The 57,671-nt window shown below is 42.6% G+C and carries 61 protein-coding genes and 2 pseudogenes (2 of these 63 running past the window's edge); 44 read left to right on the top strand and 19 right to left on the bottom strand.

The genetic code is table 11. From position 1 onward, the window contains the following. Positions 1-490, bottom strand: partial view of a BglG family transcription antiterminator gene (locus AC5W14_RS13885; RefSeq protein ID WP_496194788.1) — the beginning only. It extends 1,424 nt beyond the left edge of the window; 490 of the gene's 1,914 nt are visible here — the first part of the coding sequence; it begins with the start codon at positions 488-490; the stop codon falls past the left edge of the window. Between the two features lie 71 nt (positions 491-561). After that, positions 562-1,773 carry a threonine synthase gene (locus tag AC5W14_RS13890; protein ID WP_496058067.1) on the bottom strand — a complete coding sequence of 404 codons (1,212 nt, stop codon included), beginning with the start codon at positions 1,771-1,773 and terminating at the stop codon, positions 562-564. 181 nt (positions 1,774-1,954) lie between these two features. Between AC5W14_RS13890 and AC5W14_RS13895 the strand changes: the two genes are divergently transcribed. The 8 genes from AC5W14_RS13895 to AC5W14_RS13930 all read left to right on the top strand — a co-directional run bounded on the left by AC5W14_RS13895 (position 1,955) and on the right by AC5W14_RS13930 (position 13,303). Next, positions 1,955-3,694, top strand: coding sequence for a sigma-54 interaction domain-containing protein (locus tag AC5W14_RS13895; protein WP_496194789.1), 1,740 nt, complete (start codon positions 1,955-1,957; stop codon positions 3,692-3,694). A 178-nt stretch (positions 3,695-3,872) separates the two neighbouring features. Continuing rightward, entirely contained in the window at positions 3,873-5,051 is a 1,179-nt protein-coding gene (locus AC5W14_RS13900) for an iron-containing alcohol dehydrogenase (protein ID WP_496058065.1), read from the top strand. Between the two features lie 14 nt (positions 5,052-5,065). After that, positions 5,066-6,523, top strand: coding sequence for a CoA-acylating methylmalonate-semialdehyde dehydrogenase (locus tag AC5W14_RS13905; RefSeq protein ID WP_496058064.1), 1,458 nt, complete (start codon positions 5,066-5,068; stop codon positions 6,521-6,523). A 70-nt stretch (positions 6,524-6,593) separates the two neighbouring features. Continuing rightward, on the top strand, positions 6,594-7,040 hold the full coding sequence (locus tag AC5W14_RS13910) for a DUF2188 domain-containing protein (protein WP_496194790.1): 447 nt from the start codon (positions 6,594-6,596) through the stop codon (positions 7,038-7,040). Positions 7,041-7,370: 330 nt separating this feature from the next. Continuing rightward, a complete protein-coding gene (locus tag AC5W14_RS13915) occupies positions 7,371-10,580 on the top strand; it encodes a trifunctional glycoside hydrolase family 18/polysaccharide deacetylase/glycosyltransferase family 2 protein (RefSeq protein WP_496194791.1) in 3,210 nt (1,069 codons plus the stop codon). A gap of 17 nt (positions 10,581-10,597) precedes the next feature. After that, a complete protein-coding gene (locus tag AC5W14_RS13920; RefSeq protein WP_496194792.1) occupies positions 10,598-11,824 on the top strand; it encodes a family 8 glycosyl hydrolase in 1,227 nt (408 codons plus the stop codon). A gap of 17 nt (positions 11,825-11,841) precedes the next feature. Next, a complete protein-coding gene (locus tag AC5W14_RS13925) occupies positions 11,842-12,072 on the top strand; it encodes a helix-turn-helix domain-containing protein (protein WP_496194793.1) in 231 nt (76 codons plus the stop codon). A gap of 184 nt (positions 12,073-12,256) precedes the next feature. Next, positions 12,257-13,303, top strand: coding sequence for an NAD(P)-dependent alcohol dehydrogenase (locus tag AC5W14_RS13930; protein ID WP_496194794.1), 1,047 nt, complete (start codon positions 12,257-12,259; stop codon positions 13,301-13,303). Between the two features lie 72 nt (positions 13,304-13,375). On the opposite strand, the gene AC5W14_RS13935 is transcribed toward AC5W14_RS13930, so the two are convergent. After that, positions 13,376-13,681 (bottom strand): hypothetical protein, encoded by a 306-nt coding sequence (locus AC5W14_RS13935; RefSeq protein ID WP_496058058.1) that lies wholly within the window; start codon positions 13,679-13,681, stop codon positions 13,376-13,378. Positions 13,682-13,807: 126 nt separating this feature from the next. Here AC5W14_RS13935 and AC5W14_RS13940 point away from each other — a divergent pair, with 126 nt between their 5' ends. Next, complete coding sequence (locus AC5W14_RS13940; RefSeq protein WP_496194795.1) at positions 13,808-14,509, top strand: copper homeostasis protein CutC; 702 nt, start codon at positions 13,808-13,810, stop codon at positions 14,507-14,509. 117 nt (positions 14,510-14,626) lie between these two features. Here AC5W14_RS13940 and AC5W14_RS13945 read toward each other — a convergent pair whose 3' ends face one another. Then, a complete protein-coding gene (locus tag AC5W14_RS13945; protein WP_496194796.1) occupies positions 14,627-14,983 on the bottom strand; it encodes a winged helix-turn-helix transcriptional regulator in 357 nt (118 codons plus the stop codon). A 123-nt stretch (positions 14,984-15,106) separates the two neighbouring features. Here AC5W14_RS13945 and AC5W14_RS13950 point away from each other — a divergent pair, with 123 nt between their 5' ends. The 3 genes and pseudogenes from AC5W14_RS13950 to AC5W14_RS13960 all read left to right on the top strand — a co-directional run bounded on the left by AC5W14_RS13950 (position 15,107) and on the right by AC5W14_RS13960 (position 17,240). Further along, complete coding sequence (locus AC5W14_RS13950; RefSeq protein WP_496194797.1) at positions 15,107-16,165, top strand: LLM class flavin-dependent oxidoreductase; 1,059 nt, start codon at positions 15,107-15,109, stop codon at positions 16,163-16,165. Between the two features lie 12 nt (positions 16,166-16,177). After that, positions 16,178-16,735, top strand: a complete 558-nt coding sequence (locus AC5W14_RS13955) for an NADPH-dependent FMN reductase (protein WP_496194798.1) — start codon at positions 16,178-16,180, stop codon at positions 16,733-16,735. A gap of 97 nt (positions 16,736-16,832) precedes the next feature. Then, a pseudogene (locus AC5W14_RS13960) lies at positions 16,833-17,240 on the top strand (DoxX family protein). Positions 17,241-17,307: 67 nt separating this feature from the next. On the opposite strand, the gene AC5W14_RS13965 reads toward AC5W14_RS13960, so the two are convergent. Continuing rightward, the gene (locus tag AC5W14_RS13965; protein WP_496194799.1) at positions 17,308-18,585 is read right to left on the bottom strand and encodes an MFS transporter; all 1,278 of its coding nucleotides are present in this window, start codon (positions 18,583-18,585) and stop codon (positions 17,308-17,310) included. 272 nt (positions 18,586-18,857) lie between these two features. Between AC5W14_RS13965 and AC5W14_RS13970 the strand changes: the two genes are divergently transcribed. From AC5W14_RS13970 to AC5W14_RS13980, 3 genes are all read left to right on the top strand, one after another. Continuing rightward, positions 18,858-20,318: a SulP family inorganic anion transporter gene (locus AC5W14_RS13970; RefSeq protein ID WP_496194800.1), complete on the top strand. Its 1,461-nt coding sequence runs from the start codon at positions 18,858-18,860 to the stop codon at positions 20,316-20,318. A 110-nt stretch (positions 20,319-20,428) separates the two neighbouring features. Continuing rightward, a complete protein-coding gene (locus tag AC5W14_RS13975) occupies positions 20,429-20,848 on the top strand; it encodes a universal stress protein (RefSeq protein ID WP_496194801.1) in 420 nt (139 codons plus the stop codon). A 36-nt stretch (positions 20,849-20,884) separates the two neighbouring features. Continuing rightward, on the top strand, positions 20,885-21,442 hold the full coding sequence (locus tag AC5W14_RS13980; RefSeq protein WP_496194802.1) for a hypothetical protein: 558 nt from the start codon (positions 20,885-20,887) through the stop codon (positions 21,440-21,442). Between the two features lie 347 nt (positions 21,443-21,789). Here the strand turns inward: AC5W14_RS13980 and AC5W14_RS13985 are convergent, their stop codons facing one another. Next, on the bottom strand, positions 21,790-22,647 hold the full coding sequence (locus tag AC5W14_RS13985) for a MurR/RpiR family transcriptional regulator (RefSeq protein WP_496194803.1): 858 nt from the start codon (positions 22,645-22,647) through the stop codon (positions 21,790-21,792). A 198-nt stretch (positions 22,648-22,845) separates the two neighbouring features. Between AC5W14_RS13985 and AC5W14_RS13990 the strand changes: the two genes are divergently transcribed. The 5 genes from AC5W14_RS13990 to AC5W14_RS14010 all read left to right on the top strand — a co-directional run bounded on the left by AC5W14_RS13990 (position 22,846) and on the right by AC5W14_RS14010 (position 27,394). Further along, positions 22,846-23,346 carry a tripartite tricarboxylate transporter TctB family protein gene (locus tag AC5W14_RS13990; protein WP_496194804.1) on the top strand — a complete coding sequence of 167 codons (501 nt, stop codon included), beginning with the start codon at positions 22,846-22,848 and terminating at the stop codon, positions 23,344-23,346. Positions 23,347-23,455: 109 nt separating this feature from the next. Next, the gene (locus tag AC5W14_RS13995; protein WP_496194805.1) at positions 23,456-24,442 is read left to right on the top strand and encodes a tripartite tricarboxylate transporter substrate binding protein; all 987 of its coding nucleotides are present in this window, start codon (positions 23,456-23,458) and stop codon (positions 24,440-24,442) included. Between the two features lie 70 nt (positions 24,443-24,512). Next, positions 24,513-25,994, top strand: a complete 1,482-nt coding sequence (locus tag AC5W14_RS14000) for a tripartite tricarboxylate transporter permease (RefSeq protein ID WP_496194806.1) — start codon at positions 24,513-24,515, stop codon at positions 25,992-25,994. A gap of 300 nt (positions 25,995-26,294) precedes the next feature. Further along, positions 26,295-26,840 (top strand): YceI family protein, encoded by a 546-nt coding sequence (locus AC5W14_RS14005; protein WP_496058052.1) that lies wholly within the window; start codon positions 26,295-26,297, stop codon positions 26,838-26,840. Positions 26,841-27,010: 170 nt separating this feature from the next. Further along, positions 27,011-27,394 carry a VOC family protein gene (locus AC5W14_RS14010; RefSeq protein ID WP_496194807.1) on the top strand — a complete coding sequence of 128 codons (384 nt, stop codon included), beginning with the start codon at positions 27,011-27,013 and terminating at the stop codon, positions 27,392-27,394. Positions 27,395-27,682: 288 nt separating this feature from the next. On the opposite strand, the gene AC5W14_RS14015 is transcribed toward AC5W14_RS14010, so the two are convergent. The 4 genes from AC5W14_RS14015 to AC5W14_RS14030 form a co-directional block, all read right to left on the bottom strand. Then, on the bottom strand, positions 27,683-28,141 hold the full coding sequence (locus AC5W14_RS14015) for a hypothetical protein (RefSeq protein ID WP_496058050.1): 459 nt from the start codon (positions 28,139-28,141) through the stop codon (positions 27,683-27,685). A gap of 68 nt (positions 28,142-28,209) precedes the next feature. Then, positions 28,210-28,680 (bottom strand): hypothetical protein, encoded by a 471-nt coding sequence (locus AC5W14_RS14020; RefSeq protein ID WP_496058049.1) that lies wholly within the window; start codon positions 28,678-28,680, stop codon positions 28,210-28,212. A 110-nt stretch (positions 28,681-28,790) separates the two neighbouring features. After that, positions 28,791-29,084: a hypothetical protein gene (locus tag AC5W14_RS14025; protein ID WP_496194808.1), complete on the bottom strand. Its 294-nt coding sequence runs from the start codon at positions 29,082-29,084 to the stop codon at positions 28,791-28,793. A 331-nt stretch (positions 29,085-29,415) separates the two neighbouring features. After that, a complete protein-coding gene (locus AC5W14_RS14030) occupies positions 29,416-29,688 on the bottom strand; it encodes a hypothetical protein (protein WP_496058047.1) in 273 nt (90 codons plus the stop codon). 647 nt (positions 29,689-30,335) lie between these two features. On the opposite strand from AC5W14_RS14030, the gene AC5W14_RS14035 reads away from it, so the two are divergent. Beyond that, on the top strand, positions 30,336-30,491 hold the full coding sequence (locus tag AC5W14_RS14035; RefSeq protein ID WP_496058046.1) for a hypothetical protein: 156 nt from the start codon (positions 30,336-30,338) through the stop codon (positions 30,489-30,491). 189 nt (positions 30,492-30,680) lie between these two features. Here the strand turns inward: AC5W14_RS14035 and AC5W14_RS14040 are convergent, their stop codons facing one another. Next, entirely contained in the window at positions 30,681-32,774 is a 2,094-nt protein-coding gene (locus AC5W14_RS14040) for a methyl-accepting chemotaxis protein (RefSeq protein WP_496194809.1), read from the bottom strand. A gap of 108 nt (positions 32,775-32,882) precedes the next feature. Here AC5W14_RS14040 and AC5W14_RS14045 point away from each other — a divergent pair, with 108 nt between their 5' ends. Together AC5W14_RS14045 and AC5W14_RS14050 are read left to right on the top strand one after the other, a co-directional pair. Next, entirely contained in the window at positions 32,883-34,100 is a 1,218-nt protein-coding gene (locus tag AC5W14_RS14045; RefSeq protein ID WP_496194810.1) for an MFS transporter, read from the top strand. A gap of 33 nt (positions 34,101-34,133) precedes the next feature. After that, a complete protein-coding gene (locus AC5W14_RS14050) occupies positions 34,134-34,739 on the top strand; it encodes a TetR/AcrR family transcriptional regulator (protein WP_496194811.1) in 606 nt (201 codons plus the stop codon). A gap of 24 nt (positions 34,740-34,763) precedes the next feature. On the opposite strand, the gene AC5W14_RS14055 is transcribed toward AC5W14_RS14050, so the two are convergent. After that, positions 34,764-35,894 (bottom strand): NAD(P)/FAD-dependent oxidoreductase, encoded by a 1,131-nt coding sequence (locus AC5W14_RS14055; RefSeq protein ID WP_496194812.1) that lies wholly within the window; start codon positions 35,892-35,894, stop codon positions 34,764-34,766. A gap of 229 nt (positions 35,895-36,123) precedes the next feature. Here AC5W14_RS14055 and AC5W14_RS14060 point away from each other — a divergent pair, with 229 nt between their 5' ends. After that, positions 36,124-36,606, top strand: a complete 483-nt coding sequence (locus AC5W14_RS14060) for a DUF2975 domain-containing protein (protein ID WP_496058041.1) — start codon at positions 36,124-36,126, stop codon at positions 36,604-36,606. A 9-nt stretch (positions 36,607-36,615) separates the two neighbouring features. Then, positions 36,616-36,834 carry a helix-turn-helix domain-containing protein gene (locus AC5W14_RS14065; RefSeq protein ID WP_496194813.1) on the top strand — a complete coding sequence of 73 codons (219 nt, stop codon included), beginning with the start codon at positions 36,616-36,618 and terminating at the stop codon, positions 36,832-36,834. A gap of 92 nt (positions 36,835-36,926) precedes the next feature. On the opposite strand, the gene AC5W14_RS14070 is transcribed toward AC5W14_RS14065, so the two are convergent. Further along, on the bottom strand, positions 36,927-37,778 hold the full coding sequence (locus tag AC5W14_RS14070) for an AraC family transcriptional regulator (RefSeq protein ID WP_496194814.1): 852 nt from the start codon (positions 37,776-37,778) through the stop codon (positions 36,927-36,929). A gap of 248 nt (positions 37,779-38,026) precedes the next feature. Between AC5W14_RS14070 and AC5W14_RS14075 the strand changes: the two genes are divergently transcribed. The 7 genes from AC5W14_RS14075 to AC5W14_RS14105 all read left to right on the top strand — a co-directional run bounded on the left by AC5W14_RS14075 (position 38,027) and on the right by AC5W14_RS14105 (position 41,914). Then, a complete protein-coding gene (locus AC5W14_RS14075; protein WP_496194815.1) occupies positions 38,027-38,371 on the top strand; it encodes a PadR family transcriptional regulator in 345 nt (114 codons plus the stop codon). After that, positions 38,352-38,678, top strand: a complete 327-nt coding sequence (locus AC5W14_RS14080) for a DUF1048 domain-containing protein (RefSeq protein ID WP_496194816.1) — start codon at positions 38,352-38,354, stop codon at positions 38,676-38,678. Before AC5W14_RS14075 ends, AC5W14_RS14080 begins: the two co-directional genes overlap by 20 nt. A 277-nt stretch (positions 38,679-38,955) precedes the next feature. After that, positions 38,956-39,459, top strand: a complete 504-nt coding sequence (locus AC5W14_RS14085; RefSeq protein ID WP_496194817.1) for a LytTR family DNA-binding domain-containing protein — start codon at positions 38,956-38,958, stop codon at positions 39,457-39,459. After that, positions 39,449-39,871: a DUF3021 domain-containing protein gene (locus AC5W14_RS14090; RefSeq protein WP_496194818.1), complete on the top strand. Its 423-nt coding sequence runs from the start codon at positions 39,449-39,451 to the stop codon at positions 39,869-39,871. The genes AC5W14_RS14085 and AC5W14_RS14090 overlap by 11 nt, the downstream gene beginning before the upstream one ends. A 484-nt stretch (positions 39,872-40,355) precedes the next feature. After that, positions 40,356-41,015, top strand: coding sequence for a hypothetical protein (locus AC5W14_RS14095; RefSeq protein WP_496194819.1), 660 nt, complete (start codon positions 40,356-40,358; stop codon positions 41,013-41,015). A gap of 96 nt (positions 41,016-41,111) precedes the next feature. Beyond that, entirely contained in the window at positions 41,112-41,543 is a 432-nt protein-coding gene (locus tag AC5W14_RS14100; RefSeq protein ID WP_496194820.1) for an N-acetyltransferase, read from the top strand. 41 nt (positions 41,544-41,584) lie between these two features. Next, complete coding sequence (locus tag AC5W14_RS14105) at positions 41,585-41,914, top strand: SdpI family protein (RefSeq protein ID WP_496194821.1); 330 nt, start codon at positions 41,585-41,587, stop codon at positions 41,912-41,914. 76 nt (positions 41,915-41,990) lie between these two features. Here the strand turns inward: AC5W14_RS14105 and map are convergent, their stop codons facing one another. Next, positions 41,991-42,731 carry a type I methionyl aminopeptidase gene (map, locus tag AC5W14_RS14110; protein ID WP_496194822.1) on the bottom strand — a complete coding sequence of 247 codons (741 nt, stop codon included), beginning with the start codon at positions 42,729-42,731 and terminating at the stop codon, positions 41,991-41,993. 268 nt (positions 42,732-42,999) lie between these two features. Next, positions 43,000-43,128 (bottom strand): hypothetical protein, encoded by a 129-nt coding sequence (locus AC5W14_RS14115; RefSeq protein ID WP_496194823.1) that lies wholly within the window; start codon positions 43,126-43,128, stop codon positions 43,000-43,002. A 229-nt stretch (positions 43,129-43,357) separates the two neighbouring features. Between AC5W14_RS14115 and AC5W14_RS14120 the strand changes: the two genes are divergently transcribed. Beyond that, positions 43,358-44,536 (top strand): AI-2E family transporter, encoded by a 1,179-nt coding sequence (locus tag AC5W14_RS14120; protein ID WP_496058030.1) that lies wholly within the window; start codon positions 43,358-43,360, stop codon positions 44,534-44,536. A 313-nt stretch (positions 44,537-44,849) separates the two neighbouring features. On the opposite strand, the gene AC5W14_RS14125 is transcribed toward AC5W14_RS14120, so the two are convergent. The 4 genes from AC5W14_RS14125 to AC5W14_RS14140 all read right to left on the bottom strand — a co-directional run bounded on the left by AC5W14_RS14125 (position 44,850) and on the right by AC5W14_RS14140 (position 47,082). Continuing rightward, positions 44,850-45,107, bottom strand: a complete 258-nt coding sequence (locus AC5W14_RS14125; protein WP_496058029.1) for a hypothetical protein — start codon at positions 45,105-45,107, stop codon at positions 44,850-44,852. Positions 45,108-45,258: 151 nt separating this feature from the next. Then, complete coding sequence (locus AC5W14_RS14130; RefSeq protein ID WP_496194824.1) at positions 45,259-45,888, bottom strand: DedA family protein; 630 nt, start codon at positions 45,886-45,888, stop codon at positions 45,259-45,261. A gap of 33 nt (positions 45,889-45,921) precedes the next feature. Next, on the bottom strand, positions 45,922-46,080 hold the full coding sequence (locus AC5W14_RS14135) for a hypothetical protein (protein ID WP_496058027.1): 159 nt from the start codon (positions 46,078-46,080) through the stop codon (positions 45,922-45,924). Positions 46,081-46,272: 192 nt separating this feature from the next. Continuing rightward, positions 46,273-47,082 carry a TerC family protein gene (locus AC5W14_RS14140; protein ID WP_496194825.1) on the bottom strand — a complete coding sequence of 270 codons (810 nt, stop codon included), beginning with the start codon at positions 47,080-47,082 and terminating at the stop codon, positions 46,273-46,275. A gap of 417 nt (positions 47,083-47,499) precedes the next feature. On the opposite strand from AC5W14_RS14140, the pseudogene AC5W14_RS14145 reads away from it, so the two are divergent. The 11 genes and pseudogenes from AC5W14_RS14145 to cpaB all read left to right on the top strand — a co-directional run. Then, positions 47,500-47,688 (top strand): annotated as a pseudogene (locus tag AC5W14_RS14145) (undecaprenyl-diphosphate phosphatase); the annotation flags it as partial. 288 nt (positions 47,689-47,976) lie between these two features. After that, entirely contained in the window at positions 47,977-49,383 is a 1,407-nt protein-coding gene (locus tag AC5W14_RS14150; protein WP_496194826.1) for a hemolysin family protein, read from the top strand. Next, on the top strand, positions 49,376-50,392 hold the full coding sequence (locus AC5W14_RS14155) for a hemolysin family protein (RefSeq protein WP_496194827.1): 1,017 nt from the start codon (positions 49,376-49,378) through the stop codon (positions 50,390-50,392). Before AC5W14_RS14150 ends, AC5W14_RS14155 begins: the two co-directional genes overlap by 8 nt. 214 nt (positions 50,393-50,606) lie before the next feature. Beyond that, positions 50,607-51,116 carry a VanZ family protein gene (locus AC5W14_RS14160; RefSeq protein ID WP_496194828.1) on the top strand — a complete coding sequence of 170 codons (510 nt, stop codon included), beginning with the start codon at positions 50,607-50,609 and terminating at the stop codon, positions 51,114-51,116. Positions 51,117-51,721: 605 nt separating this feature from the next. After that, positions 51,722-53,881 (top strand): response regulator transcription factor, encoded by a 2,160-nt coding sequence (locus AC5W14_RS14165; RefSeq protein ID WP_496194829.1) that lies wholly within the window; start codon positions 51,722-51,724, stop codon positions 53,879-53,881. 189 nt (positions 53,882-54,070) lie between these two features. After that, entirely contained in the window at positions 54,071-54,403 is a 333-nt protein-coding gene (locus AC5W14_RS14170) for a DUF192 domain-containing protein (protein WP_496058219.1), read from the top strand. A gap of 60 nt (positions 54,404-54,463) precedes the next feature. Beyond that, positions 54,464-54,640, top strand: a complete 177-nt coding sequence (locus AC5W14_RS14175) for a Flp family type IVb pilin (RefSeq protein ID WP_496058021.1) — start codon at positions 54,464-54,466, stop codon at positions 54,638-54,640. 80 nt (positions 54,641-54,720) lie between these two features. Further along, on the top strand, positions 54,721-55,227 hold the full coding sequence (locus AC5W14_RS14180) for an A24 family peptidase (protein ID WP_496194830.1): 507 nt from the start codon (positions 54,721-54,723) through the stop codon (positions 55,225-55,227). Next, positions 55,224-55,595: a TadE/TadG family type IV pilus assembly protein gene (locus AC5W14_RS14185; protein ID WP_496058019.1), complete on the top strand. Its 372-nt coding sequence runs from the start codon at positions 55,224-55,226 to the stop codon at positions 55,593-55,595. The genes AC5W14_RS14180 and AC5W14_RS14185 overlap by 4 nt, the downstream gene beginning before the upstream one ends. Positions 55,596-55,600: 5 nt before the next feature. Continuing rightward, complete coding sequence (locus AC5W14_RS14190; RefSeq protein WP_496058018.1) at positions 55,601-56,500, top strand: Tad domain-containing protein; 900 nt, start codon at positions 55,601-55,603, stop codon at positions 56,498-56,500. Between the two features lie 13 nt (positions 56,501-56,513). Then, positions 56,514-57,671: the 5' portion of a Flp pilus assembly protein CpaB gene (cpaB, locus tag AC5W14_RS14195; protein WP_496058017.1), read on the top strand. The gene runs 45 nt beyond the window's last position; the window shows 1,158 of its 1,203 coding nt (coding positions 1-1,158); the start codon lies at positions 56,514-56,516; its stop codon lies off the right edge, out of view.

A 57,671-nucleotide genomic window follows, 5' to 3' on the forward strand; every position in this document is an offset into this window, starting at 1 on the left:
GGCGTCCTGTTTCCGGACCCGTTATGGACACGCCGACGTTCGGCTTGAGCTGGACAGAAAGATGGTAGTTCTGCAGATATTTGCTGCATTCTTTTAATAATTCCTTTATCGCAGATTGGCTTTCATACATTTCTTCACCAAGCTGCTTAAGGGTCCATTCCTTTTTCGTATCGAGCAGCAGGCGCAGAAGAAGGAAAATCTGATCTTCCCGGGAAGCGGGCTGTTCCTTTTTTTCCATAGAAAAAAGCAGGTGTTTGATCCGGGGCTGGTTTTCCTCGGAAGGAATAAAGCGTATGCCCCGGCTCGGCCTGCGGATCAGGCTTCCCCACTGATGAGCTTCAATATACTGGTGAATGGCCTTTAGCTCTGTGCGGACTGTTTTTTCGGAGCATCCGATAAGATCAGCAACGCTTTGAATCGATACGTAACTCTGCTGATTGTACAAATATGCAGTGATTTTCCGCTGCCGGCCTGTCATGGTTTTCTTCACCTTCTTATTTAATGGTATGGAAAAAAACCGTCTTTACCGTTCAAGACAGTTTTTTATGAAAAGGAGGGGCTTTATATCGTATCGCCGGGTTTGAGTACAGGCGCATTTGCTTCAACTGTCTCTGGATATTTAATGCCCATGCCGGTATTTAAGCACAAAACAGAGTCATTTGGCTTGATCCAGCGATCTTCCCTCAGTTCCCGAACCGCTGCGAACAGGGCGGCCCCTTCTGGGCAGATAAAGGTACCCTCGGTCCGGGTCACATGGCGCTGTTCTTTTAAAATACGGGGATCATCGATAGCAACAGCACAGCCGTCCGTTTCATAAATAGCCTCCAATACGAGAAAGTCTCCAAGTGCTTTTGGTACATTAATACCAAAAGCCGCGGTCTTGGATTCGGGCCAGAACTCAGAAGACGTTTTGCCCTGCTTATACGCCTCGACAATAGGGGCGCATTCTTCTGCCTGCACGGCTACGAGTCTCGGCATTTTTGAAGACAATATCCAGCCAAGCTCCATCAGCTCTTTAAAGGCTTTATAAATCCCAATTAAGCCGACACCGCCTCCGGTTGGGTATAAAATCACATCAGGCAGCTTCCACTGCAGTTGTTCTGCAATTTCAAAGCCCATCGTTTTTTTGCCTTCGATCCGGTACGGTTCTTTAAGCGTAGAGACGTCAAACCAGCCGTATTTTTCTACGGATCGGGCGACAATTTGGCCGGCGTCACTGATCAGTCCGTTTACTAAATGAAGATCTGCCCCGGCAGCAGCACATTCTTTTCTCGTAACGATGGGTGCATCAACGGGCATGACGATGTGGGAAGCAATAGAAGCTCTGGCGGCATAAAGCGCCCAGGCAGCCCCTGCATTACCATTTGTAGGCATCGCAATCTCTTTGATGCCGAGTTCCTTTGCTTTGGATACTCCGACTGCGGCTCCGCGGGACTTAAAGGAGCCGGTTGGGGTTAATCCTTCATCTTTCATAGCCAAGTGCTTAACATCCAATTCTTTTGCCAATTTCGTCATTGGAAGAATAGGGGTCATTCCTTCTCCCAGAGAAACAATATTTTCTTCTTTTTTTACTGGGAGCAGCTCATGGTAGCGCCATAAAGTGGGAGCCCGATCTCTCAGGCTTGCTTTCTGGTACTGCACATTGAGCGAATCGAGGTCATAGGCTGTAAGAAGCGGAGAGCCGCAGACACAAAGGTTTTGAGGTTCATCAATAGAATAAGTATTGCTGCATTTAGGACAGTATAAGTGGGAAACATAGCTATAGGCTGGCAAAAGAATCCTCCTTTAATGGCAAATGTAGGTAAGTATAGTTTAACATGAAAACGCTCTTTAACGTTTCACGTGAAACGTATTCGTTTTATAAAAACAATAAACGGGGTACATACACTATAATGATGTAGAAAAAAACAACAAGAGACGGATAGAAGTTAACTAAAAAGAGGTGGTCAAAAAAATGGGAAAAGTAAAAGAGTCGAAAAAAGAACACAATTTTTCTTTTGTGATGATGGAAGAAGCAAAAGTGACGGATATATTGAAGCAGAAAGCAGAAAACAGCAGCGACCCGGTTTTATGTGTGGATGAAAAAGGAAAGCCTGTGGGCTGGGTTAACGAACAAAAACTTTACAGCTATCTGGAAAAAGAAAAAGGCCTGGATAAAAAAATAAAAAAAGGCTGGCTGGAAGAAGCGTATACCGTTCAGGAAGACGAAACGTCAGCTCTGCAGGCAGAACACCTGCCGGCTGTCGTGGTTAACAAAAAAGGACAGGCCCGCCGTATTATTACGACGGCCGCCTGGTTTGAAGCGGAATATGGCAATTTGATTCAGCAGCGGAACGTAGCCCAGGTTATTCTGGAAAGTGCCTATGAAGGCATCGCTGTTGTGGATAAGGAAGGCCGCCTGAAACAAATGAACCAGGCGTACCGAAGCTTTCTTGGCATCGACCCGGATGAAGACGTTTCCGGCCGGCCGGCAGAAGATATTATTGAAAATACGCGGCTGCATGAAGTAGTGCGTACAGGCATACCGGAAAAGGGCGAAATTCAAATGATTCAAGGCCAAAAAATGGTCGTACACCGCCTTCCGATCTGGGAGGACGGCGAAATAGCCGGTGCGGTCGGCATGCTTATTTTTGAAGGAGTCAGTGAACTGTACCGGATTCTCGGAAACGCGGCCGACATGAATGTGGAAGCACCGTTTGAGAGCGAAGACGGACAGACGAGAGGGCAGTCGCATCTTCATCGGTTTGAAGATATTATAGGAGAAAGCCGTGCGATCAAAGAAAGCAAAAGCATTGCCCGCAAATCCGCCCGAACCAATGCGACTGTATTAATTACCGGAGAAAGCGGCACGGGAAAAGAACTGTTCGCCCAGGCGATTCATTTGACGAGCGGCAGAAAAGGCGGTTTTATCAGCGTGAACTGCGCAGCTATTCCGGAGCATCTGCTGGAATCAGAACTTTTTGGCTACGAAGAAGGAGCATTTACAGGTGCTAAAAAAGAAGGCCACGTCGGTAAATTTGAAGCCGCCCACAACGGAACGCTGTTCTTAGATGAAATTGGCAACATGTCCCTGCCGATGCAGGCAAAAATTCTGCGGGTACTGGAAGAACGGGCTGTCACAAAAGTAGGAGGCCTGGCACAGATTCCTTTGAATGTAAAAGTAATCGCCGCTACTAACGCGAATCTGGAGAAGCGGGTAAAAGAAGGTACGTTCCGGGAAGACTTATACTACCGCCTGCATGTAATTCCTGTTGATGTAGCGCCTCTCCGCCAGCGTCCGAAAGATATTCCGCTGTTGTTCAGCCATTACATGCAGCGTTTCAGTAAGGAAAACAATATGGAAGTAAAACAAATGGACCCGGAAGCGCTGGAAGCCTTTATGGCTTATAATTGGCCTGGAAATATCCGCGAACTGATGAACGTTACCGAACAGCTTGTGACGCTCGTGGATGGAAAAGATATTTCCCTCAAAGACCTTCCAGCTATTGTCAGCTCTAAACTGAGCGGAGGAACCGGCGATACAGAAGATAATCATTCCTTAAAATCCGAGCAGCACAAGCAGGAAAAGCAGGTTATTATTCAGGCGCTCGAAAAGCACGAAGGCAACAAATCAAAAGCTGCCCAGGACCTGGGTATTCACCGCACGACCTTGTACAAGAAGATTAAAGATTTCCAAATAGAAGAAAAAGTGTAGGATAAACGAGAAAAGTGTAGACTGATATCTACACTTTTTTCGTTATGATTTATGCAATAATGTAAGCGTTTTAAAAAAGAAAAGCTCCAGGCCCTGGCTGGAAGGGGAAAAAGGATTTTTCGTTTGTTTTGGCACGATCTTTGCAATGGTATAGGGCAGAACGAAGGGAGGACTAAAAATGAAAGTAAGTACGATGAATTTTCCTGAAAGAATTGTGTACGGTCCCGGAAGCCTGAGTAACATAGGGGAAGAAGCGAAAAAAGAAGGAAGCCGGGTATTGATTGTAAGCGATAACATGATGAAGAAACTCGGTTATCTGGAAACGTGTGAAAAGGCTCTTCAAGAGAGCGGCCTTCATACTGCAGCTTTTCTGGATATTGAAACAGAACCCACTGACAAGTACGTAGAAAAAGCCCTCGAAATGGTCAAGGAGGAGAACGCAGATGTAATTGTTGCCCTCGGCGGCGGCAGCTGCATCGATACCGCAAAAGCAGTAGCGGTGCTGGCTGTTAATGAAGGCGCTATCAAAGACTATATGAACAATAAAAAAACGGCAGCGCATAAAGGTCTTCCGTTGATCGCTGTTCCCACGACTGCGGGCACAGGATCGGAAGCAACAGATGTGACGGTCATTACGAATACGACAGACGGCGTGAAAATGATGATTAAGCAGCCGGCCTTTATGCCAAAAGCTGCGATTATTGATTCCGAGTTGTCGATGAGCTCGCCGAAATCAATTAAAGCAGCAACCGGCATGGATGCGCTGACCCACTCTATAGAGGCGTACATTTCCAAAAAAGCGCACGTGTTCTCTGATCAGCTGGCGCTTTCTTCAGCCAAACTGATTATGCATAACATTCTTCAAAGCTATGAGGATAAAGACGATACGCATGCCGCAGAGCAGATGGCGCTCGGAGCGATGCAGGGAGGCATGGCTTTCTCAAACGCCTCTGTATGCCTTGTACATGGCATGTCCAGGCCGATAGGCGCTATGTTCCATGTGCCGCACGGTATTTCCAATGCGATGCTGCTTCCTGTCATTTTGGAGTACAGCAGTGAATCCTGCCAATCCAGGCTGAGTGAACTGGCAGCATTTATTTATCCGGAATGGGCAGGTCTTCCGCAAGAGGAAGCCGCCGACCGATTCGTCAAAAAAGTGCTGGAATTATGCCAAAAGCTGGAGATTCCGAACATGAAAGGCTGGGGCATTGAAGAAGGAGCCTATAACGAGGTGCTTAAAAAGATGGCCGCTGATGCTCTGGAAAGCGGAAGTCCCGGCAACAATCCGATTGTTCCTTCAGAAAAAGACATTATTGCTTTATATGAAAAAGCCTACGTGTACGAATATACTAATTAAGAGGAGCGAATAATATGACAGTACAAACAGCAAGAACGTTGAAAAATTTTATAGGAGGCGAATGGACAGAATCTACTTCCGGCCAAACGGAAATCGTCCCAAACCCAGCTACGGAAGAGGAACTGGCTCATGTGCCACTTTCTTCTAAAGCAGAAGTCGACCAGGCAGTAGCGTCAGCGCAAAAAGCATTTCAAACGTGGAAGAAAACACCGGTACCAAGAAGAGCACGTATTCTGTTTAAATACCAGCAGCTGCTGATGGATAATTATGACGAACTGGCTGAAATCATCACGCTTGAAAATGGAAAATGCTACAACGATGCTTATGGAGAAGTGCAGCGTGGAATTGAATGCGTCGAATTTGCTGCCGGCGCCCCAACACTTATGATGGGAGATTCGCTGCCGGACATTGCGACGAATATTGAATCAAGCATGTACCGGTATCCGGTCGGGGTAGTTGGCGGCATTACACCGTTTAACTTTCCAATGATGGTCCCATGCTGGATGTTCCCGCTGGCCATTGCCTGCGGAAATACGTTTGTACTAAAACCATCCGAGCGTACCCCAATGCTTGCAGAAAAACTGGTTGAACTCTTTGCCGAAGCCGGACTGCCGGACGGCGTGCTTAATATTGTACACGGAGCCCATGACGTCGTAAACGGCCTGTTGGAGCATGAAGACGTATCCGCAATTAGTTTCGTAGGGTCCCAGCCTGTAGCCGAGTACATTTATAAAACGGCAGCTCAGCACGGGAAAAGAGTACAGGCACTGGCAGGAGCAAAAAACCACGCGATCGTATTAGCAGACTGCGACATGGATAAAACGATTCAGGGTATCATCGGCGGAGCCTTCGGCAGTGCCGGACAACGCTGCATGGCAACATCGGTTGTTGTCGTTACCGAAGACATTGCCGACACATTCCTGGAGAATCTGAAAGACGCGGCAGATCAGCTTGTGCTGGGTGACGGCATGGACCAGCAGGTAAACCTCGGTCCGGTTATCCGCCAATCCCACCTCGATAAAGTACACTCCTTTATTGAAAGTGGACAGGGAGAAGGCGCTTCGTTGTACCGGGATGGAAGAGAAGATGCGAAAGGAATGGACAAAGGTTATTTTCTGGGAGCCACTGTGTTCGATCAAGTAACCACTTCTATGGATATTTGGAAAAAAGAAATATTCGCACCGGTATTATCCATCGTGCGCGTAAAGGATCTCACCGAAGCAATTGAAGTTACCAATCAGTCCGATTTCGGCAACGGTGCCGTGCTGTATACTTCAAGCGGACATGCGACCCGCCAGTTCCGGGAGGATATTGAAGTAGGTATGCTCGGTGTTAACGTTAACGTACCGGCTCCGATGGCATTCTTTCCATTTTCCGGCTGGAAAAATTCGTTCTACGGCGACCTGCATGCGAATGGAAAAGACGGCGTGGAGTTTTATACAAGACGTAAAATGCTTACATCCAGATGGTAGGAAGTCGTTTTAAGAAACGATAAAAGGGTTATAAAGAGGTAGAGTAACTTCATAACAGGAGGTTTTACCGATGCCCTGGAACATGAACGACTATCCCACATCCTTAAAAAATCTGGAAAAGCCGGTACGCAAAAAGGCTATTGATATTGCCAACGCCATGCTCGATGAAGGCTATGATGAAGGAAAAGCGATTCCTATTGCCACCAAGCAGGCGGAAAAATGGTACAATGGCGCAGATAAACAGGAAATAGAGGAGTACATGGAGAACGAACGGGTCACACCCGGGGCTGGCAGTGAACACGGCAGCCGACCGGAACTTATGGAGAAGGCCGAGCTGGTGGAAGCCCACGAAAACGGCTGGGCCGTTCGTTCGAAAGACGCAAAAAAGCCTGCAGCGGTGTACGATAATAAGAACAATGCAGTGAAACGAGCGAAAGAAATCGCTGAAAAACAGAGAACAGAAGCTGTGATTTATAAAAAAGATGGCAGCATTGAAACACGTTATTCTTATAAATAGCTTAAATGGACAGGCCTTTAGCTGCTTTTGCAGTAAGGTCTGTTTTTTTTTTAAACTTTAAATTTTATAATGTACTTTTTGTTCGTTATAAAGATCAAATAGTTATATATTAGGAGTATTTAGGAGATAAAGAAAGAAAAGACGGAGATAAATTAGAAATTCAGCATATTGTAGAATTTACCTTTTTTGTTGTTCGTTATATGATACAAAAAGTAAATCATATAACGAATATTAGGGGTGAATAGGTTGAAGCAACGTAAAAACGAACCGAAAAAATTTATCTTTCTGGAAGAGTCTGGAAAAAGGTGGAAAATTTCTAAGTACACTTTTTTGTTATCTATCATAGCACTCGCTGTGATGGCAGGAATGATGCTCCGGGCTTTAGTGCAAGCGCCTGATATGGAGGCTGTTGATGTAAGCACCCAGAATATTGAATCTATTTTGACTCCTTTTGCACAGGGAGAAGATGCCGATTCACCCGAAACGGACGATAAAACTAAATTGGAATTAACGGCAGAACAGAAAGCACAGGGAACAGATGTCTTTGCTTTTTACCAGCAGAAATTTCATGGAAAAGAACAGCATAAGCTTTCTCTGGAACGCAATATTTCTACAATTGACACTCTTGTGCCTGACTGGTTTTCACTAACTAAAGACTTTACTATCGAAAAAAATGCCGATACTGAAGTGGATACTGCAGCTAGAGAGGCAGGTGTGAAAATCCTGCCTGATATTTCCTTAACCTACGATGGCACAGAAGAAACGATGAATGAACTCATGGAAGATACAGAAAAACAGGATCAAGTGATCAATGAGCTGTATGATTTGGTACAGGATGGCGGGTATGATGGGATTCACATGAATCTTACCTATATCGAATACGAAGATGCCGAAAAATTTGAAGATTTCTCTGAAAAGCTGTATACTACTTTTCATGGTTCGGGTCTTACCGTAGCGCTGAATACTCGTGTAGAAGATGATACATTTGACACAGAGGTATTAGCAGACTATGCGGATCATCTTGTTGTCCAGGCTTATGATGAGAATAACGCAAACAGCAAATCGGGTTCTTCCATAGCTTCTTTTGAATGGACGAAAGAATTATTTGAACAGTATGATGGTCCGGAGGAGAAATTGGTCTTATCGCTAGCCAATTACGGCTATAACTGGAACGTGTCCCAGGATACCTCGGCAGAAACAATGACTTTTCCTGACATTATGCAGCAGGCAGGCAACCAAAGTCTGAAGGTTCAGTGGGACGAGAAAAATTTTACTCCGTATGTTCGTTATAAAGAAGGAAATGAGGAACACCTAATCAGCTTTTTGGACGCTACTACCTTTTATAATCAAATGATGGTCGCCAAATCCAATAATGTTCATTCCATTGGCGTATGGAATATCGGCTCGGAAGACCCCTCGATCTGGAGCTTGTTAGAAAATAGAGTAGCTCCTGAATCCATCAAAACTATCCCTAATATTGTTCCTATTACTGATGGCGGTTCAGGTGATATTTTTAAAGTAACTACTAAAGAACAAGACGGGGAACGGAAGATCGAAACAGAAAACAATATTATTACACATCAGGAATACGTGGAATATTCAAGCCCCTATCATTTGGAAAGGTACGGAGAAGCGGAGAAGCAAGTAGCCATTTCTTTTGATGATGGACCGGACCCAAAGTACACGGGTGATATATTAAATATCCTACAGGAGTATGAAGTTCCTGCCACATTTTTTGTATTAGGAAAAAATGCTTCTAAATATCCTGATTATGTAGATAGAATATATGATGAAGGCCATGAAATTGGAAATCATACGTATACTCACAGGGATATTCAAAAAATTTCTGAAAGAGAGTTTGAGGTAGAACTAAATTCTTCACAAAGAATTATTCAGGGCATAACCGGCAGGTCTACTATTTTATTCCGGCCGCCTTACTTGTCTACAAACAATGAAGGTTCCAATGTTCCATCTGTTGAAACAATGGACAAAATAGCCCAAGCGCAGAATCTAAACTATATGCTAATGGGATCACTAATCGATCCAAGAGACTGGGATGGTAAATCGAGTGACGCCATTTTTGAAGAAGTCACTAAACGGGTCGAAGATGGAAATATTATTTTGCTGCATGATGCAGGCGGAGACAGGACAGAAACCGTAAAAGCACTGCCTAGAATTATTGAATGGCTTAATGCCGAAGGCTATGAGATTGTCCCTTCGGGAGAACTTGTAGGAATGACAAAAGATGAGGTAATGCCGGAAGTAGCTGCCACCGAAGAAGCAATCAGCCCTTTTTTCAGCCGAGGATCTTCTACATTTTCAAATATTACACAAGGCCTCAGCTATTTCATTTACGGACTCATTGCTGTTGGTGTACTGCGTCTTATCGTCCTGATTTATTTCAGCTGGAAACAGAAACGCAGAAAAAGAGAATTCGATGACTCATACCAGCCTTTAGTGAGTGTTCTGATCGCAGCTTATAATGAAGAAACCGTTATTGCGAAAACAATTCGTTCCATCTTGAAAAGCCGCTATCCTAACTTAGACATCGTTGTCGTAGATGATGGATCCAAAGATGGCACAAGCAGAGTAATGGAAGAGGAGTTTGGCAGTTATTCCAACGTGCGCTTAATTAAAAAGCCAAACGGAGGCAAGTCCTCTGCGCTGAACCTTGGCTTTAAAGAGGTACATGGAGAAATTACTGTTACTCTGGATGCAGATACGACGATTGATGAACACACGATCACAAATCTTATCCGGCACTTCTCGGATGACCGAGTAGGAGCGGTGTCAGGCAACGTAAAGATTGGCAACCGGAAAAACCTGCTGACGTGGTGGCAGCATATTGAATATGTTACCGGATTTAATTTGGAAAAACGGGCATTCGATGAATTGGAATGTATCACTGTTGTTCCCGGCGCCGTCGGGGCCTGGAGAAACACAGCCCTGCAGGAAGTAAAATATTTTGAAGAAGATACGCTTGCCGAAGATACAGATATTACATTGAAGCTGCTGCGCAAAGGATACTTGATTAAAAGTGAAGTAGACGCTGTCGCTTACACAGAAGCACCGGAAGATGTGAGAAGCTTTGTAAAGCAGCGCTACCGCTGGACGTACGGCATTCTTCAATGTTTCTGGAAGCATAAACGTGCGATGATAGACGGGAAAAACAAGAAGCTGACCTTTATTGCAGCACCAAATATGCTGTTTCAGTATGTATTGATTGCTTCTGCACCGCTTATCGACTTGATTCTCCTGTTGGGACTGGCCTCCGGTTCGATGCGCGTACTGTATTTTTATGCCGGTTTCCTGCTGGTGGATACACTTGTTTCGGTGTACGCCTTTAAACTGGAAAATGAAAGCAAAAAACCGTTGGTTACCGTGTTTATTCAACGCCTGGTATATAGACAATTTTTCACATATGTTGTCTGGAAATCCTTTGTATTCGCCATCCGTGGAGGAGTAATGGGATGGAATAAACTGAAGCGCACAGGTAATGTGAATTCAATATCTACCATACAGTCAAAACACGGATCTTAATAAGAATGGGTGAGGACTTGAATACGCTGAAAAAAATAAAAAAAACATGGCTGCTTACGGCTGTATCAGTTCTCGCCCTTTTCAGCCTTGCTTGCGAGCGGTCTCAGGATGAAGCGCTGATCAAGCCGGATCATGTGCCGGAAGAACAGATCGGTCAGGATATTCTTTCTGCATACGGCGAATGGATGGACGCTTATGTGAAAAACGCTTCAGGCGGAGAAGAAACGATGTATTACGTAGCTTATGATGAACAAGGCCACACTGTATCGGAAGCCCACGGCTATGGCATGCTGATTACCGCAAAGATGGCGGCCTACTCCGATGAGACGAAAGCGTATTTTGACGGCATGTATCATTACTTTAAACATTATCCTTCCACCAATAACAGCGCCTTTATGGCCTGGAAGCAGCGAGATCAGGGAGGCGGCACCATGATTAACGACAATGGAGAAATTACCGGATCTGCAACCGATGGGGATATGGATATCGCCTACGCTCTTCTGCTCGCTGATGAAGCATGGGGAAGCAGCGGCGCGATTAATTACCGGGAAGAAGCAATTACGATCATTAATGAACTGATGGAAGACGTAATACATGAAGATCTGAATCTTCCGCTTCTCGGCGATTGGGTACGCGGCAATGATCCTGTTTACAGCGATTCCACGAGAACGTCTGATTGGATGGGCGGGCATGCTGCAGCTTTTGCGGAAGCTGCTGAAGACAATAGGTGGGAAGATGTGGAAAAAGCAATTGTGGACACGACAGAAGACGTGCAGAAAGAGTACAGCCCGGATACGGGCCTGCTGCCGGATTTCCTCGTGTATGAAGACGGACAGTGGAGGCCTGCGCCGCCCGAATTTCTGGAACGAGACAGCGATGGGGATTATTCCTACAATGCAGCAAGAGTCCCATGGAGAATGACGGAAGCGTATCAGAAAACCGAAAATAGTCAGGTAAGGGAACAGCTGCAGCTGATAAACGAATGGGCGGCAGCCCATGCTGATGGAAACCCCTCAGCTCTTCAGGCTGGATATACATTAGAAGGAGAGGCACTGGCGGATCACGCGGATATGGTATACACGGCACCGCTTGCCGCCGGCGCTTCTGTCGATGAGTCGAAACAGGAATGGTTGAATCAGCTGTGGGATGAGATGACGGTAGAATACGAAGACTCGGACCGGAACTATTACAATGACAGTGTGAGGCTTCTATCGATGCTGACTGTAGATCATAAAATTGAATAAAGAAGAAGGAATGCTTTATGATTGGAATTGGAAATCGAATCCATCATTATCGGAAGAAAAACGAGCTGACGATTACCGCCTTAGCCGATAGTTCCGGATTATCGAGATCTTATTTAAGCAATCTGGAAAAAAATAAAGTAGTAAATCCATCCATCAATGTGCTGAAGAAAATAGCCGACGTCTTTAATATTGATGTACTCTATCTGCTTCATGAAGAAGCCTGGAAAGATAAAAGCACATGCGACTAAAAAAGCAGCGCCCTGGGGTGCTGCTTTTTTATTGAATAAGGTTTTTTAAGAAGCCTGACAAAGAAAACGCTGTGGTTGATGCCGGAAGGAAAAGGGTATTGAATAACGTTACCGTTCTGCTGTATTCACAGCGCTTTATTGATAACTGCACATAGACAAATCATACATGGAGGTTTTTTATTCAATGATAAAAGCAAATGCAAGAGGCGTATCCGGCCCGAAAGATTCATTTCAGCCAATGACGGTGGAGCGCAGGGATCTTGATTCCCATGACGTTCTGATTGAAATTAAATATGCAGGAATCTGCCACTCGGATATTCACTGTGCCCACAGCGATTGGAAAGAAGAAACATATCCGGTTATACCGGGACACGAAATTGCCGGAATTGTGATGGAAACAGGAGCAGATGCAACGAAATACAACGCCGGCGACCGCGTAGGAATCGGCTGTATGGTGGATTCCTGCGGAGAATGTGAGAACTGTACAAAGGGTGAAGAACAGTTCTGCCTGAAGGGATGCACAATGACGTATGCGGACGTGGATAAGTACGGAGAGCGTACATATGGAGGCTATTCAACTCATATTGTCGTACCGGAAGATTTTGTACTGCACATTCCGGAAGGCATAGAACTGGATATTGCCGCTCCGCTTCTCTGCGCCGGTATTACCACCTATTCTCCGTTGAGCCGCTGGGGATCAGGTCCCGGCAGAAAAGTAGCAGTGATCGGCCTTGGCGGACTCGGTCATATGGGAGTAAAAATTGCCAGTGCGATGGGAGCAGAGGTCACTGTACTCTCCCAGACCATGAATAAAAAAGAAGACGGACTGCGTATGGGGGCAGATCACTACTACGCTACCAGCGATGCAGAAACATTTAACACGCTGGCCGGTTCGTTTGATCTGATTATTAATACAGTCAGCGCCAAAATTGATATAGATGCATTTCTCTCACTATTAACAGTGGATGGAGCGCTTGTAAACGTAGGAGCTCCTTCTGAACCATTGTCACTCAACGTCTTTTCCCTGCTTGGCGGACGCCGCTCGTTCGCCGGCTCTATGATCGGCGGAATTCCGGAAACACAGGAAATGCTCGATTTCTGTGCCAAGCACGGTATTGGTTCGGACATTGAAGTGATTTCGGCTGATCAAATTGATGAGGCGTATGAAAGAGTACTGGCTTCAGATGTGCGGTACCGATTTGTTATTGATGTGAGCACGATGGGAGCGTAAATCGAACCTTATACGTAAAAACCACTGTTTCCCTTTTTGGAAACGGTGGTTTTTGTTATATGTTGCTGCATGTTAATCCATTAAATGGTGATCGGCCGGCAGCCAGCCGTGTTTTTTCATGTGCTGCAGGTACTCTTCTATTGGTATGTCCTGAAGTTCAATCATAAGTGGTGTTAAAGAGACCCAGCATTCGTTCGTTGAATAATCCAGCGTAACTTTCACGACTTCATAGCCATTGTGAAACTTCGGGTGGAACCCGTTATCACTGATAACATCTCCCTGTACAGGACGAGTAGACGATGAATAGGTTTTGGTCATTACTTCCCCTGGGTGGGTTTCATGAGCGGAATGGATAAAAGCAATAAAGTGAATATTCACTGGCTGTTCCTCCTTTCTCTATAATGCGGGACATAAATAGAAATGAGCAGGTACAATAGGGATACAACGTGAGGTACGTAATTTTGTTCTTTCTGCTAGTATAGCAGAGGAAAGGCAGGGAAAAACATGTCGGCAAAGCTGGAAGTGATTGTACAGAATGCAGAAGAGGCAGAACAGGCCGAGACATATGGAGCGGGACGGGTGGAACTGGTCAGTGCGATAAAAGAAGGCGGGCTGACCCCGAGCTTTGGCGCGATTCAACAGGTGGTTAAACGTACAACGCTTCCCGTAGCAGCCATGCTGCGTCCCCACAGCTATTCGTTTCAGTACTCACCAAATGACCTGGCAGTAATCACGGAAGATCTTTATCTAATGAAAGAGTCCGGGGTGTCAGGAATTGTATTTGGCTGCTTAACGGCAGACGCCAGGTTGGATCATGCTGTGCTGAACCAAGTGATCCGTGAAGCCGGTCCGATGGAAATCACCTTTCACCGGGCATTTGATGAGCTGAAAGATGTAGAGGAAGGGTACCGCGAAATCGCTCGTTATTTTCCCGCTGTTACACGAATTTTGACTTCTGGAGGACAGGCGACAGCCGTTTCCAACGATGCTGTAGAAACACTCGTGCGGCTGATCTCCCTCCAGCAGGAGCTGCAGGGTCCTGCTATTATGCCGGGTGCAGGCATTACTACAGCAAATATCGAAAAGCTTCACCAACAGCTCGGAGCAGAAGCATACCACGTGGGCTCCGGCGCACGGGTTGACAGCGACTATGCGAGACCACTTCATGAAGCAAACATAGAGAAGTTTCTCGCCTTATTAATGTAATAGATCAAACTACCATAATATATGAAAGACCCCTGGTATTGTGGGCACCAGGGGTTAAATAATTTTCTGTTTTATCATTCCATTAAAAAACATAGAGGTAAGTAAAAATCATGCATATCAGCTGATTTTATCACTCTGCAATATTTCTTTTTGGCTTTTGCGGAGAGAGTGGTTCATACCCCAATCATGCATGGCATCGAGAATAGGCTCCAGGCTTCTGCCATATTCAGTGATGGAGTATTCTACCTTTGGGGGAATCAGTGAATAGACTTTTCGTTCGATAATGTCTTCTTTTTCCAGTTCGCGCAGCTGTTTGGTCAGCATTTTCTGGGTAATATCAGGCAGGTTTTTTTTCAGTTCGCCGTGGCGCTTAGTGCCTTCCTGCAGGAGATGAAGAAGAATAATAGGTTTCCATTTTCCCACAATAATCTCAAGCGCATTATCCACCCGGCAGTTTTCCGGTTTTTTTTCCATCGGTTATTCCTCCTTGGTATGTTTTTTTATACTATGGCACTTTAAAGTACGTACTTACTAATGTGCTGTGTGTTAATTATAATAGCATTAGACAACATAAATAGAAAGGCGGCAGTTACATTCATGGAACAATATCGCATTCATCCGGAAAATGGATTGGAATTTGGCATTTATACATTGGGAGATCACCTTCCCGACCCACACACGGGGCAGAGAATATCAGCGCAGGAACGGATTCATGAATTAATTGAATACGCAACGCTTGCTGAACAGGCGGGGCTCGATTTCTTCAGCGTCGGGGAAAGCCATCAGGAATACTTCGCAACCCAGGCGCATGCGGTCGTTCTTTCTGCCATCGCCCAGGCGACAAATAAAATAAAAATCGGCAGCTCTTCGACGATAATCAGCACGTCCGACCCAGTCAGGGTATACGAGAATTTCGCGACAGTGGATCTGATTTCCAAAGGACGTACCGAGATTGTAGCAGGCCGCGCTTCCCGAATCGGCCTGTTTGATCTGCTTGGTTATAATGTCCAGGACTATGAAGCATTGTATGAAGAAAAATTTGATCTGCTCCGCCAGATTAATGAACAGGAAAACGTTAACTGGGAAGGAGAATTCCGGGCCTCTCTAAAAAATGCCAAAGTGATGCCCCGTCCAGTGGGCGGGACGCTTCCGATCTGGCGGGCCGTTGGCGGAACGCCGGCCAGTGCGATGAAAGCAGGCTATGCCGGGGTGCCGATGTTTATGGCCCATTTAGGGGGCTCATCGGACCGTTTTAAACAAACCATTGATGCCTACAGGGATGCAGCCCGGGCAGGCGGGCACGATCCGGCACAGCTTCCGGTAGCGACAGCCGGTTTTTTCTATGCAGCTGAAACGACACAGCAGGCGCTGAAAGACTTGTATCCGCATATTAACGAAGGCATGAAACGCACGAACGGCGGAGGTTTTCCAAAGCAGCTGTTTGCCCAGGGGGCAGAGCCGCATAATATTATGAACACCGGAAGCCCACAGGAGATCATCGAAAAAATCCTGCATCAACATGAAGTATTCGGGCATCAGCGCTATGTGGCCCAAATTGATTTTGGCGGCATGCCGATGGAGAAAATAAGAAAAAATATTGAACTGATTGGTGATACAATTCTGCCGGCAGTTAAAAAATATACGGCAAAGAAATAAGGAGACTAACATATGAAACTAATTGGATTGTCGGGCTCGCCGGTAGGTTCGAAAACAAGAACGGCCATGAATGAAGCAGTCAAAAAGGTAAATGAAAAGTATCCTGAAATAGAAACATCTATCCTTGATCTGGCGGATTACGATATGCAGTTCAGTGATGGCCGCAACTATCTTGATTATGGTGGAGATACCGGACACGTGACGAAAGAACTGATGGAAGCAGACGCTATTATTATAGGGATGCCTGTCTTTCAGGCCTCCCTGCCGGGAGCACTCAAAAATGTCTTTGATCTTCTGCCGGTGGATGCATTTCGGGATAAAACAGTAGGGATGCTCATAACTGCAGGGTCTCCCAAACATTATTTAGTCGCAGACCTGCAGCTCAAGCCGATCCTTTCCTATATGAAAGCCCAGATCGTACAGACGTATGTCTTTATTGAAGAAAGGGACTTTCACCAAAAAGAAATTATTAATACGGATGTTTTGGACCGTCTGGACCGTTTAGCGGAAGATACGGTTGTTCTGGCACAGACTTTTGAACAAATAAGAGAAAATCAATATGATTTTTAGTGCACGGGGATGGAAAAAGCCGAATGCGTTCGGCTTTTTTTATATTCGTTTTTGTATAAATAAAAAATAGTAATATAATAAACAGGAGGAATTTGTAATGGAAGCGGTTGGTCTTTTAATTATAAGAGTAGTAGTTGGTTTATATTTTGCGGCTCATGGAGCACAGAAAGCATTTGGATGGTTCGGAGGCGGCGGCCCTGAAGGGACCGGGGCATTTTTTGAACAGATTGGAATCAAACCAGGTAAGCCGATGGCTTTATTAGCCGGACTTGGTGAATTGGTCGGAGGGATATTATTTATATTAGGTCTCTTTACTCCTCTGGCAGCTATTCTCATCATTGTGCCGATGAGTGTGGCTATCGTTACCGTCACCCGGAAAAACGGCCTGTTTTCTGATAAGGGCGGCATCGAATAAAATGTAGTCCTAATCGCCGTTGCGCTTGGAGTCGCCCTAGTGGGTCCTGGATCTGTCTCGCTGGATGAACTGGCATTTTTGTTTATATAATTTAAAAGAAAAGCAGCCTTACACTAAGGCTGCTTTTTTGTATATTAATATAGTGAAAGTGCATTTATTAACCAGTACTTTCCGGGTGTTCGGCTGATTGTGGTGAACGCATCAACAGACTGGCAGCTATCCCTAAAAGAGGAAAAAACAGCATGATCAAAATAATAGACACATACCCGCCGGTGAGGTCGTATCCGATGGCGAAGGGAAGCGGGCCGAAAGCAGAACCGATAACGGTTGCGGTCATCGCTATCCCTTTAATACTCCCTAAATGTTCGCGTCCAAAATAGTTGGGCCATACAATATTGAGACTTACTCTTTCAAATCCTTCCGTAACGCCCCGCAATATCCCAAAAGCGACAGCCCATCCAATGTTATTCGTGAAAATAAGCAGCGTCATCGCTATCGCCTGAACGGAGAAGACGCATACGAGAATAGTATTAACCGGCACTTTTTCCAGTATGATACCGGCTGCTAAAGTAGACGGAAAGCCGATGACAGCAATCAAAGAAAGCACAAAAGCCGCCTGGGCAATGGAGATACCCTGTTCGCCCAGTATAGAGAAAAAATGAAAAATAAGGCCTGTATTCACCATGGAAGGAATAGAAACACATAATAAAACGAGCCAGAATGTTTTCGTCTTTCTAGCCGCCGGCAGGGACCAGCTTACTTCCGGCACAGCAGTGTTTCTTTCGGTGAAAGCGGCAATGGACAGACCATCGGGCACCAACCCCACTTCTTCAGGTTTATTTCGAATGAGAAAAAAGGACAACGGCGAAAAAAGAACGAGAAGGAGTATGCCCCAGAACTGCCAGGCTGTCTGCCAATTCCACGTTTCCATCAGCCAGGCGTTCACTGGAGGAAAGGCAGCGGCGCTGATGAAGCCGCCAACAGCCATAATACTCAACGCTCTTCCCCGGTATTTAAGAAACCATTGCGGAACGAGCGTAGTGTGAACAAGGGTCATAGAACCCTGCCCCAATAGACGAATAAGAAAAAATCCAATAAACAGCATGATAGGACCAGTGACAAAACTATTCCAAAAGCAGGCCATCGCCAATAAAAAGGCGACAGCAACAGACATTTGCCGCTGCCCGAATTTATCCACATAACGTCCCACAAAAAACATGCAAAGTCCGGCTGCAAGCGTTGCAGCAGAATAAATACCGGACACGAGCGACCGGCTCCAGCCAAAATCGGCTATATAGTAATCGATAAAGACAGCGTTTGAATAGGTTTGTCCCGGCCCGGAAAAGAAAATACCCAATACTGCTACAAATACGATGATCCACCCGTAGAAAAAAGGCGGAACAAACGGAATACGTTTATTTGAAAAGATATTCATAAGCAAAACCTCTAATGTATAGGATTGGTAGAGTTATAGTAAGCAGCGATCATAACCATACCATAAAAAAAAAATAAAAATATATTGGTATTTGTGAAAATAATAGAATACATTAGTATATAGAAGAAATATAAAGATATAGGCAGATGACTTACGTTTACATAAGGTTTTTCATTTTAGTGAAGCTGTGCTAGTGTTTGCGGTGTTAACAACGGCCCGGCTTTTGTACGAGACAAAAGTCACTAAAAATTAAATAGAGAAGAGGTGTTGGGTTGAATCTTCAATCAATCAAACAGGAGTGGTTTGGCAACATAAGAGGAGATGTCCTCGCCGGAATTGTTGTCGCATTAGCCCTTATTCCTGAAGCAATCGCATTTTCTATCATCGCTGGGGTGGACCCTATGGTAGGATTGTATGCTTCCTTTTGTATCGCCGTAGTAATCGCCTTTATTGGCGGAAGACCGGGAATGATTTCCGGTGCTACAGGCGCAATGGCTCTTCTAATGATCACTCTTGTAGCCGATCACGGCTTGGAGTATCTATTAGCAGCCACGATTTTAACGGGGATTCTGCAGATTTTATTTGGTGTGTTCAAATTATCCAAAGTCATGAAATTTGTCCCTCGATCAGTAATGGTAGGCTTCGTAAATGCCCTGGCCATTCTGATTTTCACGTCACAGCTCCAGCATTTTGTAGGAGAAACGTGGATTATGTATGCGCTGGTTGCATTAACGCTTGCGATTATTTACATTCTTCCTCGATTTTTCAGTGCTGTACCGTCTACTTTGGTAGCCATTATCGTCGTAACAGCTATTGCTGTTTTCGCTAACTTTGGCGTACGCACAGTAGGCGATTTAGGTAGTTTAACCCAGTCTCTGCCCGTATTTCTTATACCGTCTATTCCATTGACGTTTGAAACGCTGGCTATCGTTTTCCCCTATGCATTAGCCTTGACTATCGTAGGACAGCTGGAGTCTTTATTAACGGCTTCTATCGTTGATGATATGACAGATACGGACAGTGACAAAAACAAAGAATGCCGCGGACAGGGTATTGCCAACGTAGTCACCGGATTTTTCGGTGGTATGGCAGGCTGTGCCATGATCGGACAGTCCATCATTAACATCAAGTCTGGAGGCAACGGACGTTTGTCCTCCTTAGTTGCCGGTATTGTGCTGATGGGACTAATCATTGCTTTAGGTAATATAGTTGTACAGATTCCAATGGCAGCTCTTGCCGGAGTAATGATAATGGTAGCAATTGGTACATTCGACTGGAGTTCTTTAACAAACCTTCACCGGATTCCCCGGACAGACGCAGCGGTTATGATCGTTACCGTAGGAACCGTGGTATATACTCACGACTTATCCATCGGAGTGTTAGCCGGTGTATTATTAAGCGCGATTTTCTTCGCTGCAAAAATTTCTAAGATTTCGATCAAAGAACAATATGTGGATAATGGAAGTAAAAAAATATATTATATTCAGGGCCAATTATTTTTTGCTTCTGTATCAGATCTGCCCAAAAAATTCTCGTATAAAGATGATGTTTCCCTGGTAGAAATTAACTTGCAGGAAGCTCATCTATGGGACGACTCCGCAATAAATGCTCTTGATAAAATTGAAACGAAGTTTGAGCAGGAAAATATTGAAGTTATCTATTCCGACGTAAACAGAGAAAGTAAAGAGCTGATGACAAAGCTCAGCGGGGTATCTAAAGCTTCTGGCCATTAAAATGATAAGATACTCTCATGGAAATGTCTAAGAAGAGAAAGCCCGGCAGCAGGGCTTTCTCTTTTTTTATACATGTTTCAAAAATACAAGCAGGCGAAAGGAAGATCCAATTGACAAACAATCGAGTATTATTAGCAGCAGATGGTTCCGAACACTCTTACCGTGCAGCAGAGCACGCAGCATTACTGGCCGGAGCGCCAAATGGTGAAATTGTTATTGCCTATGTGGTGGAACCGGGCGATTCCAAATCTGCGGTGCTTCATAACACGAATAAACAAGATATCGAAAATAAGCGCTATAAAGAACTGGAGAAAATTACGTCTTTTCTAAAAACGAAAGAACTGCCTTATGAAATCAAGTTCTTACACGGTACCCCGGGGCCAAGCATTGTTAAACATGCAAACGAAGATAAATATGACTATATCGTACTCGGAAGCCGCGGTTTAAATAACCTGCAGAGTGCTGTATTAGGGAGCGTCAGCCATAAAGTGGCTAAACATGCTCAGGCCCCTGTGCTGATTGTGAAGTAAACACTAGAACAGCTTCTCGCTAAGGCGGTGAAAACAATGGCAAAAACAAAAAAATATAAACTATCTATGCTTCCCTTTATCTCTTATCAAAAAGAAAAAAAACGACTGGAGAGGTGGAGAGAAAACGGATGGGAAGTTATAGACTGTTCTTTGCTGGGCTACACCTTACTATCTGCCGCCCCGCAGAAAAAGTACTATCAATTTGTAATGACCCGGTCCCCGGGGGTATTGGAACGGTGGACCGGCGGCAGTCTTCTTTGCTCTTCCTTAGTGTTTCATATTTTGGAAATAGATAACCCCGAATCACCGTTTCCGGACCAAAAAACGATTCAAATTGCAAGAGAATATAAAAGCCGTTCCCTGGCGTGGGTTCTGGCTTTTGGCTTCTCTTTTCTTGTTTTTCTTTCTACAATCATTTTCTTATTTATTCTTTCCTCTGTCCCCCCCCTTTCCTCCCAAACACTCTATTTCATATTTGCGATTACAGGTACCATCAGCCTTTTTTCCTTCTTTCGATGGGCGCGCTCCCGATTGATTTATGCGAAAGCTTTAGCTGTACTGCTTGATGAGAATACCAACTATCCATCTTTTTAATAAACAGAAACCATGCATTGGGATTCTTATAAAAGAAAGGAGTTGTTCTATGACCTATTCCTCGTACTTGTCAGAAGAAGAAAAAGAAAAACTGGCTTCTCTTCAGCACCAGCTGGAAAAAAGCTCTTCTACAGAAGAAACGAAAAAATTATTACGGTGTTGACAATTCTGCAGGAAAAAGCGAAAGTGCGGCAGGACGCGCAATTATCCTCTGAAAAAGAAATCGATCAAAAATATTGAAAGGGTCAAACTATTATTAATCGTTGATAAACAACTATGGACATGAAGAAAAAGGCCCCCTTTTTCACGGAGTGCCTTTTCGTCATTTCTCTTTTATAAGAGCTGAGCTATACCCTTTTTTTGGAGATAGCTTTTCTCATTTTGACTAAAGATTGCTGCATAAGAGCTTTTCTCCCAATACTTACATTAACGTAGAGTGCATCAATTATACTTAACTGGGCAATTCGGGAAGACAGGGCTTCTGAGCGGTAGTCTGTTTCTTTGGAAACAGTGTAAAGCGGAATATCCACTTTTTCGCTTAAAGGAGATTTAGCCAGGGTAGTAATGCCAATCGTTGTTGCCCCTTGTTCTTTAGCTGTATCCAGAGCCTGAAGGGCTTCTCTGTTGGCACCGGAGTGGGAAATAAAAACGACGACATCTTTTTCTGTCAATTGGGAAGCGGACATAACCTGAAAATGGGAGTCACTGTACGAGACAACTGGAATACCGGTACGCATGAATTTGTGATGGGCATCAAGCGCTATAACGCCTGATCCACCATTTCCGTAGAATTCAATTCGTTCTGCCTGCAGCATAGCATCGACCGCTTTTTCAAATGGAGCGCTTTCAAGAATGGAGAGAGTTTCTTCCAGAGAGCGGACATTGGCTTTAAACACTCTGCTGGCCACTACTTTACGATCGTCGCCTTCCTGGATGGTTTCGTGAATATCGGCTACTTCATTAATGGTTTCAGAAGCTAAAGCGATTTTCATCGCCTGATATCCTTTAAAGCCGATTTTTTTACAAAACCGAAAAACTGTCGCATCAGCCATGTCCAACGCATCGGCTACTTGATTAATACTGGAATGAATAATTTTGTCGGGGTGTTCCAGAATATAATCGGCTATTTGTTTTTCTTTATTTCGAAAGTCGGGGTAGAGAGCCCGGATACGGTGCCTGCAGTGACCATTTTCAGATGCTTCCATGAAATCGCTCCTTTTTTATAAACAGATAATAAGGGGGAAAAATGCTTGAATTTTACAGTATAACTTGTCTTTAGTATAAACAATTATTTAAAATAAAAAAATATTTTTTCATATAAAAGGTTGAAAAAGAAATTTTTTATCATATAATTGGTTTATTGGGTTGAAAGCGTATACAAATAATATTTAATGCAAAAAGGGGTGGGGGTTATCAAATCTAATTATATTTTTGGCGCTATTATCTTACTTTTTTCTATTGGAGCCTATACCCAGACGCTTGAATTAGAAGCGGAAGCCAGCCTGTTTCCACGGTTGATTATTTACGCCATGGGCATAACCGGTTTTCTTATGATAGTGGATCCTCTAATAAGAAAAAAAGTTTCTTCCGATAAAACGAAAAAAGCAGAAGAAGAGAATACTCCAAAGCTTACCTGGAAAATTTTTCTACTGCAAATTTTTATACCTGGTTCCATATTGTTAATAGCATACTTTTTATTGGAAATATTAGGATTTTACATCGTTTCCTTTTTCGTCATTGCCATTATTTATTTTTATCACACGTATCGTTCTGTAAACGCAAAGCTTACACCGAAGCACCTATTACAGGGTCTCGTTTTTTCACTGGGAGCCGTAGCGTTTATCTATTTTGTGTTTGGATTTCTTATTGGGCTTCCTACTCCAGGCAATACGTTATTTAATTAAATCCAGCAAAGCTTATAACATAGAAATGGCGAATATTTTAAACGTGGAGGTGAAAACGCTACTTTATTATTTAAAGCAAAGTTTTACAACTAAAAAGGGGGAACTACTTATGAAAAAGAAAATGACATGGCTTGCACTAGCTGTACCCGCTGCTGTATTAGCAGGATGCGGTGGAGGAAACGGAGACGAAGAGGCTTCCGGTGATGGAAATGAAACATCCTATCCAGAACAAAACATAGAAATTGTTGTTCCATACAGTGCCGGTGGCGGCGGGGATACCGTAGCACGGCTGATTGCAGATCATCTAGGTGAAGAATTGGATCAGCAGATTAATGTAGTGAACCGCGAAGGTGCTGGTGGAGAAGTCGGTATATCTGAAATGGCGAATAGTGAAGCGGACGGCTACACTCTTGGCGTGTTTGGGTATCCGGATAACTTAGTATTGGAAAACACAGTAGATACAGATTTCAGCTTCGACAGCTTTGATTACTTAGCCGCTTTTGATGACGTGCCTCACGCATTATTTGCAGGCCCGGATGCTCCATTTGATGATATCGACGGCATGGTAGAGTATGCAGAAGAAAATCCCGGCGAAGTAACAGTAGGGGAATCAGGAGCTCTTGGACTATTAAAGGTGCTGGCATTTGATGATCTTGCAGGAATTGAAACGACAGCTGTAACATATGACGGCGGCGGCGAGTTGACTAACGCTCTTCTTGGCGGACATATTGATGTCGCTTCCACTTCTATTACAGCAGTAGACGAGCTTGTTGATTCCGGTGCCGTTCCAATTGGCTATGCTGCAGAAGAGCGCCTGGATATGTTTTCTGATTACCCAACATTAACTGAAAACGGTTACGATCTTGAGCTTGGAGTGGCCAGAGTAATTGTGGCACCAAATGATCTGCCGGACGATGTAAAAGCAGCATTGACAGATGCGTTGGACAGCATTGGCGAAAGTGAAGAAATGCAGACAAGCTTTGAAGATGCAGGCCTTCCTTACAGATATTTAGGCGATGAAGAAGTTGATGAGTTTTTGGATAACTCCAATGAAACGATTCAGCCAATCATTGATGAAAACGAAGAAGACTTTTAATAGACTCAATACCAAAGTTTAAGGGCTGAAAGAATTGGATTCTTCAGCCCTGTTTTAGGAGGAATTACTCATGGATGGGCTGCAGATATTTTTAGATATTCTTTCCCCGAGCGTATTGTTAATCGTGTTTATAGGCGTGTTAATAGGGATTGTAGTAGGGGCCATTCCTGGATTAAATGGTGCAATAGGCATCTCTCTTCTACTCCCTCTTACATTTACGATGGAACCCCAGTTAGGTATTCTCCTATTGGGAGGCATCTATATGGGGGGGATGTACGGCGGCTCCATTACGGCCATTCTTCTGAACGTACCGGGAGATGTCGTAGCAGCACCTGCTGCCATGGAAGGTTATCCGTTAACTCGTGAAGGCCGTGCAAAAGAAGCTTTATATTATTCCGTTTTTTCCAGTATGATAGGTGGCTTTATTGGTGTTATTGTTCTTATCTTATTTACCCCGCCGCTGGCTACTTTTGCTTTGCAGTTCGGTCCGGCAGAGATGTTTTTTGTAGCCTTAAGTGGATTAGTCATTATAGGCGCTTTAACGGGAAGCAATATTTATAAATCTTTTTTTGCAGCTTTATTCGGGTTATTTATTGCTACAGTTGGTGTTGATCTGGTAACCGGTGCAGAACGCTTCACGTTTGGCAGCCCTGACATGAGATCAGGTATTTCCGTAGTGCCGGTTGTATTGGGGCTTTTCTGTTTTGCAGAAATGTTTTTAAACATAGGAAAAAAACCAAACGAAGTAGTAACCTACAAAGATCAATCAATCAAACGAATGACAGTCTTTAGAGATATTATGAGACAAAAGTTTCTCGTCTTTAAATCCAGCTTTATTGGTACCGGTATTGGTCTGCTTCCAGGTGTAGGAACGACTTTAGCCGTTTTTATGGCGTACGGAGAAGCCAAGCGTGTTTCTAAAAACCCGGATCTGTTTGAGAATGGAAATACAGAAGGAATTATCGCAGCAGAGTCTGCCAACAATGCTACAGTGGGAAGCTCGATGGTGCCGCTGCTCGCTCTTGGTGTTCCGGGAAGTCCTACTACAGCAATTATTGCAGGTGCTCTTATTATTCACGGCATTATTCTGGGGCCTGATTTGTTTGTTACGAGACCGGATGTAGCGTATACGTTTTTATTTGGAATGCTTCTGACTGTTGTGGCGATGACTTTTATCGGTGCTATTGGTATTAAATACTTTTCTTATATCTTAAAGATAAATATTAAATACATTGTGCCGGTCGTACTTGTGTTTGCATTATTTGGCGCATACAGCCTTCGAAACAGCCTGTTCGACGTATTAATCGCTATTGTTCTTGGAATTGTAGGTGCAGTATTTAAGAAGATTGATGTACCTGTAGCTCCTATTATTATTGGACTGGTACTTGGACCGCTTATTGAAACGAACCTTGTTCGTTCTATGACGATTGCTAATTCCAGACAGGTACCATTGATGCAGTATCTCTTAACTAATCCATTAGCGATTGTGCTTCTGTTGTTGCTGATTGTGTTATTCATTGTAGCTATCCGTATGAGAAGAAAAACTCTCTAAGAATTCAGTTATTATACATGTGCAGTCATTTATGAAAATAGTGTAATTTAATAAAGCCGGGTTCCCTACTCTATAAAAGTAAGGAAGCCGGCTTTTATTTTGTTATTAAAATAAATGTATTTATTTCGTAAACGGTAATATAATAAAAACATAGTCTGACGTTTATAAGGAGGTGTTTAATTTAGAGACGCATATAAAGCGGAATAGATTAAGCTGAAAAAGCAGATTTAGAAGCTCAGCATTTGTGCCATGCGTGTCATTTTAAACATCTAAACTAAACTTTTCTGGGAGGGTATTTATATGGCAAAAACGGTTTGGTCCATCGATCCTGTCCACAGCGAAATTGGTTTTTCGGTAAAACACATGATGATATCCAAAGTAAAAGGTACATTTGAAAAGTTTGATTCCACGATAAAGCTGGACCCGGAAAATTTGGAGGATGCTGAAGTGGAAATGGAAATTGAGGCTGCCAGCGTGAATACCCGCGAAGAGAAACGGGATAATCATTTGCGTTCATCAGACTTCTTTGATGTCGAAAATCATCCGAAACTTACATTTACGGCTAAAAACTTTAAAAAGAAAAGTGATAATCAATACGAGGTTACCGGTGATCTTACTATTCGGGGAACAACAAAAGAAATTACGGTCGATACGACATTCGAAGGACAGAGCAAAGACCCGATGAGTGGAAATATAGTGGCTGGTGTAAATGGCCACACGACAATTAACCGTAAAGAATTCGGTTTAACATGGAACGCCGCAGTGGAAACGGGTGGAGTACTTGTTGGTGAAGACGTAAAAGTGAATATTGAACTGGAACTTCACAAACAAGAAGAAAGTAAATAGATCATGTCATACAAACGCCGTCTTTCTGCTCTTAGCGAGCAGAAAGACGGCGTTTGCGCATTTTTATGTAGATGACTTATACAGACAAGGAATATTCTGGAGAAAAAAAGAAGTATACAGGATATCTTTTCAATTCAGTTGTCGTAAAAATCAAAGGAGGCAGAAACAATATGAAAATCATTGTGACCAGTATTTTTGTTCAGGATCAGGAGAAAGCGTTAGCTTTTTATTCAGACGTTTTGGGATTTATAAAAAAGCAGGATGTGCCGGCAGGAGAATTCAGATGGGTTACGCTTGTGTCACCGGGCGAAAAGGATGGTACGGAGCTGCTGCTTGAACCAAACAACCATCCGGCTGCCAGGGAATATCAAAGTAAGTTGTTTTCTGATGGTATCCCGGTAACGATGTTTGGGGTGGAGGATATTTATAAAGAATACAAGCAGTTAGTGAAAAAAGGCGTAACGTTTACGATGGAGCCGACCACTATGGGGGGGATCACCATAGCGGTTTTCGACGATACGTGCGGTAATCTTATTCAAATAGTAGAGCAGTAGATTTTTCGGGATTCTTAATGGAGCAGAAAAAAGTCGCTTTTCCATAAGGAAAAGCGATGCCCAAACAGAGTTTCCTTATTAAGGGGGCGAAGGGTAGAGGTAGTTATAGTATACCCGTTATTTGTAAAAATAAACATTAAATGTAATATTATTTTCAGCTGATTTAAATTAAATGGTTTAAAGAGAGAATATTCAGTTTTAAATAGGCTGATAAGCGAAATACTATGCCTTAAAATCAGATCAACCTGATGTAAGCTGTGCTTATCAGTGGGACGGTATCAGGTTAGATTAAGTAAGGTCAATAGCTTTTTTCAACAGGTTCCTGTACTTTCTCATCGAAAATGATTCATCTTTGGAAAGCAGTTCCACTTTATGGTGAAGGTATACATATTTCTGAAAAAGCATCGTGGTTTTAAACGCTACGGGGAGGCTGTGCTCACAGACATGTTGTTTGGCATGAGAGGCGATAAGAGAGAAGTATAAAGCCATTTTGGGATCCGCTTCCAAGGTCGGGGCATCCAGCGCAATGGCCATGGCGAGGTTTAATTCGGCCAGTAGGGTACTTTCGCTTTCCAACGACTGTTGGAGCCACTCATGTGGATAAAGATAGAACCCGTAAAAGGGGGCAACACCAGCGACTTTGGCATTATAAGACGCATGGAGCAGCATATCCTCCACTCCTCTGGGAGGGCGCTTTAGGGCAGCGATCATTTCTTCGTACACGGCATAACGCATCGAGTATTTCATGATGACTTCCTTTCTGAGTAGAATTCCTTATGCATGAAACGTAAGGATGTCATAATACAATTATATCGCTATACTAAATTTTGTTTATTTTGTTGAATCATATTAGTGATAACCTGAAAGTATACGTTTTCACTAACAGGCCGGTTGGATGTTAGAAAAGCAGCTCTTTTCTGCAGGGCCTGGTGTTTATACCAAAGGGCCGCAGCCCGAAGGGAGACGGATAAATTACTTGGATCAACAGGTTCATGATCAGCAGAAGCCTGTAAAAAGAAGTTTTTCATTTCCTGGTCGGCTTCCATAGAAAAAAGCTCAAGGGCAGAAACCATCGCCTTATTTAAATGATGAACATAATAATAATCTGAACATTTTGAATACATTTTCCATACAGATGGATGAAAACAATACATATAAAAAGGGAGTAAAATCGTTATTTCTTCATTCCATTGAGCTGCTTTGAATATATTATCCACGGTATGAAAGGTCGGATCCAGTTCAGCAGATAATGATTCATACACAGCGAAGTGAAATTCATTTGCCACGAAAATTCCTCTTTTCTCTACATGAATGCGACGAAATAGTGGGGTGGGAGGGCGGGAACTAGTTGAATGTAGGGGGATTTAGTTTGTTTGAAACGCGAAAGCGCCTGGTTCTATTGAATGCCTGTTAAGGGCATGACATAGTAAGATACATGAGAAGCTGCAGATGGACTATCGTACTCTGCCATAGAAGAAATGTGAGTGGGTACAATAGCGACCACTTTTACTTTATAAGGACCCAGCTGAAACTCTTCGCCGAGCTCAAATCCGTTCCAATGTTCGATATCGGTGTCCGTATGGACTGAACGTTTAAGGGCTAATAACGTATCTGCGAATAATTCTTCTGTGTCGCTCGTTTGACTGGGAATATAGATTAGGTTAATAAATGTGTTATTCGTTAAATTCATTCATACCATCACACTCCGATTTATCGTTCTCTATAAAACATATAATTCATTTATATATATTATATAACGAATTATAGGTTACATTAGAGTTTTGTCAACCAGATATTCCACAAAATTCAAGAAAAGGAATGGTTTTTCTGGAATAAAATCACCTAAAAAAGGCTTAGTATAGGAGAATATCCTGGTTTTTGATTGTTTTTAAATCAATTTTCAGTTTAAGTGTATATTTTAAATTTTCTTACAATATCACGTAATCTTATTTTTCTATATACAGTGAAAAAACCGGCCATTAATAGTATCTTTAGTGAAATTTGGCTGCCTTAAAAACAGCTTATTTATAAAAGTTATTCAGCTTGCTGGTGGAAGCAATATTTAAATACGTGCCGCCCCATTCGTAAGATTTTACCTGCGTCACTAAAATAAGGTCCTGGTCCCGTAGATAATCAATACTGTCTTTTAAATTTTCCTGTTGAATAGAATTTAAATAAACCCAAATATTAATGTCCGGCTGTTTTAACATGGTAGAAATATTCGAGCTGGTTAATTGATCTAGTGACTTTAAACACAATTCGGCTTGATTTCTTTCCCTTTCGTCCAGCTTCATCAGCTCACCTCTTTTGTTATATTAATATATCTATATAGTGATGAATTATTAGTTTTATTATTCGTTATATGAAACCATTTCGACATAGAAAGTATTAACCCTTTTATTTACAGTAAAAGTATATAAATGGGTGATTAGTAGCATTTAGATTGGGTTAAGGTAAGAAGGATTCTCTGCCGGATAGTTTATAAAATAAAGGAGATCGGCTGCCCTATATTTTTGAAAGGATTACAAAAAAACGGTTTTAACTTCGCAGTAGCTCGAATGATGCCGTTAAAGAAGGTGGTAAAGGAGGAGATCGTATCATATGTTTTAATTTGTTCTTCTCAACTTATCTTTTACTGTTATGGAAAATAGCTATTCGTAATAAAAAGCAGGTCAGAACAAAGGAATCTGCTGTGTTCCATCGGGAAAACACTTGTTTCGCCGTTTTGTTATCAGCGGGAACTGCCCGACTTGTATCAGCCATTATTCCCATATTATCAGTCGATCTTCGTCTATTTCCCCTCATTCAAAAAGACTATTGACTCAGGTGTCGATCTGATGTTACCGTGTCAAAAGACTCATTATTTACACTGATTCTATCTTATTTGATCTTTTCTCTCTATGTTATGCTGGGTGCATTAACACCTAAAGGGGGGTGAAAAATGATTCATCTTACGTACACCGATAACATTTTTTTCGATACGCACACGGAGTGGCTTACCTCCGACCAGTATCGTGTCTATATTCGATTCGCCCTGATGGATCTGATTAAGATTCATTTTGTCGACCGCCGCGAAAAGCCCCAATCGTGCTCCTAACGAGGGGCTTTTTTTATTTATACCGATGGTATGGTTGGTGATGGAAAGAAAAGTTTTGCATTTGGACTTCCTATGCTATTAAAACTATTACCGCAATAATGGAGTAAAGAAAATATCAGAGGAAAAGTAAAAGAAAACAACGAATCAGGCTGGTGAGAAAGTTACTCTCACCAGCCTGATTCGTTGTTTTTAGGATGTAAATCGTTCAATTTGCAGTTTCAGCTTTTCACTTGAAGCATTCAGCTCTTCTGCTGAATAGGCCACGGTTTGAAGCGCTGTTAACTGTTCCTCGGCGGAGGCGCTCACTTCTTCTGAAGTGGCTGCGCTCTCTTCTACAACGGCAGCGATTTCTGCGATGGAAGAGACGACGTCTTCTTTATTCTTTTCTATGCTCTTAATACTTTCACTCATTTGGGAAACGAGCGTACTCATTTCTGTATTCCGGGCGGCTATTTCATCAAATGAAGAGACCGTCGTTTCTGTAATCTCAAACTGCTCGGTAGACAATTTTCTTGCATCTGCCATTTCAGCAGAGGCTTTTGTTGTTTTTTCCTGGATGTCTTCCATTGAAACGCGGATATGCTTGGTGGCGCCGGATGTTTGTTCTGCAAGTTTGCGAACTTCATCGGCCACTACCGCAAACCCGCGGCCGTGTTCCCCGGCACGTGCGGCTTCAATCGAAGCATTGAGCGCAAGCAGGTTTGTTTGTTCGGAAATGGATGCAATCGTTCCTACAATAGAGGAAATCTCACTCATCTGATCCGATAGATTTTGTACCATATCTTCGACGCGGCCAATCATTCCATCTGTCTGTTCTGCCTTTTCCTGAAGAAAAGAAGTCTGTTCGCTGCCGGCTTTATTTGTTTCCTCGACTTTCAGAGCCTGTTGGTTTAATGAAGAGGTAAATGCTGCCATCGCGGTAAGCTGTTCAGAAAGGTCTGTCGTCTTCCGTGAGGAATTTTCGGCAGAAGCCGCGGCATTTGTCGCTCCGTTCGCCACTTCTTGAATGGCACGCGTAATTTCTTCGCTGGAGGCCATTGTTTCTTCCGAAACAGAGCTTAGCTGTGACACGGCATCCGCGGACGTATGAACAGACTGGCGCACAGATTCGACGAGCTCCCGCAGGTTTGTCACCATTACGTTAAAGCTGGTTGTCAGTTCGCCCGTTTCATCTTGTGTCTTTACTACAATCTGACGAGATAAATCTCCTGCTGCCACGTGCTTAACCTCATCATTGAGCGCGCGGATAGGTTTGGTAATCCGACCGGCTATAAAGAAAACCGCAGCTGCGGTAAGCAGCATCAGAATGCCGGCAGCAATCGCTACGTCTCTAAGAAGCGCATTTACACCGGCATATACTTCTGATTCCGGCAGCACGAGGCCCAGCGTCCAGCCATTCTGCTCGAGCGGCACATAAGAGACGACAGCGTCTCCCTCCGGGAAGGAGGCTGACGCGGTTCCGCTGTCTTCAAAAGATGCGCTGATTCCTTCCAGCACAGGATCTTCTTCCAGGGAAGAGGCTTCAGGATGGGCTAGAAAGGCTCCGGTTTCATCCATTAGAAACGCCCAGCCGTTATCGCCGACTTCGATGTCTTCTGCCATCTGCTGAATTTCGCCGGCGTCCATATCACCTGAAACAACACCTGCAAATGTGCCATCCGGTTCGTAAAACGGGGTGCTTGTGGTAACTAGAAAAGTATCAAGGGCTTCATCAAAATAAGGAGCTGTCCAAGAAGCTTCTCCTGTTTCTGCGCCAGCTGTATACCACTCATGAGAGGGGTAGTCGTATTCTGCCGTTTCATATTCATCGGTAAATACGACGCCGTCTCCATCTTCATAGCTGTAAGGACCGAAGTATTCGGTATCCGCGTCATAAGCAAACGGTTCAAACCAGACGCCGATGCCAAACGTTGCTTCATTTAATTGAACAAGGCGTTCCTGCAGCGCCTCGTAATCGGCCTGGGCAAATTCCGTGCCTTCCTCCCCAACCATTTCGGCAAGGGTTTCCCCGATGCGCTGGTGCTCTGTAAGCTGCTGTTCTATACTGCCGGCTGTTTCACCGGCCTGGTGGGCAAGACGATCTCTGATCTGGGTTTCTATTTCTCCTTTGGCAAAACTATAGCTGATGCCGGTAATCAACAGAACGACTACCATCATAATAGGGATAAAACTAAGCAGTTTGGTGCGTATCGACCATTTCATAAGCTTCTTCCTCTCGGCTTTTCTTACTATATTTATATCGGAAGAACGCTCCATACATTCAAGAATAATGCGCTGATTCATTACAGGGGCCATGTTTTTCTTGCAAGCAACCCTTTAATGATTTAATATAGTTTATTGCCTACCTAACGTTAGGTTTTAATTATTACTTTATTAAAGAGGAGCATTAAAATGACTGGTAAAAACGTTCCCGTCACACGGAACATCACATTTATTCTATTATTTATTGCCAGTATTATGGCGGTAACGGGGTTTAGTATGTTTTTAACGACCACGACCTGGTATGTCATTACAGAACTTGATTCTGCTTCTACACTCGGGCTGGTTCTGATTGTCATCAGTGTGCCCCGCCTTGTGATGATGACGTACGGAGGCGTAGTCGCGGATAATTATAAAAAAACAACGATCATGTTCAGCACAAATTTGATACAGGCGTTTCTTTTGCTTGGGATTACATGGTTCATATGGAACGATACGATGACGATTGTCCTGCTTCTGCTGCTGGCAGGGGTATTTGGCATGCTGGATGCATTTTTTGGACCGGCCAGTACATCGATGCTCCCTAAAATAGTGGAGAGGCATCAGCTGCAGCAGGCCAATGCCTATTTCCAGGGGGTGGACCAGATTTCTTTTATAGCCGGTCCGATTATAGCGGGAATCATTATGGAAACGTCCTCGGTTACTGCCAGCTACTTTACCGCCGCTATACTGGTGGCTCTTTCGGCGCTGATCATTTTCCCGCCGTTTATAAAGGAAGGTCCGGTGGAAAACACGGTGAAGCAGACGCCGTTTCAGAATTTTAAAGAAGGTTTTGTCTATGTATACGGCTCTACCTTTTTACTGCTTGGCCTTATTATTCTGGTTACGCTGAATTTCTTTGTGTTCGGCACCCTTCATATAGCGATCCCTTTGCTGGTGGATGCCTATGGCGGCAGTCCGTTAAATCTAAGTTATATGGAAGTAAGCCTTGGCCTCGGAATGGTCACCGGTACTGTCCTGCTTGGCAATTATATGATTGCAAAAAAAGGCCGGACGATTTTGTACGGTCTGATAGCGGCTTTAGTGTTTTACCTGATTTTCGGTTTTGTACAGAGTTTAACAGTGTTGACTATTATTTTATTCTTCATCGGATTTGCGATGGCTTTTGTATTTATTCCGTTTTTTACGGCGGCTCAGGAAATGACGGAGAACCGGATGACGGGGCGGGTGATGAGCCTTGTATTCCTTGCTATGAATGGATTCGATCCAATCGCTTATGCTATCGTTAGTGTACTGACTACAGCAGGAATTCCAGTCCAGTTTATTTTATTGGGATTTGGAGCAGCGGGCATGGTGATTGCCATCACGATATTAGTTAAAGCAAAAGCGTTTCAGCAGATTGTGCCGTAAACGAGAAAAATCACAGATTAAAGGAGAACATCCATGCGTACAAAAGAAAAAATCATCCAGGCAGGCACACAGTGTTTTGCTTCCAATGGGTATAAAACGACAACGATGTCTGAGATTGCCAATCGGGTAGGTATTAAAAAGCCATCTCTATACGCTCATTATGAGAATAAAGAAGCATTATTTCTTGATGTATTCGAAAATGAAATAGAAGGCTATTTACAGTTCGTGCAAAACCGTATTGCCGAGGAGAGAGGGCAGTCGGTAAAAGAACAGCTGCAGGATCTTTTTTTTATCCATTCGATTAACAAGGATAATGAAATCAGCACCCGTTTTTATTATCGTTTTGTTCATTACCCGCCGGCCGGGCTGCAGGAATCTATTCTAGAGCAGTACAGGCAGGCGGATGCTTCGTTATCTTCAGCACTTGAAGACTTGTGGAACGATGGGAAAAAGCGTGGGGAAATTGATACGGAGCTGTCCAACGATCATATATACAATGCATTTTTTGCCTTAATTGATGGGTTGGCCAACGAAATGAGTCTATACGATAATAAGAAGATGAAAGAGCGCTCGAAGCTCGTCTGGGAAGTATTCTGGAGAGGCGTCCGGGCTGATTTCTCTCATGAAAGAAAAAGCTGATTACAGAAATCAGCTTTTTTTTATTTAATAACCAAACAAGTCCGGCTCTATTTTTCGTTCCATAGGTTCAACTTGTTGGAGAATATCCGTTATGACGTAGGAGGCGATGGCAGGAGAGGCGGTCACTCCAGGAGAGTCCAGACCAGCCAGGTGAATCAGCCGCGGATGCTTTTTGGACGGCCGTATATAAAAGTCCGGATCGGTGATGCTCGAGCGGATGCCTGAATAGTAGCGCTCCTCAAGGTCATAGGGAATCTCTTCTGCAAGCAGGTTGACCTCGTTTCGAATTTGATGGATTCCTTCTTTTGTCGGAAGGGAGGTATGGAAGCTTTTTTGTTGTGTATCGGTTGGCCCGAGGCGGATCGTTCCGTCCGGCTGCGGAATGATCAGAACACCCTTGGTCCGGCTTGTTGGCGGTGGATAGATAATATGTGTGATAAAGCCGGCGGCCTGTTTTCCGAGCACGACGTATTCGCCGCGTCTGGATATCGGTTCAAAAGGTACTTCGTCTTCTATCATGCCGGCGATCAAACCGGCGGCGGCACCAGCGGCATTGATGACAAACCTGCTTTGAAAAACAGCTCCTGCTTTCGTTTCGACTTCGAACCCAATGCCGGATTTTTTTAGGGCTGTCACTTCGGTATTCGTATAAATTGCCGCGCCGTTGCGACGGGCGTTTGATGCCAGTCTTTCTGTCAGCATAGAAGTATCGGCACTCATGGCTTCCGGCATATACAGTCCGCCTTTAAGCGCTTTGTGAAGGTTCGGTTCCCACTCCAGCATTTCGTCCCTGCTCCAGAGCGTGATCGTATGAATGCCTTCGGCTTCGCTCTGACGTTTCAGCCGGCGCAGTTCCTCGAGCTCTTCCTCCGTCCTTGCTGTAGCAATCGCGCCGTTATGAAACACGGGAACGTTAAAGCGTTCTGCCAGGGTCTGGTGAAGGAGGCTTCCTTTTACGCCAAGTGCCGACTTTAATTTTCCCTTATAAGGGGGCATCATAGCAGGGGGATGGACAAGGGCGCTGTTGTGAGTCGACTGAACGCCGGAGAGCGTCCGCCCCTTTTCCAAAACAACCGTCTGTCCCCGGCAGTGGGAAAGCTCACGTGCGAGAGCCGTGCCAATGATACCGCCTCCAATAATTAAAAAATCAATCATCTGCCTCACTCCTTTTCTGGACAAACCATCTTAAAGCGGGAGTAACGAAATATATCTTTATTGTAGAGGCGGAAAGAAGCGGGGAGCAATTTATCTGCCTGCAGGAAGGGAAGTGTTACAAAAGAGGAACCAGAATCCATATTATTTATTAATAAATAATAAAAATATATCGTATTTCGATATATTATCTGATAAAATGAAGACAAATAATAGAAGTGAGGTGTGCTTAATGAAAAAGGGCTCGACGCTGTTTTTAAAAGCAGCTGTTATATTGATGGGGCTTCCAGTACTTGCTTTATGCATATTTTTGGTTCCGGAGATAGCTGGATTTGCAGCCTACCTGTATCCAGAAATGACGTTTATCAGCTATTTTGTTTATCTTGATTTATATGCAACGGCTATTCCTTTTTATTTTGCGCTTTATCAGGCTTTCAAACTGTTAAGCCATATTGATAAAAATCAGGCCTTTTCAGAACTCTCTATTCGTGCTTTGAAGAAAATAAAATACTGCGCCCTGATCATTAGTTTATTATATGTGGCAGGAATGCCGCTCTTCTACCTGCTGGGGGAGCGGGATGATGCCCCGGGTATTATCGTTATCGGAATGATCATGGTTTTTGCTTCAATGGTAATTACTGTTTTTGCTGCGGTTCTGCAGAAGCTTTTTCAAAATGCATTTGAAATAAAATCAGAAAATGACTTAGTCGTATGAGGTGGAAACATGGCTATCATAATTAATATCGATATAATGCTGGCAAGAAGAAAAATGAGTGTAACCGAGCTCTCAAACAGAGTAGGAATCACCATGGCAAACCTTTCGATTTTAAAAAACGGGAAAGCCAGAGCGATTCGATTAACTACGTTAGAGGCCATTTGTGAAGCATTGGAATGCCAGCCGGGCGATATTCTGGAGTATAAAAAAGACGAAACGGCAGAGTGAAAGTAAAAATGTTCCTCTGCGTAATAGACGACAAAAATCGAGCAAAACGCAGAAAGCGTCCGTACTCGATTTTTTTTGATGGGAAGCTGTCTTTACTTCACAGCCAGCCATATCTGGTTGGAGGATTCGGCACTGTAAGGATCAGGGTCAGTGTAAGCTTCGATGGCCGGCACATCAGCTATTTCATACCCATTCGACGGGATCCACTCGCTGTAGATTTGTTTCCACACTTCCGGCATGGCAGTTGGAGCAGGGCCGTGCACCTCAAACACTACCCATTTGGTTTTGGGGAGGTCCAACCGATTTAAATCGGCTGGTGGTTCACCGATATGTTCCACTGCAATCCAGTAATCAATCGTATTCTTTTCTTCGTCATAGTTATCTGTAAGCCCCAGCAGGCCTTTCGTCTCGCTGTTCATTAAATCAACGAGTTTCCCGATCGTCCCATCCGAAGTAACCTGTCCCCAGAATTCCGCAATTCCCGTGGCTTCTTCGCCACACGGACATTCCTTTTTGATTCCCACGACATGAAACGCTTCTTTTTCCAAAATCTGATAGTTCATCGGTTCGGCTCCTTTCAAATTCACCTGAATCGTCAGGCGGTTATAGGAATTCAGCTTTCCGATTCCTTTTCGTGCTTCGGTTGGGCTGACACCGTGCTGTTTCCGGAAAGCTTTTGAAAAAGCTTCAGGAGTGTCATAGCCATATTTATAGGCAATATCAATAATTTTGTTATCTGAGTTGGACAGCTCCTGTGCGGCAAGGGTAAGGCGGCGGTGCCTGAGGTATTCGCCGACGGACGTCTCTGTCAAAATCATAAACAAACGCTGAAAGTGAAAAGGAGATACATGTGCCTGTTTGGATATGGCTTCAATCGTTATATGCTCCAGTAGATGTGTTTCCATATAATCGATTGCCTTCTGCAGTGATTCCACCAACGTCATATGCCCCACCCCTTAATTACATAATAAGGTATAACGTAACGAGCAGTCCTGTCATTTTATGCGCTGTCCGGACAGTATTTCAGCAAGCAGGTTCTTCATTTACTATTCTTCGGAACACGGTAAAATCCTGTTTGGAATCCTTAAAAAAGGGCAGACAAATCGCTTGACTGTTCCGCTACTAAGTATTATTATATAGTTGTACTAAGTATTACAGAGTAGATAAGGATAATCGTTTTAAAGGAGGATCTATGAAAGATCTAACGGAAATGTTTAAGGGCGTCCTGGAAGGTATTGTGCTGCAGAAAATTCAAGGAGGCGAAACATACGGGTATGAAATTACCCGGTACCTGAATGAACTGGGCTTTGAAGATATTGTTGAAGGAACGGTCTATACGATTCTTGTCCGGCTGGAGAAAAAAGGATTGGTGGAAATCGAAAAGAAGAAATCCGAGCTTGGTCCGGCCAGGAAGTTCTACACGCTGAATGAGCAGGGCATGGAAAAGTTGAATGACTTTTGGAAGAGATGGGCCTTTCTTGAAGAAAAAATGACAGAAATAAAGGAGGGGAAACAAGATGTTAGCACAAAAATTTAAAAAGATGAGACAGGATAAAAGAGATTATCGTGCGTATCAAAAAAGAGTGAACGAACTGCCGGAAGAATACAGTCATGCAATGAAGGCAGTCGAGAAGTACATGTGGCATTATGCCAAAGGGGCGGGGATGTTTCTCATTTTAAAAAATATTCTGGACCTGTTTGAAAGCAGTGTAAGCGATGGATTAAGCGTAAACGAAGTTGTCGGAAACGACATAGCCGGATTTGCCGACGCGATCCTGGTGGAATATCCGGAAGAAACATGGATGGATAAATCGAGAAATGAACTAAGAAACTCTATAAAATAGTAGTTTCTTATATAAATCATCTAATAAATGTTATATAGTTTTTAAGAAAAAAACACCTCCAAACGATCGTTTGTATTTTATACGATGACTGGAGGTGTTTATTGTATTATTAGAGAGATATTTAAATAACAGAAAGAAGCAGCAATACATATCAAGTACAGGGAGTTCATCTTATGTTTGTCAGCTTGCCTTTTATGTAACAAATGATGTATGTGATGCAAAGAAGCACTTTTTCTTTTGTAAAAGGCAGCATAATGGAAAAAAGAAAGGAGAAGCCATGAAAATCAAAATCGATATTGATCCTCAGTATGAGGGCGACCCGGTGATTATGATACAGGTAAAAGAATGGACAAAGGAGGTAGGAGCGATGATGCAGCTGCTTGAAGATCATGCCCAGGATCCTGAGAAATCCAATGGACGTGAGAACATACTTACAAAACGGATTGTTGCGGTCGAAGAAGACCATTCTATTTTGCTTGAGCCAAAAGAAATTGATTTTGTTTTTGCCGAAAAGAGGAAAGTGTTTGCCATGGTTCATGAAAAATCATTGGAAATGAAGCAGAAGCTGTATGAGTTGGAGGAACTTCTTGCACCGTATGGATTTATTCGATTTTCTAAGTCAGTGATTGGAAACATAAATCAAATGGACCGATTTGAACTATCCTTCAATGGAAACTTATGTGTGTATTTTAAGTCCGGCACAAAAGAATACGTAACGAGAAAATATGTGCACATACTAAAAGAACAGCTTGTTAATGGAGGTGACAGAGATGATTCATGATATTACTATTAGAATATTCGGCGGTCTGGGGATAGGGGCGCTTGTGACGTTTATTGCTTTGACAGTAGTCGTACAGCAGTCTATAGACGTTCCAGTAGCTGATGTGAGGATGCACTTACTTGGAAGTATGATCACCGGTGCTTTCTTTAGTGTTGCGGCTCTCTTATTTTACATCGATTCCTGGAGTGCACTTAAACAGACCGTTGTACACTTCAGCGTATCTCTTGTTGTCCTTTTTCCGGTATTCACATTTTTGACTGGCTGGGTTCCATTAGAGCCACAGGCCTTATTAATCGGACTGGGAATTTTCACCGGGTCGTATGTACTGAACTGGATCATTTGGTATATGTACTTTAAACGGTTGGAGCAGCAGATGAATGACTCTATAAAAAAAGGAACAAGGTTTGGGTAAGGGATAGACGTTTGAGTATTCTCATACCACTCAGACTATGCATAAGGCATCCAGCTTATAGGGCAGATGGCAAAGACATGTTTTATTTAATAAAATAATAAAAAGATCAATCATGACTGCTGAGATGTCGATGATTGATCTTTTTAATATCCTGCCAACATAGTGCATGTGGAATAAGCAGTTATCTCCTGACGAGAATTTATTTTAGTTGATATATCTATATGAAAATAATAGGTATGACATATTGTTTTATCCATTTTAAGGAAATATAATTAGTATCTACTGGGTACTGAATTTTTAAGAAAAAAGTGGTGGTATAAAACTATAAAGAACTGCTACATGAATCTGGAGGAACGTTATGGAAGAGAACTACATATGGGTAGCGGCAATCTTTTTTTATATCTTTATTATCTATTTTGGATACCGAGGGCCTCGGAAATATCAGCGGTATACTCAGCTTTCGCTGAAAAACAGACGATATGATGTGGATACGTTAGACGTTATGAATGAAAAGCCTTTAACTGTAGGCGCTTATTTTGAATCCTCTATGGATTCATTTATAGATTACCCTTATATTCGGATAAAGCCGAAGGAGACAGCAAAGAAAAACCGCCTATCTTTCAGCTATCCATGGAGTTTTGTAATGGGAAATCCTCCTCTCCGTTATAAAATATCAGAAGATATAAAGCGAAGCCGCAGAATAGAAGAATATGGGCGCGTTACGAAAATGCTGGGAGGAATGTATGTCTCCATTTTTCCGGGACGGCTGTCCGCATTTCTAAGAATGCTGCTGAATGGGATGGATTATTTATACTTCCTTTTATTTCTTGCGATGCCTATTATTATGACGGAGCATTCCATAAGGATCGGCACCTGGTCAATAGGGGATCTCCATAATTATTCATGGTTTGTCTCTTCGTTTTTATATTATATGATTATTCGTTTTGTAATAGAAGTGATTCAATATAAAATACAAAACACGTATTCGAAAATGATAGTGGAAAAAAGCGGGCTATTTACAACAGATACCACAGTACGGGAGATTTTTCAGTATTTAAATCAGCAGTTTTTTCGTTACACCGCTTATTATGGGTTACTGATTCTCTTTACCATACTGATAATGTTCGGCTATTCCATGATGTGAAGAACATTCGACAGCAGCAGGTTTACATTGGAATGCTTACATTCGTTCCCAGCGGTTAAATGATGCAGAACTATTTTCAATGGAAAGGTAAATGATATGAACATAAGAACAAGTAAAGAAACAGAAATAGATGAGTTGGTAGCGATATGGCATGAAGGATCATTAGACGCCCATCATTTTATTGACCATGCCTATTGGACGTCTCAATGGGAGGCAATGAAAAATACATATCTTCCGCTGGCTGAAAACTATGTTATATGCAGGGACGCAGAGATCATAGGCTTTGTTTCCATGGTGGACAGCTATCTGGCTGCGTTCTTTATTGATATAAAGCATCAGGGGAAGGGCTATGGAAGAGAGCTGCTGGATTTTGTTAAAGAACGATACAGACACATAAAATTAAAAGTCTATAAGAAAAATCACCAGGCGGTTCAATTTTACTTGAGAAATGATTTTATAATCAAAGAAGAGCAGATAGATGAAGAAACGGGGGAAGCAGAGCTTGTAATGGAATGGACAGCAGTATAAATAGGCAAACAGCAAAAGGCCGAAATACGGGGAGGTGTCCTATGGAGAATATATTCTACGCCCTGATAAATATAGGATCAGCCTGTCTGTTTATGGCATTAGCTATTCCTTTATATAAAGAAAAAGTAAATATGAACAGCTTATATGGAGTGAAATTTCCGCAATCCTATGAATCAGATGACAAATGGTTTCGGATTAATAAATACGGCGGCAAACGAATGATAATCTGGTCCATTCCATTATTGGCAGCGGGAGTGATGCTGTTATTTGTTCCGTCGCTGGAGTCTCCGTATGAACTGCTGTTTAGTTTGAGTCCTGTCATTATACTAATACCAGTCATTGAAAGTTATCTATACGCTAGAAACCTGTAGTAAACAACAGAAAAAACATCCGCCCTTGATAAAGAGGCGGATGCTTTTTTGAATAAAACCTGTAGTGTGAGCGTGTTTACTGTGTAGTAATAATCGGACCATCTTTCGTAAGAATAATCGTGTGTTCGTATTGAGCTACAAAGCTTTCTTCGGTGAGAAAGGTCCAGCCATCGTCGGACTGGAACACTTCCTCTTCAAATGTAGAAATAAATGGTTCAAAAGCAAGGACCATGCCGTCTTTTAAAATTTCATCGTCCCGGCGGGAGTAATAATTGAGAATATTCTCCGGTGCTTCGTGAATGGAGCGTCCCACCCCGTGCCCGGTAAGGTTTTTGATAACCGTCAGGTCATTCCTCCTGGCGACATTATGTGCTGCTTTTCCGAGTCCGCTTTTCCTGGAACCTGGCTTTGCTTTTTGAAGACCGGCCTCGAATGCCTCTTTAGCCACGTCACATATTTCCTGTAAAATCGGCTCACTCTTTCCAACAACAAAAGAAATACCGGTGTCAGCGAAATAACCATTTTTTGAACCGGACACATCAATATTGACCAGGTCGCCTTCATGAATGGTGCGTTTTCCTGGAATTCCGTGTGCGGCTTCTTCATTCACGCTGATGCACGTATAGCCGGGAAAGTCGTATTCTCCTTTTGGAGCAGAGACAGCGCCTGCTTTTTTAAACAGCTCTCCTGCCATATCATCAAGTTCTTTCGTCGTGATGCCCGGTTTAACGGCCTGAACTAATGTATCCCGGATTCCTCCGCAAATGGCACCAATTTCTTTTAATCCTGTAAAGTCCTCTTCTGTCTTTGCAATCATCGTAAATCCTCACTTCTAATCGTATTTTATCGTTATTATGTCATTTACATTAGGAAATAATACTATGTATCTATGCATTAAATGTGTGTAGTTGTATAGTATATCATGCCGTATTGCTTCATCCTATGCCTTCCTGAAAAACAAAGCCGCTAAATAATAGGAAAATATTTTTATTGGGATGTAGATATTGGGATAGGATACAACCAGACAAAAGACAAATAAATGCTAATAAAAAGCTTCAGCCTTTCCTGCAAAAGGCTGAAGCTTTTTACGTAGAAATAGAGTATTTCATCTCTTTGTTCCATACTTGTGCTTTTGTTAGCGCATGCGGATCATGACTAATTTCGTTTGGCTTATTGGCTTTTCCAATAATATAGTCCGTAAATTCGATCCCCACGTATTCAAAAATATAATGAGGTACTGTTGGTATTAAAGGATGATGTTTCTTCTATAGATAGCATCTGTTTAAAAGGGTATTAAAATGAGGTTTATACAAAAACGAGAAAGGATATACGTGCACTATACTTCCTTTTACTATAGAAAAAACAGCCTTTTTACAACGTGGCTGTTTTAACTGTATACCAGCCTATTTTTAAACAAGCAAACTAATATAGAGGGAGAACATAATGTCCAATCAACCTTCACGATATTTTCAATTCTTAGGCGGAAAAAACCTAGTGTACACCCTAGGTTTACTTTTGTTTATTGGTGTCATTATTTGGGTCTACTCTCATATTTCATTTATCTTTCATCCCTTTATGGTGATTATCGAAACCATAGCCCTGCCATTGATTTTGGCTGTAGTGGCATATTACTTATTACGTCCTATTGTGACCTTTTTAGAGAAGAGAGGAGTAAAACGTCTCATCAGTATATTGATTATTCTCTGTTTATTAATTGGGTCCATTGTTGTACTGATAGCAGCGATAGTCCCTTTTTTAGAACGCCAAATAATCGAGCTGTCTCAAGCGTTCCCAGATTACATAGCGGAGATGGGTACGGGGATGGATAGGTGGTTGCAGCATTCCATTTTTCAAGACATGTACGCGAGTATGTCTTCCAGTATCGATTCCTTTGTAACCGATCTTCCCTCTACTATATCTAGTTATGCGGGGGAAACCTTCTCTGGATTAGCTGCTGTGGTGGCTCAGGTGACAACTATCGTGGTAGCAATTATCACATTGCCGTTTATTTTATTTTATTTACTTAAAGAGGGGGAGCGGTTTCCTCAAGCTCTGTTGCGGTTGTTTCCGCCCAAAATAAGGGGAGACGCGGCTAAAATTATCCACGATATTGATCACCAAATTGGTTCGTATATTCTCGGTCAACTGCTTGTTAGTTTATGTATTGGGGTGAGCATGTATATTGGCTTTCTCATTATAGGGTTGGATTATGCTCTTCTTTTAGCGGCAATAGCTAGTGTGACAGCTATTGTTCCTTATTTAGGGCCGGCCATTGCGATTACTCCAGCTTTCATCATTGCGGTGGTGACTTCTCCCTTTATGGTAGTTAAATTAATTATTGTTTGGACGGTTGTCCAGTTATTGGAAGGGAAATTCATTTCTCCGCAAATTATGGGGAAACGGCTGCGCATTCACCCCGTTACGGTTATTTTTATTTTGTTGAGCGCGGCGCATTTGTTTGGTGTGCTTGGCGTTATTTTAGCGATTCCATCGTATGCTATTTTGAAAGTTATCGTGATTCATCTCTTTCAATTACTGCAACTTCGTTTTAATCAGTATGCTTCTCCAGATAATCAATATGATATTAACTACAACCACGACGATTTAACATCGGGTAAATAAATTTTATTCACAGCAAATGGCTATCATCCTCTTATCAGAAAAGACATTATAGAAAAAAATCCCCCCACACTTTTTGGAGAGGGTGGGGGAATAAACTAGTTAGATTCTAATTTTTTTTATGTGATGCATTATCGATAGAACTATTTTCGAATACGGCCTCATAGCTGCGGCTCTCATATCAGGATTCTCTCTAACACACTTTAATATTCTTTCCATCTTACGGGACATAGCACAGTTCACTATCAGGTTGCAGGTGTTTTATAGTGTCTCAACGTATGCTTCCAGTCATTTACAGAAAAGAGGGTTTTTCATTTTACATTCGATCATTTTTGCGCTTTCTCATAACATAATCTGCAAAAAGCTCTCCTGTAATTAAACTAACCACATATAATAAAAGAAGGACTATAAGTAACAATAGAACCACATAGCCCACTATCCCGATAAATAATATCGTAGAGTTAAACAGAATTAAATACAAACTGCCAAGTAGTAAAAGTATAGCTATACCTGACGCTACACGTGTTATGGTGTTAGAATTCAGCTTTTTATCCTTTGTGTTAAATAAATTCATGTTTGGTATCCCTCCTGTCCTTTTAAATTATTTCGAAAATATAAATTTTATTTGTTTTTTTATGCAACCTACTAGTACAGACAATGTCGTTTAATCGAATAAAACCATCGAATTAAATGGAGCAAGGGCCATTGGGCTATTTGTAACTCACCTATTTTATGTGTTCTTTTTTTCCGTTTTTTTGAAACCGTTTGAGGAAAAGGAGGAGGACCCACAAAGCGGCTACGCCTAAACCAACGTAAGCAATAGACGAATAAAGATCCAAAAACCCTAAAATATCTATCCATGATTCCCCCACAGCGGCTCCTAGATTCACTAAAACAATGTTCCAAATCAGGGTCCCAGCTGTCGTAAAAAGAAGAAAAATAGTAATGTTCATTTTAGCCATCCCTGCCGGAATGGAAATCAAGCTTCGCACCAACGGAATCATGCGACAAAAAAAGATCGTCCAAACGCCATACTTTGCAAACCAGGCATCGGCCCGTTGAACATCTTTTTTCGATAGCCGAAGATAGCGACCGTATTTTTCCACAAAGATTTCCATCCGGTCGACGTTGATTAAACGGCCAATGCCATAAAGAATCATTGCTCCAAAAACGGATCCCAAGGTGGAAGCTACCACGACGCCTGGGATATGAAGAGCGGAGGTGGTCGTCATAAAACCACTAAACGTTAAAATGATTTCAGATGGAATCGGAGGGAAAATGTTTTCCAAAGCAATAAGAAAAAAGACGCTCCCGTATCCAAATCGTTCGATAAAATCGATAATCCACTCTTCCACCACAGTCTCTCCTTTATTCTCTATTGCTACACGTTAGGATGGGAAAAAGGGTACCCCAAGTACAAAATGGAGGATGGCAAAAGTCACGACCATCAAACCTAATCCAACTCCTATAACGGTTAAAGCTTCTTTTCCCGCCTGATAATCTCCTTTAGCCATTTCTCTCTCCCCATTCCTTTCCCGGTTTTTCATGAAAGACCCCCCTTTAGAGAATCTAAGGCAATTTATAATTACGCGCAGGGCTGCCGATGGGCCGGTGTTATTTCAAATACGGCTGGAGATATGGCAGGCAGCTGGAACGCTTTTTGTATTCTCTGGAGAGCAGATCAATACTTTAGAAAAAAACGGGTAATCCGCCTCCTGTCTGATTCATGTAGATGTGCTTTATTTGTAGCTGGTAGAGCTTTCTATAGGTGCCGCGGTTTCCTGCGGTGCTCTTTTATCTTTGGATAGTATCCACCCGGCTGCCGCAATACCGATCAGCACAATATAAAACGAAGTTTTCCAAAGAGTGGATTCCGCAAAATGTTCCGGCAGTACCGATAAAGCGGGATGGGAAAGGGTATGAACCATCAACTTCACCCCAACCCAGCCGACAATAGCAAACGCGGCAATTTCCAGCCTTGGTCTTTTTTCGAGCAGGGTAACAAACCGGCCGGCTGCAAATCGCATAATCACGACGCCAATCAGTCCGCCTGTCAGAATAACGAGAAACTGCCCGCCGTCCATTCCGCCTATTATGGGCAGGTTGGTCCGGGGCAGTGTCACCGCCAAAGCGACGGCGGCGAGAATGGAATCGACCGCAAAGGCAATATCTGCTACTTCCACTTTTGCTACGGTAAGCCAGAACCCTGCAGGCTTTTCGGCATGTTCCGGCGTCTTTTTTTCCAACGCGCCTTCTTTATGGAACCAGACTTTTCGGATAATATGATGGAGCGCAATCAATAAGAGATAGAGAGCCCCGATGGCCTGTACCTGCCATACGTCAATGAGAAACGATATAATGAACAAAGAGGCAACACGAAAGAAAAACGCCCCCGCCAGTCCATAAAATAACGCTTTTTTCCTCTTTTCCGGCGGCAGCTTTTTGACCATCACGGCGAGGACGAGCGCATTATCAGCAGCCAGCACTCCCTCAATAAGTATCAAAACGATAAGGACCCATCCATATTCCAGCAGCAAACTAAATTCCATGTTTATCTTCTCCTTTTCAAGATAAACCTGGTACCCTGACACGATATGAATTTTGCGCAGATACACAAAAAACCTTCACCGCTGAGGCGGTGAAGGCACAAAAAAGCCTTCACCCGTCTCATAGGTAAAGGTCTCGCTAACAGCGCAAGGCTGCCAATAAAACCGGGGATTGCTCCCGTCCTGACGATTTTATTGAAAAAGCTACTCCCCTTTTTCCAAAGGATATCAAGTTATTTCTTATAATGTATCCTTCTATTGCCTCTTTGTCAATCTTATTTTATTCAGGCTCGATAGAAGAGAATAATAATAAGTAGTTCCTTGTTTATTGCTGGGTTTTTTAATACATTGTATAAGCAGTAATTATTTATACTCCATTAGAAAAGTAGGATGGCATAGGGTGAATGGTTCGTTGCTTTTGTGTTTGGAATGGTAGAGGGATGGACAGAATTTGCGCCCATTTCTTCTACAGGCCATATGATTATTATCGATAATATGTTATTTCAGTCAGCAGAACTCTTTACACAGGAAGTAGCAAATACGTTTAAAGTCGTTATCCAGCTGGGCTCTATTATGGCTGTAGTGATCGTATTTAAAGATCGCCTTATTCGAAAAGGAACTTCTTTAAACATTTGCTCCATTTAGTGGTACTATACCAATATGGCGCCATATGAAAAGAAAACCGGCGCATGACTTGTTTTCTTGTTTTTAAATTTAGTTTTATGTATTATTAAAAAAACAATATACACATAATGGAGGAAAAAGAAGAATGTCCATGTCATCACAACCAACTAATCGCGACACCGATGACCCACTCTCGATTAGATCCGTCCCCACTGTAGAGAATTTTGATGATTGTACACGGGCCCATTTAAGAAATGAAGTGGGAGATCCCTTATGTTGATAGCCATACTAACTCTACTGCTGGGCATCATCGTGATTCTTGCTATCATCGCCGCCAATGGGTATTTCGTTGCGCAGGAGTTTGCCTATATGTCTGTTGACCGTTCCCGTCTGGGTGCACTGGCCGATGAAGGCGATAGTGCAGCTAAACAGGCATTGGCGGTCACCAAGCGGACATCGTTTATGCTTTCCGGCGCTCAACTGGGTATTACGGTTACGGGTCTGCTTGTCGGGTACGTGGCTGAACCGCTTGTCGGACAAAGTTTGGGCATCCTGCTCGGTGGGGTTGGCGTGCCTGCTGCGGTTGGCATTTCGGTCGGTACCATACTGGCTTTGGTTCTAGCGACGATTGTACAGATGATTTTTGGAGAGTTGTATCCCAAAAACCTCGCGATTGCTAACCCTGAACCGTTGGCCCGGGGGCTTGCCCGTTCAACGAATATTTATCTTATTGTTTTCGGGTGGTTGATTGCAATTTTTGATAAGTCAGCCAATGGATTTTTACGGCTGTTAAGAATCGAACCGGTTCATGACCTTGATAGCAGTGCAACCGCACGCGACCTGGAGCACATTGTGGCCGATTCCCGCGAAAGCGGGGATTTGCCAAAAGAGCTGTCTATCATACTTGATCGCATTCTTGACTTTCCGCAGCGCGATGTTGAACATGCGATGATCCCGCGCTCGCGCGCGGATATGATCGAACCGGATATTACGATTGGGGAGGTACGGTCCTTGATGGCCAAGGCACACACCCGCTACCCGGTTATTAATACCGAGGATGAACCAGTCGGGGTGGTGCATCTCGTCGATGTGTTAGCCTCGCCTTTGGCTGCCGATGCCCCGGTTTCTGCGATTATGAAGCCACCGCTGGTCCTTCCTACCGTGATGGCTCTGCCGGAGGCACGAGCGCAGATGATCGATTCGCAGAATGCCCTCGCTTGTGTCATTGATGAGTATGGCGGGTTTACCGGCATTCTAACCTTAGAAGACTTGGCTGAAGAGGTGGTCGGTGAAATCTCCGATGAACACGACGATGAACTACCGATGGTCGTTGAGTCTGATAAGGAAGGGGCCTGGCAGATGGGCGGAGATGTTCATGTCGATGAGGCCGAACGCGAAATCGGTTATCAACTGCCGCGCGGCGATTATGAAACAATGGCTGGAATGCTTATTGCTTATGGTGGTACCCTCCCCGCCCTTGATGAAACAATCAGGGTCGAGTTACCAGAAGATCCCGCTGATCTTGTACATGATGAACCGGTCCGCCGCTACTTACAAGCGAAAATAGTCGAGATAGACAGACGGGTTCCCACTTTAATCTACCTGACACTGGATGAATCGGAAGTCCAGACAGAATCAGGATCAACGTCGGCTCCGCTTAGGAGGGGGAACAATGACTAACCCCTGGATTATTCTAATCGTGACCACAGGAATCATTGCACTCAGCGCGTTCTTCGTCATTATTGAATTTGCCCTTCTTGGAGCCCGGCGGCACCGGCTTGAAGAGGCCGCGGTAACCAGCCGCGGGGCCCGTGCTGCCCTGCGGTCGGTGAATGAACTTACCGTCCTGCTTGCCGGGGCCCAGCTGGGAATCACGGTGTGTACGTTCGCTCTTGGTGCGGTGACCAAACCGGCTGTCGATGCCTGGTTTTCCCCTGTCTTTACGGAGACAGGAATTCCATACTGGCTGGCGGACGGAACTTCTTTCGTCTTATCCCTGCTGATTGTAACGTTCCTGCATCTCGTTATTGGCGAAATGGCACCGAAATCATGGGCTATCGCTCATCCTGAAAAATCGGCTATTCTGATCGGTGTACCTGCACGCCTCTTTATCTGGCCATTCCGCCCTCTGCTTTCGTGGGTCAATGGGATTGCCAATCGGCTCGTGAAAGCTTCGGGCGTCGAACCAGTCGAGACGGCCGCGATTGGAGGGCAGAATGCGGCGACGATCCGCCACCTTGTAGAACATTCGGCTAACGTCGGTGCACTCGATGCCTCCATGCGCACGCCGATTTCAGGCGCGCTTGATCTGGAAACCATGCAGGTCGCTGATTTGATTCCAAAACAAAGTTCTCCCACAACGATAGCATCAGATGCTACCGTCTATGATGTCCAAAGGGCTACAGAACAGTCCGGTCACAAACGCATTCTTCTCATAACCGAGGGGGAGGCAATTCCAGAAGTCGTTCATGTGCGCGATACGCTGCTCGAGCCGGCAGACCGGCCGGCCAGGGAGCTTGCTCGCCCGGCGTTCGTCCTGCCCTCAAAAACACTCCTGCATGAAGCTCTTACAAGCATGCGTCGGTCCAGGGAGCAGCTGGCGGTGGTCATGGATGGCTCCGAGTTCCTGGGGGTTGTCACCATTAACGACGCCTTGAACAACGTGCTTCCTCGCATGAACAAAAAGTAACCATAACACTTATACTTTCACAGAGGAATACTGGGAAGAATATAGTGTATGATTCCACAAGGAAACAGGCGCAGTGCGCATTGTTTCCTTGTTTTTATTTACAAAAGAAGAGCGATTATAGGTGATCATTTAAAGTAATGGAGAGTCAATAGAGAGATGCTCGGCAATAAGTTTAAAATAAGAATAGAAGGATGAGGAATGAAAGAAAGTAGGTATGGTTGTGACCAATGATACACAGACTCCCAAAGAGCCAAACGGCTGTAGATGGCGTAAGGGAATTATTGTTTTATTTAGTATGTATATGACGGCGCTGTTCTACGTGACGCTTTTTGCCTGGAACTATGGCTCTTCCTATGGGAATCAGGGGCCTGGCAACCGAAATTATAACCTGCAGCCCTTGGAGAGTATTGTAAATATTACGTTATACAGTGACAATCTCATCGATCCACTCGTCATCTTGGCTGGAAACATTGTTCTGTTTTTTCCTTTTGGCCTGCTGTTGGGATTATGCATTCGTTCCAGGGACAAAATAATATGGGTGGTGCCATTTTTGGCCTGCCTGGTGTCCGTTGGTATTGAATCAGTTCAATTTGCCTTTACATACCGGGTTGCCGATGTGGACGATGTTATGTTAAATACTGCTGGAGGTACGTTAGGCAGCTGGACTGCTTTTTGTATTCGCTGGGTCGCAGGTCAATATTTTAGAAAAAAGCGATCTAGCTAAACAACACTAGAATAAAAGATGTTTTTTAAATGATAGACAGGCGCAAGCATTCGAGGTTTTTATAGTTTGTTCTTTTTTCAGAAGGCCAGCTCCACTATACTTATATTAATAAAACAACAAATTAAATCTCGGTTTATTCGTTCGTCCGTAAAGTCATTAGACTTTACGGACGTTATTTGCGTTCTATCCATAAAGTGCAATCTTTTAAATAATAGAAGAGAATGACTAATAATCAAAAGCAGCCAGCAGCTATGGCGGCTTGATCTCCTGGTTAAGAATTTACTGCTATACAGCGACTAATATTAAAAATGATAAAATAAAAGGACTTAAGAATCATAAAAAAATCATAATATGTTATGAAAATAGAAATTGATAAATATTATTAACAAATAAGAGACTTTGTATCTATTAATTTAATGAAAAAATTAGTATTCTAATTAAAACAAGTTCTTATATACTAATATATAGGGATGAAACATTGACACTTTGGTAGTAATTTATTATGGTGAACAAAATATGAATACAATATATAAAGTTTATATTATAAGTTTCTTCATATTCTAAAAAACATTGTGTATACCATGAAAGAGAGAGGAGGAGATAGAATGTTAACTAATCAACAAGTAGAACATATAGAGAGCTTATTACATACATATGGAGAGTTATACAATCTTTCTTTCTCAGTCATTGATAATAAGCAAAAAGAAGTAGTTATGATAAAACAGAATAACATAGTAAATCAAAAAATCTGTAAGGAAGCCAAAGAGTGTTTTACAACTGAAATTAAAGGCATGAGTATTTCTCAAAAGGAAATGAAAGAACCTATGCTGTTTCAGATAAGGCCTGGTCTGTATTCAATCGCAGCTCCTATTTTTTTGGAAGAGTACACTTATTTTTTATGGGCAGGATTATTAAAAGAAGAAAAATCCATTTCCTCGGTAGAAGCGGATTTAATCTATACATATTCTAATCCTTTAGAATGGCAGACTTTTTTTAGGGAAGTTCCAGTAATAAGTATAGAAACAGAGAATATCTGGTTAGAAAAAATAAATAAGGTTGCGCACTTTCTTTCATTGGAAATAAATAAATTCTCTAATAGAAATGCAGAACAGAAATACGTATCATTTCTCTATGAGTTATCGATGAATAATTTAGAACTAGATCATTCATTTCTTCAAAAGTTTCAATGTGTTTTTGAAGAGATGGAAATAGTTGGAGTGGCAGAAAGAAAGAATGAAGAAGAGTTTGAAGTTGTTACAACCAGCGGAAAAAATGCGTATGTATTTCAAAATATGGTTTTCACGATAGGAGAGGGACTGTTCGGCCGCGTGTTGGTCACAGGAAAAGCAAAGTATTGGGAAAATATAAAGCAAGATGCCAATAGCTTACATCCAAATTGTAAAAACATTCGTTTTAATTCTTTGTTTTGTCTCCCAATATACAATCAGGAAAAAATACAAAAGTTATTGTTTGGAGGTAGTACATTATCCGCTTACTTTACTCGGAATTTTCAAAATATTTGTTGTATCATTGGAAATTTAATAGAAAAACAACAAGTTACAACTGATTTACAGACAGACAAAAAAGAACAAGAAGAAACCTTAAACTACTTAATAGAAGCTTTTCATTTAATGGTGTCTACTTTAAATAAAAAAAATATGCTATATATGCTTTTGGACATGGGGATTCATGTCGGGAATAGCAAATCTGCCTGTATTGTGCTCAAAAAAAACGATGAGGAAAGTTTTCACATTATGTCGCGAGGAAGATCACATCCCGATTTTTCTGTTTATGCTAAAGAAATAGTGAAACGTTATTTTTCAATAGATAAAAGAAAAAAAGTAGAAGAAGGACCAATAACCCATACAACTCCATGGAACAACCAGGTTATTGAATGCCCCCTTTTTACAAATGGAGAAGTACTCGCAGTGCTTTGCGTTGACTTAAATAAAAAGAAAGTGCCTGACGAAATACTGACTAAAAAAATAGCATTTATGCAAACTGTTACCATAGTCGGCGGTCTCGCTTTAGAAAGGCTGGATAAAAGAAAGGACAAGGAAGAGAAGAACCTTGTCACTATTCTTCATCAGACATTAGAACAATTTAATCCTGAAGCTTTTTATTTATCAGTAGAAAAAGCAGCATTTTTAGTTGATTTTATGGGTTATCAGGAGTTTTCCTTATCAAAAATAAAAGATATTACTGAAGCCGGCTTATTGGACACATATACTGCTGAATTTTTAAATAAACAGCAGATAAACCCGGAGGTAATTCGTTTAATATCGGAATCTAAAGATCTAATCAAAGGGGGTTTTAAAGGCGTTTCCAAAAATTATACAACACTAAGCCATATCTTAGCAGTGGTAACTCTATATATAGAAAATGAAAAAAAGATAGAAGGAATCCAATTGAATCATTTAATAAAGAAGGATGTGCTGAAAAAGGTTAATGATTATTTAAAAAATAAAGAAGTAGTAGAACAAGAGTTTCTTTACCGGCCCGGCAAACCGGCAGAAGAATTGGCACCTATGGGAGACTTGATAATGCAGGAAGTATTCCATTTATCTACTAGAGAACGAGAGGTTATGAATCTGCTTTTGAAAGGATCGAATAATAAGAAAATAGCACAAGAGCTTTATATTAGTGAGCATACCGTAAAAAATCATGTTACTAAAATTTTTCAAAAGATGGACGTAAAGAATCGGGCGAATGCTATATCTAAAATGTACCAGATTAAATACAGCCAGACAGATCAAAAGACTTAGATAAATGTACCCACAAGGATAGATATAGGAACAAGGTGTTGTTTTTAAAGTTATTCTGGTTAAATCAGCTATATTCACTCAAAGTGAATTAAAAACTGAGAACAGGAGGGGATAGTGAATTTAAAATTTATAAGCCATAATAAACATAGTAAGTTGAAGTTTGGTTCGAGGTGAATGATAGTGAAGCTAATGGACCGTAAATCAAATCAAATTGTTTTAAATGAAGTCAGAAAGGCTTACACATTCAATAAACGGTTACTGGGCCTAATGTTTACAAATGCATTACCAATAAACACAGGAATTCACATAAGTCCCTGCCGATCCATCCATACCTTTTACATGCGTTATTCTATTGATGTTCTATATTTGGATCATCATTGTGGAATAGTAGGTATGGAGAAAAATCTGGGGAAAGGTAAACTAGGAAAGAAGTTTCCTGGAACCCGATCAGTGGTGGAAATGCCGGCAGGGAGTATTACAGCAGCAGGTGTTGAAATTGGAGACACACTTGTTTTTGTGTGAATAGTAGTCTGACTATAGATTTAAAGCTTAACTTTTCATAAATTAAGAGGGGGTTTTAATATGGAAGAAATGATTAAAAGATTTTTTATAGAAGAAGAAGGTCAAGGTATGACAGAGTACGGTTTAATTCTTGGTCTTATTGCTGTTGGAGTTATTGCTGTGCTTATTCTCCTGGGAGAGCAAATTGCTGATTTCTTTACAGAAATAACAGATACGCTAACTGGGGAAACGACATAATAAAAGATATAACACGGGCCCTCCTTTATTAGGAAGGGTCTTTTTTAAAACCTCAAAAGTTTAAGGAAAGGATGAAAACAATGATAGATATAGTATTAGTAAGTATACTACTGCTGTGCGTGATAACGGATGTTAAGAACAGAAAAATTTACAATAAAGTAATTTACCCCGGCATACTGGCAGCGTTTGTTTATCACTTTATTTCCTCAGGAATTGAAGGTTTTTTTCATTCTTTCCTTGGTCTTTTAATCGGGTTTAGTCTTTTATTACTACCTTTTATATTAGGAGGTATAGGAGCGGGAGATGTAAAGTTATTAGGGCTGATTGGAGCGCTTAAAGGCGGAACATTCGTTTTTCAATCCTTTATTTATACGGCGGTTCTTGGGGGGATACTGGCGGTATTTGTTTTATTGTTCCGCCGCGGCCTGCTGCGTTCCATTATTTACTCTATTTCCATACGGAAAAAAGATAAAAACACCTCTATAGGATTTCCGAGAGGTTCTTTGAAGGCGACTTATCCTTATGGGGTAGCTATTGCAGGGGGAGCTTTTATCGCTATGTTCAGCGGAGGATGGTTTTTCCTATGATACGAAAAGAAGACGGCCAGGCTTTAGTGGAGTTTGCGCTGGTGCTGCCTTTAATCATTCTTCTGCTTGTAGGCATCGTGGACTTTGGACGTGTGTTTTATACGTACCTGCAGATGGAGCTTGTGACCCAGGAAACGGTGAGAATAGCTGGTTTCGGGGAAACAGATGAAACGATTGTCAATTTTGCCAGAGAAAATTTCCATGCAGGGGATTCTGAACAGTTGCATGTGTCTATAAGCCCTGCAGCAAGAAATTCAGGAGACTATGTAGAAGTTAACTTATCCTATGATCAAGAGATATTTGGAATGCTGGGAGATTTTTCAGGGGATCTGGAACTTAGTACCAACTCAACGATACGGGTGGAGTGAGGGGTATGAAAAAATGGCGGGAAACACTAAATAAAGAAAATGGAAGCTCGATAATATTAATGGCACTAGGTTTATCGATCGCAATTGTTATAATGGGGTTAGTGGTGGATGCGGGACATCTTTATCAAACGCAAAGCCATCTGCAGAAAACGGCCAACGCTTCTGTCTTATCAAGTTCTCAGGAGTTACCAAATTCTGAACAAAAAGTAAAGGAGGTAGTAGAAGAAGTGCTGGAAGCTCATGATGAAGTTCCTAGTTTATCAGAAGCTGTAGTAACAGGTAACGAACAAGTGGAAGTGGCTTTGGAAAAGCCGGTCGATCTTTTCTTTTCTGCCTTGTTTGGTGTGGAATCCATTAATTTAAAGGCTGACGCTAAAGCGGGACTTGGTGTTATAAGTGAAGCTGAAGGCGCAGTACCTCTAGGTATTGAAAAAGATATACCATTAAATTATGGAGAAACGTATAGTTTAAAGGTAGGTCCTGGAGGTTCAGAGACCGGCTTTTTTGGTATTCTTGCATTTGAAGCGCCGGGAGCAAAAGAATATGAACAAACTTTGCGGGACGGGTACGATTCCTCTTTACAGGTCGGCCAGATAATTAATACCCAGACAGGGAATATTAGTGGTCCTACCGAAAGAGCCGTTGATCATCGGATAGATGCATGTCCGGATAATGACATCACACAAAGAGATTGTGAACGCTTAATGCTGGTCATAGTTTATAGTAACGATCCGAACGGGGATTCAAGAAAGAAAACCATTGAAGGATTTGCCTACTTTTTTCTTCAAGAACGGCTGAGCGGAGACGACTCCATTAAAGGTACATTTGTTAAAAGAGTAGGAGCAGGAACGGCTGGTGGGACCAGTACAGATTCTGGCGCATATACAAGTCGATTAATTCAGTAAGGGAAGGAAGCGAATGAGACCTAAAAAATTAATACTATTTGCTGTTTTGGCAGGTTTGATTACTACCATTTTATTTTTCATTATTATAAATCGCGAGGGTTCGGAAGAGCCGGAAGATTCTGTGCCAATGGTGGAGGTCATCGCTGCTTCTGAAGCTATCGGAAAAGATAATGAAGTTTCACAAGAGATGGTACAGATTCAAGAAGTGCCGGAAGATCAAGTACATAATAATGCAGTACAAAATGTAGATGAAGCAATAGGGAAGTACACTGAAGCAGATATAGCAGAAGGAGAAATTATCTTAACTCATAGATTATTGGATGAGGATAATGAAGAATTGATGGCATCTCAACGGGTGGAGCCGGGAATGAGAGCCGTATCTATACATGCAGCGTATGTGCCTTCCGTTTCTAATTTAGTGGAGCCGGAAGATTACGTAGATATCGTATTCACTAAAAACAACGGAGACGAATTAATCAGCAGTATTCTGTTGGAAGAGGCAAAAGTGCTTGCTGTAGGAGACCGAATGACCGAAACGGTAGTAACAGAAGAAGGGGAAGAAGCTGGCGAAGAATACATCGCGGTAACGCTGGAGTTAAATGCTGAGGATAGTATAAGGGCAGCTAATTCTAATAACTATGTGCAAAATTATGGTGGAGGACTTGATTTAATTCTGCACAGTAAAATAGAAACGCCTTATAACAACAGTGGGTTTGAAAATGAAGAAGATGCCGCAGACACGGTTATCGAGCCTTTCCCTGAAGGTGATTCTCAGCAGGCTCCAGATTCCCCTTCTGTGGATGAAGAATCCTTTATAGAGGAAGAACAGGCTCCAGTCCCGGAAGCACCAGCTGATTTTCCAGACACAGAGAATTCTGAAGGTTTTTATAATTCTGTAGAGGAACCGGAAGAGTTTGAAGTACCACAGGAAGAGATGCCTGCTGGAAATTCAGAAGAATCGGCAGAACAAGAAGTAGAAGAAAATACCGTAAGCGAACAAACACCTTATTATTTTGTTCCCTTCACAAGCTTTGCCAACATCCGGGCAGAACCAAGTTTGACTGCGCCTGTTTTAGAAATAGTTGAAGGTGGCAGCTGGCTTTCTTTCACGGATGTAGTAGCTATGGATGAAGACAACCGTTCCTGGGTGTTAGTAGAGCTTAACGATGGT

It is taken from the genome of Sinobaca sp. TMA16-18 (genome assembly GCF_059510535.1).

Coding starts and splice junctions, on each gene's coding strand:
- AC5W14_RS14135 (WP_496058027.1), bottom strand. CDS start 46,080: ATGAAAAACCGGGAAAGGAATGGGGAGAGAGAAATGGCTAAAGGAGAT.
- AC5W14_RS13985 (WP_496194803.1), bottom strand. CDS start 22,647: ATGGAAGCATCTGAAAATGGTCACTGCAGGCACCGTATCCGGGCTCTC.
- AC5W14_RS13945 (WP_496194796.1), bottom strand. CDS start 14,983: ATGGAAAAAAAACCGGAAAACTGCCGGGTGGATAATGCGCTTGAGATT.
- AC5W14_RS14155 (WP_496194827.1), top strand. CDS start 49,376: ATGACTAACCCCTGGATTATTCTAATCGTGACCACAGGAATCATTGCA.
- AC5W14_RS13895 (WP_496194789.1), top strand. CDS start 1,955: ATGGGAAAAGTAAAAGAGTCGAAAAAAGAACACAATTTTTCTTTTGTG.
- AC5W14_RS14075 (WP_496194815.1), top strand. CDS start 38,027: ATGAAAGATCTAACGGAAATGTTTAAGGGCGTCCTGGAAGGTATTGTG.
- AC5W14_RS14120 (WP_496058030.1), top strand. CDS start 43,358: ATGTCCAATCAACCTTCACGATATTTTCAATTCTTAGGCGGAAAAAAC.
- AC5W14_RS13905 (WP_496058064.1), top strand. CDS start 5,066: ATGACAGTACAAACAGCAAGAACGTTGAAAAATTTTATAGGAGGCGAA.
- AC5W14_RS14025 (WP_496194808.1), bottom strand. CDS start 29,084: ATGAATTTAACGAATAACACATTTATTAACCTAATCTATATTCCCAGT.
- AC5W14_RS14175 (WP_496058021.1), top strand. CDS start 54,464: ATGGAAGAAATGATTAAAAGATTTTTTATAGAAGAAGAAGGTCAAGGT.
- AC5W14_RS13925 (WP_496194793.1), top strand. CDS start 11,842: ATGATTGGAATTGGAAATCGAATCCATCATTATCGGAAGAAAAACGAG.
- AC5W14_RS13965 (WP_496194799.1), bottom strand. CDS start 18,585: ATGAATATCTTTTCAAATAAACGTATTCCGTTTGTTCCGCCTTTTTTC.
- AC5W14_RS14170 (WP_496058219.1), top strand. CDS start 54,071: ATGGACCGTAAATCAAATCAAATTGTTTTAAATGAAGTCAGAAAGGCT.
- AC5W14_RS14040 (WP_496194809.1), bottom strand. CDS start 32,774: ATGAATCAGCGCATTATTCTTGAATGTATGGAGCGTTCTTCCGATATA.
- AC5W14_RS14055 (WP_496194812.1), bottom strand. CDS start 35,894: ATGATTGATTTTTTAATTATTGGAGGCGGTATCATTGGCACGGCTCTC.
- AC5W14_RS14000 (WP_496194806.1), top strand. CDS start 24,513: ATGGATGGGCTGCAGATATTTTTAGATATTCTTTCCCCGAGCGTATTG.
- AC5W14_RS14070 (WP_496194814.1), bottom strand. CDS start 37,778: ATGACGTTGGTGGAATCACTGCAGAAGGCAATCGATTATATGGAAACA.
- AC5W14_RS14085 (WP_496194817.1), top strand. CDS start 38,956: ATGAAAATCAAAATCGATATTGATCCTCAGTATGAGGGCGACCCGGTG.
- AC5W14_RS14035 (WP_496058046.1), top strand. CDS start 30,336: ATGATTCATCTTACGTACACCGATAACATTTTTTTCGATACGCACACG.
- AC5W14_RS13995 (WP_496194805.1), top strand. CDS start 23,456: ATGAAAAAGAAAATGACATGGCTTGCACTAGCTGTACCCGCTGCTGTA.
- AC5W14_RS14125 (WP_496058029.1), bottom strand. CDS start 45,107: ATGAATTTATTTAACACAAAGGATAAAAAGCTGAATTCTAACACCATA.
- AC5W14_RS14005 (WP_496058052.1), top strand. CDS start 26,295: ATGGCAAAAACGGTTTGGTCCATCGATCCTGTCCACAGCGAAATTGGT.
- AC5W14_RS14015 (WP_496058050.1), bottom strand. CDS start 28,141: ATGAAATACTCGATGCGTTATGCCGTGTACGAAGAAATGATCGCTGCC.
- AC5W14_RS14105 (WP_496194821.1), top strand. CDS start 41,585: ATGGAGAATATATTCTACGCCCTGATAAATATAGGATCAGCCTGTCTG.
- AC5W14_RS14010 (WP_496194807.1), top strand. CDS start 27,011: ATGAAAATCATTGTGACCAGTATTTTTGTTCAGGATCAGGAGAAAGCG.
- AC5W14_RS13980 (WP_496194802.1), top strand. CDS start 20,885: ATGGCAAAAACAAAAAAATATAAACTATCTATGCTTCCCTTTATCTCT.
- AC5W14_RS14180 (WP_496194830.1), top strand. CDS start 54,721: ATGATAGATATAGTATTAGTAAGTATACTACTGCTGTGCGTGATAACG.
- map (WP_496194822.1), bottom strand. CDS start 42,731: ATGATTGCAAAGACAGAAGAGGACTTTACAGGATTAAAAGAAATTGGT.
- AC5W14_RS14160 (WP_496194828.1), top strand. CDS start 50,607: ATGGTTGTGACCAATGATACACAGACTCCCAAAGAGCCAAACGGCTGT.
- AC5W14_RS14080 (WP_496194816.1), top strand. CDS start 38,352: ATGTTAGCACAAAAATTTAAAAAGATGAGACAGGATAAAAGAGATTAT.
- AC5W14_RS14150 (WP_496194826.1), top strand. CDS start 47,977: ATGTTGATAGCCATACTAACTCTACTGCTGGGCATCATCGTGATTCTT.
- AC5W14_RS13955 (WP_496194798.1), top strand. CDS start 16,178: ATGAAACTAATTGGATTGTCGGGCTCGCCGGTAGGTTCGAAAACAAGA.
- AC5W14_RS14140 (WP_496194825.1), bottom strand. CDS start 47,082: ATGGAATTTAGTTTGCTGCTGGAATATGGATGGGTCCTTATCGTTTTG.
- AC5W14_RS14050 (WP_496194811.1), top strand. CDS start 34,134: ATGCGTACAAAAGAAAAAATCATCCAGGCAGGCACACAGTGTTTTGCT.
- AC5W14_RS13950 (WP_496194797.1), top strand. CDS start 15,107: ATGGAACAATATCGCATTCATCCGGAAAATGGATTGGAATTTGGCATT.
- AC5W14_RS14030 (WP_496058047.1), bottom strand. CDS start 29,688: ATGAAGCTGGACGAAAGGGAAAGAAATCAAGCCGAATTGTGTTTAAAG.
- AC5W14_RS14060 (WP_496058041.1), top strand. CDS start 36,124: ATGAAAAAGGGCTCGACGCTGTTTTTAAAAGCAGCTGTTATATTGATG.
- AC5W14_RS14065 (WP_496194813.1), top strand. CDS start 36,616: ATGGCTATCATAATTAATATCGATATAATGCTGGCAAGAAGAAAAATG.
- AC5W14_RS14045 (WP_496194810.1), top strand. CDS start 32,883: ATGACTGGTAAAAACGTTCCCGTCACACGGAACATCACATTTATTCTA.
- AC5W14_RS13910 (WP_496194790.1), top strand. CDS start 6,594: ATGCCCTGGAACATGAACGACTATCCCACATCCTTAAAAAATCTGGAA.
- AC5W14_RS13940 (WP_496194795.1), top strand. CDS start 13,808: ATGTCGGCAAAGCTGGAAGTGATTGTACAGAATGCAGAAGAGGCAGAA.
- AC5W14_RS14165 (WP_496194829.1), top strand. CDS start 51,722: ATGTTAACTAATCAACAAGTAGAACATATAGAGAGCTTATTACATACA.
- AC5W14_RS14190 (WP_496058018.1), top strand. CDS start 55,601: ATGAAAAAATGGCGGGAAACACTAAATAAAGAAAATGGAAGCTCGATA.
- AC5W14_RS14100 (WP_496194820.1), top strand. CDS start 41,112: ATGAACATAAGAACAAGTAAAGAAACAGAAATAGATGAGTTGGTAGCG.
- AC5W14_RS14185 (WP_496058019.1), top strand. CDS start 55,224: ATGATACGAAAAGAAGACGGCCAGGCTTTAGTGGAGTTTGCGCTGGTG.
- AC5W14_RS13930 (WP_496194794.1), top strand. CDS start 12,257: ATGATAAAAGCAAATGCAAGAGGCGTATCCGGCCCGAAAGATTCATTT.
- AC5W14_RS13900 (WP_496058065.1), top strand. CDS start 3,873: ATGAAAGTAAGTACGATGAATTTTCCTGAAAGAATTGTGTACGGTCCC.
- AC5W14_RS14090 (WP_496194818.1), top strand. CDS start 39,449: ATGATTCATGATATTACTATTAGAATATTCGGCGGTCTGGGGATAGGG.